The organism is Pseudomonas abietaniphila (assembly GCF_900100795.1).
Lineage (GTDB): Bacteria > Pseudomonadota > Gammaproteobacteria > Pseudomonadales > Pseudomonadaceae > Aquipseudomonas > Aquipseudomonas abietaniphila.
The window spans coordinates 165,553-222,796 of sequence record NZ_FNCO01000007.1 but is presented as its reverse complement, the minus strand read 5'-3'; the positions used below and the strand labels follow the sequence as shown (position 1 = coordinate 222,796).

Here is a 57,244-nt window from a genome sequence, read left to right as displayed (position 1 = left end):
GCTGTATGTTCATGCCGCCTTGATCGAGCAGGCACTGATCAATGTGGTGGAAAACGCCGCGCGCTTTTCGCCGGCTCACGGCCGTCTGCAGATGCAGGTGAGTGCGACGGACGATGAACTGGTCTTTGCCGTCAGCGACGAAGGGCCGGGTATTCCAGAGGCCGAGCGGGCCAAGATTTTCGACATGTTCTACACCGCAGCGCGGGGCGACCGAGGCGGGCAGGGCACAGGGCTCGGGCTGGCAATCTGTCAGGGCATGGTCGGGGCACACGGTGGGCGTATCAGCGTCGGTGAGGGGATCGAAGGAAGGGGCACCTGCATCAGCCTGCATCTGCCGTTGCAGGCACAGCCGCAGGCTGAAATGGAGCAAGCGGTGTGAGCAGAGGCCGGGTTACGCTGGCGATGTTCTGCAATCGAAAATCATGGGTAACGGGAAAAGCATGAACCAGGCGGCAACCATTCTGGTGATCGATGACGAGCCGCAGATTCGCAAGTTTCTGCGCATCAGCCTGTCGTCACAAGGCTACAAGGTGCTGGAGGCCGGCACCGGGACCGAGGGCCTTAGCCAGGCGGCGCTGAACAAGCCTGACTTGCTGGTGCTCGACCTGGGTTTGCCGGACATGGACGGTCAGGACGTTCTGGCGCAGTTTCGCGAGTGGTCGGCGGTGCCTGTGCTGGTGCTGTCGGTGCGTGCCAGCGAAGGGGAAAAGGTGCGCGCACTGGATTCCGGGGCGAACGACTACGTGACCAAGCCGTTCGGTATTCAGGAGTTTCTCGCGCGGATTCGGGCCTTGCTGCGGCAGGCACCGGAGACGGGTCAGGTCGACTCGGCGCTGGTGATCGGCCCGCTGACCATCGATCTGGCCTACCGACGCGTATTGCTCGACAGCGTCGAGGTGGCGCTGACACGCAAGGAGTACGCTGTGCTGGCGCAGCTGGCGCGGCATCCGGGGCGTGTCATTACCCAGCAGCAATTGCTCAAGGATATCTGGGGCCCGACCCATGTCGACGATACCCACTACCTGCGCATTGTGGTCGGGCATTTGCGTCAGAAACTCGCGGATGATCCCGCTGCTCCTCGGTTTATCGTGACTGAGGCGGGCGTGGGGTATCGGTTGGTGGAGAGCTGAGGCAGGTCCGGAGCAATTGATTTAACCCAGTTGGAATCGACCTGCTCACGAAAGCGGTAAGTCATCCACGACTGAGGTGGCTGATCTGGCGCGCTCGTCAGCAAGCTGACCTGTATGGTGTGCATTTTCACTATTTGGGCTGACGCTGATGGTTGGGTTTGTCCTAACGGCCAAACTGTTCCGCCTGCGGCGGGTTACTTGAAAAGACCCCAAGTAACCAAGGGTCCTATGCTCCTGGTTGGGCCCGACTTCGTCGGGTTCCTTCACTTCGGCGACGCTCCGTGGGCCCGCCGCCATCCGCCATCCATGGCGGGGGGCGGCTCTCGCGGCATCCATGCCGCTCGGCCCACTGCGCGCCGCCTGCGTTCAGCCTGCACCCAAGTCGCGTTTTGTGGTGTCTGGCCTGCTGCGGTATGAAGATCAAGATCAAGATCAAGATCAAGATCTGAAGCGAAAGCGGAGCGCGTCTTGCGCTTTCTTGATGGTTCCCACGCTCCGCGTGGTAGCCCAGTCAATGACGCTCTGCGTCATCCGGGAGCTGGCGCAGGCTGTCAGGCTTTGCGACCGCTCAAGAAGCGGACTGACACCACGGGTTTGAGAGCCATGGAAGCTCCCGCCGCCCGCTGTACCTTTCAATGCTCCCGCTCATAGCGGTCCAGCGTATCTCGGGCGATCTCGCGGCCGAGGGCGATGAGCTCCGGTGCTTTGTAGAACTCGAAGAACCGGCACACGCGCTTGGGGACGTTGATCAGGATGTCCGGCGGGTAGCCGGCGATTTTGTACTGCGCCAATGACGTCTGCATCACCTCGAAACTCTGGTTGATCAGGTCCAGCAAGGATGCCGGGCCCACGTTGTCGACGATGATCGATCCACTGGCAGACTTCGGCGCACCGGCCGCCTGGGGTGCTGCGGCCGGTTGCTGGCCTTGCGGGTCGGCGGAGTCGGTGTTGCTGCCGGTCAGCCAGGGGTTGGTCGGCAAGGTGGCGGCGGTCGCCTTGAGGCTGTCCTGTTCCAGTCGCAATACATCATCGCCCGCCACGTCCATTTTGCGACGGAACGGCAAGTGCGAACCGATGGAGCTGATCAGGCTGTCAAAGCGCTTTTTCACGGCCGGCGGGCGCTCGATCACGGGCAACTGGTACTGCGTCTGGTTGGTCGAGTTGAGGTTGACGGCGACGATCAGGTCGCAGTGGCTGGACACCACCGGCACGATCGGCAACGGGTTGAGCAGACCGCCGTCCACCAGGGTGCGGTTGCCCTGAACCACCGGCGTGAACAGGCTGGGAATCGCCGCCGAGGCGCGCATGGCCGAATGCAGGTTGCCTTCCTGGAACCAGATTTCCTGCTGGTTGGTCAGGTCGGTGGCCACGGCGGTGTAGGGAATGCGCAGGTCCTCGATATTGATTTCACCGACGATTTCGCGAATCTGCCCAAAGACCTTTTCCCCACGAATGGCCCCAAGCCGGAAGCTCACGTCCACCAGGCGCAACACATCCAGATAATCCAGGCTCTCGATCCAGGCTTTGTATTCGGGCAGCTTCCCCGCCGCGTAGATTCCGCCCACCACCGCGCCCATCGAACACCCGGCGATGCAGGCAATGTCGTAACCGCGGCGTTCCAGCTCCTCGATGACCCCAATGTGCGCATATCCCCTGGCACCCCCGGAACCCAAGACCAGCGCAATTCTTTTTTTCATGTGCAGGCTCCCCGTTGCAAGGGTTCTACCCTACGCCCAAGGCAGCAGTGATTCATCTGGTCTTTAACGAGAATCTCTCACGCCGTCGCGCGCGAATGTGTGGATGTCGGCGATGCGTTCGAAAATGACGATATCTTTTTTGGATGGCGAATGTAATCTTAATGAGCGGGCAGGTGGCTCTCCTGTCCGGACCTACTCATTTCCAAGCAGAAGGAGTTACCCGATGCCCCTGGTCAGAATCGACGTTGCTGCTCAAACCTCCTCCGACACCGTTGCGACGATCAGCGATGTCATCTACGAAGCGATGCTCAGCACGGCCAATGTGCCTGAGCACGACAAGTTCCAGATCGTCCATCGCCATGCTTCGGACGAACTGGTTTACCCGGCGGCGGGCTATCTGGGGGTGACGTACACCCCGAACATTGTGTTCATCCAGATCACCTGGAACGAGGGGCGAAGCATCGACGTCAAGAAAGCGTTCTACAAGGCCGTGGCGCAAGGGATTCACGACCGGACCGGGCTGCGACAGGAAGACATCTGGATCAATCTGGTCGAAGTCAAACGTGAAAACTGGTCGTTCGGCAACGGCGACATGCAGTACGCGCCCAAGGACTGATCGACACCCGCGCCAACGCGCAGACGGCGATGGCCGATCGCAAGGCCTTCATGATCAACATCCACGATAGAAATCGATAGGCTCGCACGGCCGACTGTGGCACTTTTGCATCGCCGGGCCGTCAAAGCCGCATCATCGATTTCCATTGTTGAGGTAACACCGCATGAAAGCCTGGATCTGCCTGCCTTTGCTTGCCCTTGTTCTCACAGGCTGCGCGGGTAAAACCGCCTACCGCGACAGCTGCGCCACCAATCTGGATGCCGCCTGGCATGAGCTGGATCTGGCCAAAGCGGAAGGTTTTGCCGGTACGGTCAGCTACTCCAAAGCGTTGTCGTTGCTGACAGGCGCCAAGACCCAGCAGCAGTTCGAGGCGTTCGAGGGCTGTTCCGAGAAAGCCGAGAAAGCCCGTTTCTATATCCGTGAGTCCCGCGCCGGTCGGTAATCCGGGTCGGGTGCGACGTTATTCCCTGTGGGAGCGAATTCATTCGCGAGAGGCCGGTCCAGGCGCAGTCGCTTGATTGTCTGATCCATCTGATCGCAAATGAATTCGCTTCCACAGTGCTTTCCATCCGCTGGAATTCCGTGGTCAATCAGCAAGTCCTCACCCTCGCGCAACAAATCCTCTCCAATCGCTCCATCCGCTCTGGCGAAAAGGCCTACGCTGACTTTAAAGTGGCTGCATGTCTGGCATCTTCTGCCGTCCTACTAGCCATGAGCAGTCGCCTGGGGAGGCTTTCCAATGGGCAGAAAACTGGATGCTTGTCTAAACGCGATCAATGAAGTGGTGCTGGGCAAGGAGCCTCAGGTTCGTCTGGCCATGACGTGTCTGCTGGGCGGGGGGCATCTGTTGATCGAAGATTTGCCCGGCATGGGCAAAACCACGCTCAGTCATACGCTGGCGCGGGTGTTGGGATTGAGTTTTCAGCGGATTCAATTCACCTCCGACCTGCTGCCAGGGGATATTCTCGGTACGTCGATCTTCGACCGGGAAACCGGTCAGTTCACCTTTCATCCCGGACCGATCTTCGCCGAACTGGTGTTGGCCGACGAGATCAACCGGGCGACACCGAAAAGCCAGAGCGCGCTGCTCGAAGCGATGGAAGAGGGGCAGGTGACCATCGAGGGTGCAACCCGCATGTTGCCCGATCCCTTTTTTGTCATCGCCACGCAAAACCCGTTCAGCCAGGGCGGTACGTTTGCCCTGCCCGAGTCGCAACTGGACCGTTTTCTGATGCGATTGTCACTGGGCTACCCGGCGCGCTCGGCGGAGAAAGCCTTGCTGCTGGGCGAATCGCGGCGCGAGTTATTGCCGCGCATCGAGCCGATTCTCGACCACACTGAACTGGCGGCCCTGCAGGGAGAGGCGCGCCGGGTAAGGGCGAGCGACGCGCTGGTGGATTATGTGCTGCGGCTGGTCGATGCCACGCGCAGCCAGCCACAATTTGCCTATGGCTTGTCGCCCAGGGCAAGCCTGGCGATTCTGTCGGCGGCGCGGGCCTGGGCGTTGCTGGCCGGGCGTGATTACGTGATACCTGAAGACGTTCAGGCGATTTTGCCGGCCGTGATCGGTCATCGTCTGCGCGAGCGTTCCGATCCGACCGGGCACGGCGGCGGGGCGTTGGTTCAATGGCTGCTGCGTGAGGTGCCGGTGCTTTGATGCCACAGTTCAAACCGGTCTGGCAGCGCTGGGTGGGACGTCGTATTCCCCCGGCGTCGCGGATCGAGCTCGATCACCGCCGAATCTTCATACTGCCGACCCGGGTCGGCGGCACGTACGCGCTGGTGCTGTTTTTACTGTTGTTGGTGTCAATTAATTACCAGAACAGCCTGGCCTATGGCCTGACCTTCCTCATGGTCTCGGTGGGGATCCTCGCGATTCTGCACACCTATCGCAACTTCAGCGGCCTGATCCTCAGCGCCAGCAATGCCCGCTCGGTGTTCGTCGGGGAGCCGGTGCAATTGCGCCTGCGTCTGGAGAGCAGTTCGAGCGGTCATCAGGCCATCGCGCTGGGTTGGGACAGCGAGCAGCTGGAACAGACCGACGTCGAGCCAGCGCGTCAGGTCGAAGTTGCGTTGACCTTGCCCGCCGTGAATCGGGGTTGGTTGCGGGCGCCGCGTTTGCGGGTCGAAAGCGTGTTCCCCTTAGGCATTTTTCGCGCCTGGAGCTGGCTGGATCTGGAGCAGACGGTGCTGATCTATCCGCGCCCGGTGCCGGGCAGCATGCCATTGCTGCAAGGTGTACAGCCCCATGCCGAAGACGACGGTCAGGCCACGCGGGGGCAGGGCGTCGATGATTACCAGGGGCTGCGCCTGTGGCAGCCAGGCGATTCGATGCGCCGTATGCACTGGAAAGCCTGGTCGCGCGGGCAAGGGCTGATGGTCAAGGAGTTCACCGACCTCAGCGGCCACGACTTGTGCCTGGATTTCATGGCGTTGGGCGGCGACATCGAAGAGCGACTGTCGCGCCTGTGTTACTGGGTGCTCGAATTGTCTCAGCGCCAGCAACCGTTTGCCTTGCGCCTGCCGGGTTTTTTGTCGGCGGTGGACAGCGGTGACGCGCACCGGGAAGCGTGTTTGCGGCAGTTGGCTCTGTACGGCGTGCGGGCATGAAGGTGGGACGGTCATGACATCGGCTCATCTTGCCCAGCCTATTCCGCGTGTCAGCCTGAACTGGCTGTTGATTGCCCAGGCACTGGTCATCGTGCCGTTCGCGCTGCACATCCCTGTTTCCCTGATCGTCTTGTGGCTGGCCTGCACGTTCTGGCGCATCCAGATCTTCCGTATGCGCGTGCGGATGCCGGGCACTTGGGTCAAGTCGGGTTTGCTGGTGGGCACCGCGGGCGGGATCTTTCTCGCGCGGGGCAGTCTGGTCGGGCTGGATGCCGGGGCGGCGCTGCTGATCGCCGCGTTCATCCTGAAGATGCTGGAGATGCAGACCCGGCGCGACGCGCTGGTGTTGATTTTCCTCGGGTTCTTTTGCGTTGCCGTGGGCTATTTGTTCGAGGACGCGATGCTCTGGGGGCTGTTCACGCTGCTGCCGATTGCGACCTTGCTCGCCGCGTTGATCGGGCTGCAGCAATCGGCGGTGTCCAGCAAACCTGCGAGCACCTTGATGCTGGCGGTCAAGCTGCTGGTGCAAGCGGTGCCGCTGATGCTGCTGTTGTTTCTGTTCTTTCCGCGCCTGGATCCCTTGTGGTCGCTACCGCAACCCAGTAACAAGGCGCTGACGGGGTTGTCCGACAGCATGGCGCCGGGCGACATCGCCGAACTGAGCAAGTCTGCGTCCCTGGTGTTCAGGGCCAGTTTCGAGGGGCCCACGCCGCCGCGCAATCAACAGTACTGGCGTGGCCTGACCCTGGAACAGTTCGACGGCCGGCGTTGGTCGCAATCCTCACGCGCGCAGGTGCCGGATGCGCCTGACTGGCACAGGGAAGGCGAAAAGCTCAGTTACAGCATCGTCATGGAGCCGACCGGCAAGCCATGGCTGATGGCTCTGGACGTCGGTGACGTCGAACTGGCCGGCGTTCGTCAGATGAGCGATTTTCGCTGGCAGCGCCGACGCCCGATCGAGCAGTCGATGCTTTACAACGTCAATTCGTGGCCGGATGCCGTGCGGGAAACCGTCCTCAGCGATGGCGGGCGGATGCAGAATCTGCAACTGCCGGCCAAGGGCAACCCCGAAACGCGCGAGTTCGCCGCCGATCTGCATCGCCGCTACGGTAAACCCGACGCGCTGGTGGACGCGCTGTTGTCTTATTTCACCGAGCAGCCTTTCCACTACACCCTCAAACCGCCGGCGCTGGGTCCCAACAGCATCGATGACTTTCTGTTCGGCAGCCGCGCCGGGTTCTGCGCCCATTACGCAGGCGCGATGACCTACGTGCTGCGGGCCGCAGGTATTCCCGCACGCGTGGTAGCCGGTTATCAGGGCGGCGAGCTGAACCCGGATGGCAACTACATCAGCGTGCGCCAGTTCGACGCTCACGCCTGGGTGGAATACTGGCAGGCGGGCATTGGCTGGCGCAGCGTCGATCCAACGGCCGCTGTGGCACCCGCGCGGATCGAGCAGGGTCTGGAGCAGGCACTGGCCGCCGATGAAGATTTTCTCGCGGACTCACCGATGTCGGCGCTGCGGTATCGGCATCTGGCCTGGCTCAATTCGATTCGCTTGAGTTGGGACAACCTCAATTACGGCTGGCAGCGCTGGGTCCTCGGTTATCAGGGCCAGCAACAACTGCAGGTGCTGGGCCGCTGGTTCTCCGGTTTCGAGACGCCGGCCTTCGTCGGTGGCGCCGTGGTTATCCTCGGGTTAATTGCGTTGTGGCTGTTCAAACCGTGGCGACGGGAAAGCGATTCGCAGCTCCGTTTGTTCAACGCGTTCGAACGACTGCTGGCGCGCCACGGTCTCAGACGTCAACAGGGTGAAGGTGCGCAAGCGTTCGCAGCCCGCGCGGCCCGGCGCTTCCCGATGCACGCGGACGCCATTGAAGGATTTGCCCGCGAGTTCGAAGCGCAACGTTATGCTGGCGTTTGCGGTTCGGTCGCCCAATTGCGTCGACGTTTGAAGTACCTGCGTCGCAGCTTGCCCTGGCGCCTGTCCGCCGTGAAGGACAGGCAGCCTTAACAGACAATAGGAGTGCCTCATGTCTACCATGGTCGATCATCTGATCGCCGAGATTCTCAGCCTCAACATCAAGTTGCTGGCGTGTCATGCTCGCCTGGTCGCCTCCACGGACAGTGAGGCGCTGCATGATCTGCGCACCACGGTCCGGCGTCTGCGCAGCGTGCTTCGGCCGCTGCGCGGGTTGCCCGGCATGGAGCAGGTCGAGGAGGCCGCCAAAGGGGTGGGTGACCTCACGACGCCCCTGCGCGACATGCAAGTGCTGGCCGCGTACCTGCGCGAGCAGGGCATGGATCAGGCTGCCGTCAAACGCGAAAAGCACCTCGCGTCAGCCTGCCCGCGGGTCGCCAGCTCGGCTGAGCTCAACCGCTTGTTCGGGGTGCTGGACCAGCTCCCGTCGTTTCTGCGTGCGCAACAGCGCCATGGTCTGCTGAAGAAGCTGCGCCAACGCATCGAAAAGCGCATGGACAAGCAGTGGAAGACCCTGCGTGAAGCCATGGCCGATCCCGCCCATGATCGGCACCGTCTGCGGTTGTTGATCAAACGTGTCCGGTATGCCGCCGAAGCGTATCCGGAGCTGAGCCACCAGCCGCAAGGCATGCAGAAGCGGCTCAAGTCGGCACAAGGCGCGCTGGGTGACTGGCACGACCATCTGCAATGGTTGGCGCAGGCTGGGCAGCAAGCCGATCTGGCGCCCTGTGTCGCCGGTTGGGAGCTGGGGATTCTGCGCGCCGAGGAGAAGTCCGACAAAGCGCTGGAGCGGCTGTTTCACGCCTGCTTTGGTGATGCGCCCGCACATTGATCCCGATCAGGCCGCAGGATTGGCGCATATGAGCGCTGTCCTGTGGCCGGTGCCTCGATAAGATCCTGCACTTCACCCACCGATTCGTTGGCTGCCACATGGAGTGCGCATGACATTCTCCCAATTGCTCGACGCCGTTCGCGATCACCCGCAGTCGGTGACCATTCCCGCATCGTGGTCTCAGGGCCGTTCGTGCTTCGGGGGACTGATCGCGGCGCTGCAGTTCGAGGCCATGCGCGCCAAAGTGCCGGTTGATCGGCCGGTTCGCTCACTGGCGATCTGTTTTGTCGGTCCTGCGGCGATCGATACGCCGATTTCATTCGAGGTCGAAATCCTGCGCGAGGGCAAAGCGGTCAGTCAGGTGCTGGGACGCGCCGTGCAGAACGGCGAAACCGTGACATTGATTCAGGGCAGTTTCGGCGCCCCTCGTGAATCGATGATTGCGGTTGAAGCCGAACCTGCGCCGGCGCTCAAACCCGTGGAGGATGTCCAGGCATTCCCGTTCATTTCCGGGGTGATGCCTGAATACCTGCGTTTCATCGACATGCGCTGGGCATTGGGCGGTCTGCCGTACACCCACACGAAGTCGCCGGCCATTGGTGGCTACGCGCGTTTGAAGGATGTCGAGGAGGAGAAACTGACCGAGGCGCACCTGCTCGCGCTCGTCGACAGCTGGCCGCCTGCGGTGTTGCCGCACCTCAATAAACCGGCGCCGGGCAGTTCACTGACCTGGACCATCGAGTTTGTGCAGCCGTTACCTGAGCTGACGACCCGTGACTGGACGCAGTACAAGGCGGTGATCGAGCACGCGCGCGACGGTTACGGCCACGTAGCAGCCGGACTCTGGACGCCGAAAGGGGAGTTGGTTGCTATCAGCCGTCAGACGGTGACGGTGTTCGGTTGAACGCAGCGGCATTGCACCGGCAGCGCTAGAGCACAGATACGCAACGCCCGAGACCTTACTGGCCTCGGGTTTTGATGGCCTGCGCAGCGACCAGACCCAGCACGCCAATCGCGGCAGATGTCACGCTGGCACTCAGAGCACCGTCCAGCAAGAGCAGCCCCGACACAATCGACAGCGGGAACGCCAGGGACGACAGCACCAGATTGGACGGCAGGCCGGATGTGTTGGCGGCCGTGAAGAAGTGTTCAAGGTGCAGGTTGGTAATGAACTTGGGCATGATGGTGACCTCGTAAAGCCTGAATAAGAACCGTTTTCGATGGATTCAGAATAGGCCCGCTGCCATCAGACGGCGAATCGAGGTTTGCTATCGGTGTGATAGCCAACACGTGGGAAAGGTAATAGGTCGAAGACGTCGCACTGCGCAGATCTATCCCGTCACCTTCAACTGCCCGATGGCCGTATTCAATTCACCCGCCAGCGTCGCCAGTTCATCGCTGGTGCTGGCCGAGTCGACGGTCTGGCGCACCGTACGTTCCGTCACGTCGCGGATGCTGACCACCGCGCGGTTCATTTCTTCAGCCACCTGACTTTGTTGCTGCGCGGCCACGGCAATCTGGGTGTTGCTCTCACGCATTTGCGCGACGGCTTCGGTGATTGCCGTCAACGCTTCCCCGGCCTCCCGCGCTTGCTGCACGCAATCGTCGGCCTTGTACGAACTCTCCTGCATGAAGTCCACGGCATCGCGCGTGCCGGCCTGCAGGTCCGACACCATGGTCGTGATTTCGTCGGTCGAGGTTTGCACGCGTCTAGCCAGGTTGCGCACCTCATCGGCGACCACCGCGAATCCACGGCCCATTTCTCCGGCCCGTGCCGCTTCGATGGCGGCGTTGAGCGCCAGCAGGTTGGTTTGTTCGGCGATGCTGTGAATCACGCTGACCACGCTGTTGATCTTCTGGCTGTCCTCGGCAAGGCGCTGGATCATGCCCGCCGTCTGCTGCACGCCATTGGACAGCCCCGAGATCGACGCCTGCACCCGGTCCACGACCTCTTTGCCGCTGCCTGCGAGCGTGTCGGCGTTTTGTGACTGGTCACGGGTGGCGCTGGCGTGCTGGGCGATGTGATAGACGGTGGCGGTCATCTCGTTGATGGCCGTGGCGACCTGGTCGGTTTCGCTCTGCTGCCCCAACATGCCCTGGCGCACATCACTCATGCCGCAGGCCAGATGCACCGCGCCTTGATCCAGCCGCGCCGCCGATTGCGCCACAGTACCGACGATGCGTTGATAACCCGCCTGCATGGCGTTGAACGCCTTGGCCATTTGCCCGACTTCGTCTTCGCCGGCCAGCGGCACGCGGGCTGACAGGTCGCCGCTGCGCTCGACGTGCAGCATCACGTCCTTGAGGGTATTGAGATGGGTCAGCAGGAAGCGGATCAACAACTGTGAGGCGCCGAGCATCAGGAGCATCAGCACACACACGGCGATCGCGTAATGGCCGGCATGCTCGGCCAGCAGTCGGTCGAATGAAGGCGGGGCGCCGAGAAGCGGGAGGCTCGGAAGCGCTTGCCCTGCCGGCCATGCAGCCAGCAGGTGTTGCTGAGCCTGATGGAACGCTTCAGCGTCGGCGGCTCGGGCGTGTTGTTCGATCTGAAGGGCGTAAAGCACCAGCAGCAGGGTGGTGATGAACGCGACTGCGTTCACCGCCCAGAACTTGTATTTCAGCGAGGTGTTGCTCAACCAGCGGCCCATGAGAAAGCTCTTCTGTGAGTTGCACGTGTCGGTGATGACGCGTGGCAAGGCAAGGTGCCAGCATTTTCCCAGTGCAGCAGGTCAACGGTGTTGATCTGGATCAACACCTGCACTCAGCTCGAGCGCCGGCAGAGAGAAGAACGCGCGCGCACATGCCGTGGTATGAGCGGCGACGTCGGCTTCGGTTTCCCCGCGATGCAGTGCGACTTCGCGCAGTACTTCGGGAAGGTAAGCAGGCTCATTGCGGCCGTTTTTCGGTTTGGGTCGCAGGCTGCGGGGCAGGAGGTAAGGCGCATCGCTTTCCAGCATCAAACGGCCACGGGGGATGTCGCGCACCAGCGGGTGCAAGTGAGTGCCTCGGCGCTCGTCGCAGATCCAGCCGGTGATACCAATGTGCAGGTCCATGTCGAGGTAACTGAACAGCGCGCGCTTTTCTCCGGTGAAGCAGTGCACCACCGCCGCCGGCAATTGATCCCGATAGTCCCGCAGGATCGCCAGCAGCCGTTGATCGGCATCGCGTTCGTGCAGGAACACGGGCAACTGCAAGGCGACCGCAAGGGCCAGGTGCGCTTCCAGAACCTTTTCCTGTTGCGGGCGGGGCGAGAAATCGCGGTTGAAATCCAGCCCGCATTCGCCGACGGCACACACGGAGTTTTCTTTTAACAGGGCATGCAACTGTTTTTCGGTCTCAGGGGTCCAATCGCTCGCCGAATGGGGGTGAACCCCGGCGGTGCTGAACAACCGCTGGCCGCTTTCGTCGAGTTGACGGCACATCTGCAGCGCCTGTTCGCTGCTGTCGACGCTGGTGCCGGTAAGGATCAATTGAGCCACGCCCGCGGCGTAGGCCCGGTCGAGAACCTCCCGCTCTTTGGCGGCGAAGCTTGGGTTGGTCAGGTTGACGCCGATGTCGATTAGTTGCATGGTGCACCTCAGGCCGGAGGCCGAGAAGAATACCAGAGCGATTGAAGCGATAAAAAAACAAGCAGTCTCAACTGCTTATAATTATTAGATCCCTGTGATGTTGTTGGCTGCAGAACCCGTCTGCGGCACGTGCGACTGCCCAACACAGACTTCAAGCCCGTTTTTTCGGCATTTTCCCGGAGCGTCAATGATCCGAGCCTCTCTGATCTCGTTGTTGTGCCTGTTGCTGGTCCCCACCCACGCCAGCGCACGTCCCGTCGGACCTCCGGTCATCATCAAGAAAACCCAGATTCGTGACCTTGCGGCCATTCGCAGCAGCAAAGTGCTTCGCGTGTTGGTCAACCAGAGCCGCAACAGTTCCGGCGAAGTGCAGGGTGAGCCCATCGGCGTGGAGTACCGCCGTCTGCAAGCGTTCGAGAAATACCTCAATGGCCATGCCAGAGACGGCCAGAAAGTCTCGATCAAACTGATTCCCAAAGCCAAGGACCAACTGCTTGCCGCGCTGCAACGCGGGGAAGGCGACATGGTCGCGCCCGGCGAACTGCTCGATGCCAGTGCCGCGCACTATGTCGATGCCACCGAGCCGGTGGTCAGTCATGTGCCGCTGGTGGTGGTCGGGGTGCGTGGCGAGCGCAGTTTCAAACACCCGGAACAACTCTCGGGCCGCACGCTGATGCTCGCCAATGGCAGCGCGGCTGACGAGGCCATTGTGCAACTCAACCAGAAACTGGCATTGCGCAAATTGCCGCCGGTGAAGATCGAATGGGTTGACCCCAGTCTTGCCGTCGAAGATGTGTTGGAGATGGTTGAGGCGGGTATCTATCACCTGACCGTGGTTGAGCGGCCGATTGCCGAGCGGTGGGCGCGGGTCATGCCCAAGCTGCGGATTGACCGTTCGGTGGCCTTGAGCGATCCCGGCGACATGAACTGGTACGTGCGCAAGGATGCCGTGATGCTGCATGCCACGGTTGACCGCTTCCTGGAGACCTACGAACCGCCAGCGAATCAGGATGTGGCGTTCCAGAAAGCCTACAAGGACCTTTACCGCGTTCATTACCCGTTGGCCCGCGAAGACCGCCAGCGTCTGGAAAAACTCCGCCCGACCCTGCAACGTCACGCCGATGCACAGAAGATGGACTGGCTTGACCTCGCCGCGCTGGCGTTCAAGGAGTCAGCGCTTAACCCGGTGGCGAAGGGCGGCAGCGGCGCAACGGGGCTGCTGCAGATTACCCCGTCGGCGGCGCAGCGGGTGGGCGTCGACAATATCCATGATGTCGATGGCAACGTGCAGGCCGCGAGCAAATACCTGGCCATGATCCGCCGCAAGTTCTTTGCCAGTCCGAAAATCAACGAACGGGAGCGGATGGCGTTTACGCTCGCCGCTTACAACCTGGGGCCTGAGCGGGTGCAAGCCATGCGCACCGAGGCCAAGCGTCAGGGTTTGAACCCCAATCAATGGTTCTTTCAGGTCGAGCGCGTGGCGATGGAACAGGTGGGGATGAACGTCGTGAGCTACGTTAACAGTGTGAACAAGTACTACCTGGCCTATGACCAGGAGCGCAGTTCGCTGGAGAGTCCATCCTCACGGAAGGTGGCGATCAGAGACTAATCGATTAAATCGATGCTTGTGACGCGCTTTTTGCGATTTTCATATTTATTGATTCGATTATCATGGCGCCAATCCTTCATACCAAATGGAATTAAACGCCATGAACGCTTCTCTTAAATCGCTGTTCTCCACTCGCGCCGGTTATGGCATCGCCGTTCTGCGCATTATCGTTGGCATCATTTTCATGGCTCACGGCAGCCAGAAGCTGTTCGGTATGTTTGGCGGCTATGGTCTCGAAGGAACGGGCCAGTACATGGCCAGTCTGGGGTTGAATCCGGGTTACCTGATGGCGTTGTTGTCGGGCAGTGCGGAGTTTTTCGGCGGCTTGGCGTTGTTCCTCGGTTTGCTTGCACGCCCTGCGGCGGTGGTGCTGATCGTGATGCTGGTGGTGGCGATTCTTTCGGTCCACATTCACAACGGTTTGTTCATGGCCAATAACGGTTTTGAGTTTGGTCTGGCCTTGTTGGGTGCTGCGATTGCGGTGTTGATCGAGGGTGCCGGTCGGGTGTCGCTGGATCGTTTGATTGCCAGCAAGTAACGGTTAGCGGTTTGTTGAAGAATCCCGGTCTTTTTAGATCGGGATTTTTTATGGGTGCTTTTTTGTGTTGCGGTTGGCGGTGGATATCGGTTGCCTGTGTTGTCGCTGATGGGGCCTGGCTCGCGCCAGACCTGTGCCACCTGCGTTCAGCCTGCACCCAAGTCGCGTTTTGTGGTGTCTGGGCTATCGCGTACAAGAGCGATGCGGGCTGGAGCTAACGCTCTTCGCTTTCTTGGGTCGTGCATCGGTCGTCCGCACCCCACTTTTTATTGTAGGAGCGCGCTTGCCCGAGATCTGCCGGGAACCGGCAGCAAATCCTGTGTGTGCGGTTTACCTGACACTGCCGAGGTGTTTGGCCTTACTACTACTTCGCAGCAGATCGCGGGCAAGGTGGAACGCCACCGCCGGTCGCTCCTACGCCCTGCGGTCAAAATCAGGGCAGCCACGTGGCTCACTGTTTGCCTGGCCGTGGCTCTTGATGCTGGAGCAGTCCAACTGACATCAGATGCGACTCGGGTCCCGGCTGGGTGGAGGTGACGCGCAGCACGCTTTTTATCCCTGAATCCGGGAATCGCCACCCACCGCCAATTGACAATCCCCAAGCCGCTTCTCTAGGATGCCGCTCATGCGCCGATTTAAACAGCTACTTGCGGGGCGCCTGATGTCGTGAATACGCCGTCGAAATACCGCTAAAGCGCTGGTTCGGTGTTGCCTCTCACCGCTGCCCAGCGGAACACTGAGGCCGAGAAAACACACCATGAGCACCCAATCCAATCTGCGCCCCCTCGTTCGTCTGGCGCCTATCGCCAGTCAATTCAATCGCCGTAATCCGAAAATCCTGCTGGGCGGTGCCCATCAGCCCACGCTGTTGCGATACCTCGATGGCTGGCCCCGTCGCCAGAACGGCCCCCACGCGTTTCTCATCCAGTTCATCGACGCCAACGAATCCCTTGAACGCTTCTCCCATGACCAGTTTGACCTGGCCGTGGTTCAGGCGCCTTGCGCCGAGCATGCTGACGCGGTGATTCGTCACCTCACGCGCATTGCCCGCCAGGGGTTGATCACACGTTGCTGATCAAGAGAGTCTGAGCGAATTCACGGCAGACCGGCGGACGGCGCAGCCGAGTTCGGGCCAAACGATGACCTGTGTCAGGTCGGCAGGGAATCAAAGCAAAGGGAGTCGGAGGAAGGGGAAGCGACGTTCTTCTGGCGTTTACCCTCAACTTCAGTAAACGCCCATACGTGATGGAGACCGCTCGGCAGCAGGGCGCGGCCGCGCGGGGGGGAGGTGCCTGCTGTTGTTCAGCGCACCCTCAGCACCACGCGACCCCGGACCGGATCATCGTCCAGATGGTTATGCGCCTTGCCGTATTGCTCGAATGGCCAGGTGCGATGGATGTCCGGCTTGAGCAGGCCCTGAACGGTCAGTTCATTGATGGTGTCCAGCGCGCGCTTCATTGCAGGCCCGTCCTGTTCGATACCCAGCTCAGGTTTGCCGGTGAAGTTCTCCAGGCAATGCACGAAGAAACGCATGTTCTTGCGGAAAGCCTGCAATGCCGGGAACGGCGTCTTGTTACCGCCGCGCAAGCCGTACAACACGAGGCTGCCGCGTGGAGCGAGGACGTCGCCGAGCATCGACATCTGCATGCCGCCGAAGCCGTCGAACACCGCCTCGATGCCTTGACCTTTGGTCAGTGCTTCGATGCGCAAGCAAATATCGTCTTCTTCGGTCACGATCACCCGCTCGGCGCCATTGGCCAGGAGGTACTCGCGGTCCTCTGCATGTTGGGTCGCCGCGATGACACGCAGGCCCAGCGCCTTGCCCAATTGCACAAAAGCAATACCGGGACTGTAGGCCGCATCGGTCACCAGCACGGTCTGGCCGGGTTGCACCTTGGCCAGGTCGACGAAGGCGAAGTACGCCAGCAGCATTGGCGTGTAGTGAACGCTGGCCTCAATCGGGGTCAGGGCGTCGGGATAGCGCGTCAATGCGTTGCGAGGGACCAATACATGGTCGCCGCACACCGGATAATCGTTGGCGCTCATGGCCTTGAAGCTGGCGACTTTATCGCCCACTTTCAGATCGGTCACGTCGCTGCCGACGGCTTCGACGATGCCGGCCATTTCGCTGCCGATACCCGCAGGCAACTGGACGTTGGTCAGGGCAAGGTTCTGCCGCCACAACACATCGTCCCAGCTGATGCCGATGGCTTCGGCACGAACCAGCACTTCCTGTGGACCCGGCAAGCGGTCAGGTTGCTCCTCGCAGCTGAGCACATCGGCTTTGCCGAAGCGGTGAAATTTGATGGCGCGGGACATTTCCAACCTCGACTCATTTAATGAAGGATGTAATGACTGTATCGACGCAGGGCTTTTCACACTATTTCTCTCTGTCGATACCCGACATGCCCGTTATCAATTGCGATCCCGGGAACTCCTGATAGGGCACGGCAGCGCCCACGCCGGGCCGTGTGGGTTTATGATTCGGGCGCGGGACACCCACCACCTTCGAACAACAGGGACTGACAATGTCGTGTGATGTGCGCTTCAAACAGGCGTGTGAGCAGTTGGGTCATGACTTCGAGGGCGAGATCAAGATTGGCGGCAATTACGTGCCGCTGGTCCGTCATGAGGATCAGATCTACATCAGTGGGCAAATTCCCCGTGTGGGCGACACGGTGGTCGTCACGGGGCGGGCCGGTGCCGATGTCACGCTGGAACAGGCGCAATTGGGCGCGAAAATCAGCGCCTTGCGCGCCATCGCGTTGCTGCAGCGCAGCCTGGGCAGTCTCGACAAGGTCAGGCGCGTGCTGCGCATGACCCTGTTCGTGCAATGCACCGACAGCTTTACTCAGCAGAGCGAAGTGGCCGATGGTGCGTCCGAGTTGTTGTTTTTCGTGTTCGGTGAGGCGGGCGCGCATACCCGCAGCTCGGTCGGGGTGTATCAGTTGCCGAAGAATGCCACGGTGGAGATGGACCTGATCGCCGTTGCCGAGTAACCGGGCCAGTGCAGCGCTGTGCGGTGGTGTTCACTCGGGTCGTCGGTTCATTTCCCCCATGCCGCCAACGCACATTCCACAAAATGCCTGACCTTGGGCAGGCGGTAGCGGTCCTGCGGGTACATTAGCCACAGCGGGCGACTCGGCGGTTGATATCCTTGTAGCAGCGGCACCAGCCTGCCGCTCTGCAGGTCTTCGCTGATCAGTACGTCCGGCAGCATCGTCACGCCCATGCCGGCCAGCGCGGCCTGGCGCAGCGCCGGCGTGCTGTTGACGATCATGGGTCCGGACACCGGGATTTCGATCACGCCTTCAGGGCCGGTGAGTTTCCATAGCTTTTCGGCTGCTCGCCAGTCGTCACCGGCCGGGTAAGCGAACGAGAGGCAGCTGTGGGCGCTCAGGTCGTCTGCCGTCAGGGGCGTTCCGCGCCGTTCGAGGTAAGCCTTGGAGGCGCAGATGGTCAGCGTGTAGTCATTCAGCGGGCGTGCGATCAGCGCAGACGATTCGGGAATGCCCAGGCGAATGGCGGCGTCGAACCCGTGCTCCACCAGGTCCATCGACTGGTTACTCAGCACCACCTCGACCTTGATCTCCGGGTAGCGCAAGACGAAATCGCTGAGCATCGGCGACAAGCGTTCGGCACCGAACGCAGGCGGTGCGGTGATGCGCAAGGTGCCGCTGGGCTCGGTCTGCAGGTGTTCGGCCATGCGTTCGGAATCTGCCACCAAGCCCAGCACCTCGACGCACCGACGGTAGTACTGAACACCGAATTCCGTGAGGTTCTGTCGCCGGGTCGTACGCTGCAACAGGCTGACCCCGAGTCGTTGCTCCAGCGCTTTCAAGTGATTGCCAACCATTGTGGTGGACATTTCGCACTGCCGCGCCGCCGCCGTCATGCTGCCGCTCTCGACCACGTTAACGAATACGTTCATCGCCTGAAGCACATCCATTATCAAGCCCTGCTTTAAAGTGACTCAAGGAAGGCGGTCTTTATACAACAAATCGGGTTAACGATACTGGCCTCACTAAACCGTGATGGAGCAATGGACATGACCGCCGCCTGCCTGATGAACACTTACAAACCCCTGCCGTTGAGCTTCGTCAGAGGTGAGGGCGCGCGACTCTGGGACGACAGCGGTCGTCATTATCTGGACGCCGTGGCGGGCGTGGCGGTGACCAATGTCGGCCACAGTCACCCGTGGATCGTCTCGGCGATCAGCGAACAGGCCGGTTTGCTGCTGCACACCTCCAATCATTACCGCATTGACTGGCAACAACGGCTCGCCGCGAAACTCACGCGGCTGTCCGGGCTGGAACAGGTGTTCTTCAACAACTCGGGCGCTGAAGCCAACGAGACGGCGCTCAAGCTGGCCCGGTTGTATGGCTGGGCCAAGGGCATTGAGCAACCGCTGGTGCTGGTGATGGAAAACGCCTTTCATGGGCGCACGCTGGGTACTTTGTCGGCGAGCGACAATGGCGCGGTGCGCTTGGGGTATCAGCCGATGTCCGGGGAGTTCGTCAAAGTGCCGTTTGGCGACATGGACGCGATCAAACAGGCCGCACGGACCTACGGCGAGCGCATCGTCGCGGTGATGCTCGAGCCGGTTCAAGGGGAGGGCGGCGTCACGCTGCCGCCACCGGGTTATCTGAAAGCCGTGCGGGCGCACTGCAGCCAGAACGGCTGGTTGATGATCCTTGATGAAATCCAGACCGGCATTGGCCGTACCGGGCGCTGGTTTGCCTTCCAGCACGAAGGCATCGTGCCGGACGTCATGACCCTGGCCAAAGCGCTGGGCAACGGCATCCCGATTGGCGCCTGCCTGGCGTCCGCCGCCGTGGCGAGGTTGTTCACGCCGGGCAGTCATGGCAGCACCTTCGGCGGCAATCCGCTGGCGTGCCGGGTGGGCTGCACCGTGCTGGATATCGTCGAGCAGCAAGGTCTGTTGAACAACGCGGCCGGGCAGGGCGAACGGCTGCTGGCACGTCTGCGTGAGGCGCTGGCCGGGCATCCTGATGTTTTGCAGATTCGCGGGTTGGGTTTGATGGTCGGCATCGAGCTGAGCCGGCCCATTCGTGACCTGTGCCTGACCGCCGCTCAGGAACACGGTGTGCTGATCAACGTTACCCGCGGGCACACTATCCGCCTGCTACCGCCGTTAATCATTGATGAAGCGGATGTGGAGCGCATCGTCAGTGCCGTGGTGGGCGCATTGGGATAGTGGACGGGCTGCGCTTGGTTGAAGGCCGTGGAAGCCTGGCTGAAACACCTGGTTCCACGGCCCTGCGCCAGACTCAAAAACAGTGGCTGAGTGGCCTTGGAAGAGAGGCTACTTCGCGGACAATTCCATGATCATCGCCACCGTCAGGTACAGCCTGGGTGCGATGCTCGACAGGTCGGCGTATTCGTCGTCGGCGTGCAAGCCGGCGCCGACCACGCCCATGGTTTCAAGCACGGCAGGCTTCTGGCTGTCAGGCACATACGCGTAGCCGGCGTCGGTGCCGAAACGCATGGCGATCGGTTCGACCGTGCGACCGATCTTGCTGTACAGCGTCTGGGCGGTTTTCGCGAGGCCTTCCGACGCGGGGTTTTTCACCAGCGGTGGGCGACCTTTGTCGAGGCGAAAACTCACGTCCGTTCCGTCGATCAGCTTGTTCTGCACGATGCGTTGACCGTCAGCCAGCACGCGGTCCGTCTCGCTCAGGTCCGAATAACGCATGTCGCCTTCGGCCGCCGCGCTGGAGGGGATGATGTTGCGCTTCTCGCCGCCCTTGATCAGCGTCCAGTTCACCGTCGTGCCTTTGGCCGGATCGCCAAGGTCTTTGAGCTGAAGCAGTTGATGGGCCAGCTCCATCGCGGCGTTGCGTCCGGCTTCGGGCGCGGAGCCCGCATGCGACGACTTACCCTTCACGTCCACGAACACCCCGTTGATGCCGTTGGTGGCGACGGTGACGGCGTCTTTGTCGGGCGGCTCGTACGAGAACACGTAGTCATGTTTTTTCGCCAGGTCGGCGATGAGTTTCTTCGAGCCCGAGGAGCCTGTTTCTTCGTCCGGGTTGAACAGCACGGTGATCGTGCCGAAGCCCTTGAACTTCTGATCCTGCAGCAGCTTGAGCGAGTGCAGCACCATGGCAACGCCACCTTTCGCGTCGGCCACGCCAGGGCCGTAGGCGTGCTGCGCATCGACGCGGAACGGCCGTTTCGCGGCAGTGCCGGGCCCGAACACGGTGTCGTAGTGAATCATCAGCAAGAAGGTCTTGGTGCCGTTGCCCTTGATGGTGCCGACGATGTTGTCGCCCGCAGAGGGCGTCGCCGGTGTGGTCTCGACCGTCGCACCCAAGGCCTTGAGCCGCTCGACCAGGACTGCGCTGACCGTCTTCAGTCCAGCGGCCTGTCCTGTGCCGGTGTCGATGTCCACCAGTTGTTTAACGGTCGCAAGATAGGGTTTTTGTTCGGCTTCGGCCTTTTTCAAAAGCTGATCAGGCGGCAGGTCGGCGGCAAAGGCCAGTGAGCAGAAAAGCGTGGCGGCGACGGCGGTCGCCAGAGAGGTGCGTCGAACAAGCATGCTGGATCCCTCAGAAGATGTGCGAGTCATCTTCTGATACCTGAGTGGCCGGCTTGTTCCCTGAGGTCTACAGAGAGGTCCGCGTCATCGCCGACGCGAACCTTCCGGGTCATGGCTGTAGCGAAGGCACCACCTGAGCGGGCGCCCCGGCAACCTGCTGCAACGCAGGCAAAAGCGTCGAGTCTTCCAGCTTCACGGGGGCCGACCTGACTGCGCCATCCAGGCTGCGGTAGCGCACGTAGGTGTCGCTTGAGGACAGCAACTGACCTCGCTCTACATGGCGATGACCGTTGATCACGTACCGAATGGTCTGTTCGCGTCCCGCGTTGCCTTGTGTCTGCAGGTCCTGAGCCAGGACTTTCATCGACTCATCGATGCTGGCGTTCAGCACCGTGGTGACGTTCGCCAGATCGAGCTGGCCGTCGTCGATGCACGATGCTCCACACCGCCGAAAGGACTGGCTGAAGACCTCGATGCGCGCGTGATAGAGGGCCGAACCGGCGATGTCCTGAAGCTCGACTTCGTTGAGCAGACTGAAGCTGCCACGGTCGGGCGCCAAAACGATGTGGGGCCGTATCACGAGCCGTCCGGCAATCGGGTTCTGCGCTTGCCTGAGGCCCGCATCCGCGCTCGCTTGCCGGTAACGCTCCTGCAACTGGCTGTCGAGGGGGTTACCCGCCAGCAACGATGCCATAGGCTTGGCGTCGTTTTCGGCTTCATGGCGAGCGTCGCGCTCCAGCGCGCCACTGCCCATTTGCGAATGAAGCGCGCCGAGCACCAGGAGCCCGGCAAGTCCCGCGCCGTGCGCGGCATTGGCAGCGTTCTGGCTGGTCTGCTGGGCAGCCATCGCGGTCTTGGCGTCAATCACCATCGAGGCGGTGACGAAGTCCTTGGCTGGTATCTCCACGTCAACCCGCAGGCCGTGATCATTGATGTAACGCATCGCAGCAGGGTCGTTGAAGCTTCGTGATGGCGCCGGGGACTGGGCGCAGCCGCCCAGCATCAGCCCGAGTGCCACGCCCAGGCCGATGTGCCGGCCTGCCATTAGGCTCAATCGCTTCATTTATTGAACGCAGACAGGATTTGTTGACGGCTGCCATCCAGCGCCTGGTAGAAGGCATTGGACAGGTTGCTGTAACCCGGCTGGTCCCATTCACCTTGGGCAGGCTGCACCACCACAAACGGCTTGTACCAGACCAGGCGGCTGTCCTTCGGGTCGACCAGCATGCCAATCCCGCCTACTTGAGGCGTCGGAACGCTGGTAGGCACGACACTGTAGTAACTGCGGAATGCACCGGTGGTGGTATAGGAAATCAACAGAACGCGGTCTACGCCGTATTTGCTTTTCAGGTCACTGATGTTCCGCGCCAGGTAGCCTTCGCGCTTTTCTGTTTCTTTGAATTTTGTCAGGTCGATCGCATCGGGAATGCGCTTGGCGTTGAGACCTTTGGCTTTCAGGCTGGCGACGACTTCATCCGGCAGGCTTTCGAGGTCGTGCAATTCCCAGGCGCTGACCTGATCGCTGAGCTTGCTATTCACGCCTTTGTTGATCGCAAGCTCCAGCAGACCCTGATTGCCGGTCAATGCCAGTTGTGGCGCTGGCAACGGGCTCAAGGCGACGCCGATGACGGGGTCTTTGTCATTCCAGAATTGGGCGTCGAGGTCGATGGGTTTCTGGACGAAGCTGGAGCAGCCGGTCAGAACGGCGGAAGCGGACAGCAAAACGAAGACAAGGCTGTAGCGGATGAGGCGAGCGATCATGGGCAAATCCCTTTGAGTGCGTTGAACTTTTCTGATGTCATGATGATGGCGTATTGCGGGTGGCATAGTGCCATAATCGGTGATTGTTTGGCGCCAATTTTTTGATGGACGGTCATCCTTGAGAACGTTGTGACTGCGACGACAACAGGGTGACGCGCTTTCATACGCCGATGGCCGTAGAATCCCGCCTCTGAAATACGGTTTTGAGGTTGCAGAGGTGGAATTACAGCAGGGCTTCGTCCTGACTCGGCATTGGCGCGACACCGACGCGGGGACGGAGGTGGAATTCTGGCTGGCGACCGATCACGGGCCACGGCGCGTGCGGTTGCAGCCGCAGATCTCCACCGCCTTCATTCCTGAGCAGCACCGCGAGCGTGCCGAAGCGGTACTGCGCAACGAAAAGGGCGTCGAACTGAAGGCGCTGGAGTTGTGTGATTTTCGCCATCGTCCCGTCCTCGGGTTGTATGCCCGTCAGCATCGCCAGCTCATGAACCTGGAAAAAGACCTGCGCCGCGCCAGCGTCGATGTGTACGAGGCCGACGTGCGTCCGCCCGAGCGTTACTTGATGGAGCGCTTCATCACCGCGCCGGTGCAGTTCAGCGGCACGCCGGACGCTCAAGGCGTGCTGCTCGACGCGCAGATGCGGCCGGCACCGGGCTATCGGCCGACGCTGAGACTGGTGTCCCTGGACATCGAAACCACCGAACGTGGCGAGCTGTATTCCATTGCGCTGGAAGGCTGCGGTGAGCGTCAGGTGTACATGCTCGGCCCGCCCAATGGCGATGCCTCGCAGGTGGATTTCAAGTTCGATTACTGCGACAGCCGCCAAGGGTTGCTGGAAAAACTCAATGAGTGGCTGGCGCTGCATGACCCCGACGCGATCATCGGCTGGAACGTGGTGCAGTTTGACCTGCGCGTGCTGCACGAGCATGCCCGGCGGCTGAACGTGCCGCTGCGCCTGGGGCGCGACGGTGAAGCCATGGGCTGGCGCGAGCACGGGGCGCGCAATAATCACTACTTTGCCTCGGCGGCGGGGCGCTTGATCATCGACGGGATTGAGGCCTTGCGGTCGGCGACCTGGAGCTTTCCCTCGTTCAGTCTGGAGAATGTGGCGCAAACGCTCTTGGGTGAAGGCAAGGCGATCGACAATCCCTACCAGCGCATGGACGAGATCAACCGCATGTTCGCCGAGGACAAGCCGTCGCTGGCGCGCTACAACCTCAAGGACTGCGAGCTGGTCACGCGGATTTTCGAGAAAACCGAGCTGCTGACGTTTCTCCTGGAGCGCGCCACGGTGACCGGATTGCCCGCCGACCGCAGCGGAGGCTCGGTGGCGGCGTTCGAGCACTTGTACATGCCGCTAATGCATCGCCAGGGGTTCGTCGCGCCGAATCTGGGCGAGCGGATGCCAGAGGCCAGTCCCGGTGGTTTCGTCATGGATTCTCGGCCCGGCCTCTACGAGTCGGTGCTGGTGCTGGACTACAAGAGTCTGTATCCGTCGATCATTCGCAGCTTCCTCATCGATCCGGTCGGGCTGATTGAAGGCCTCAAGCATCCGGATGACAGTGACTCGGTTGAGGGCTTTCGCGGGGCCCGTTTCTCGCGCACCCGGCACTGTCTGCCATCGATCGTTTCACGGGTGGCGGAAGGTCGCGAAGCGGCTAAACGCGAGCGCAACGCGCCGCTTTCGCAAGCATTGAAAATCATCATGAACGCCTTCTACGGGGTGCTTGGCTCCAGTGGGTGCCGCTTCTTCGACACCCGCCTGGCCTCGTCGATCACCCTGCGCGGGCATCAGATCATGCGTCAGACCCGCCAGCTCATCGAGGCGCAGGGTTACGAAGTGATTTATGGCGACACCGACTCCACGTTCGTCTGGCTCAAACGTCCCCACGGCCAGGAAGAAGCGGCTCAGATCGGCAAGGCGCTGGTCGCGGGCGTCAACGATTGGTGGCGCGAGCATCTGCGTGACGTCTATCACCTGGAAAGCGCGCTGGAGCTGCAATTCGAAACCCACTTCAAACGCTTCCTCATGCCCACGATCCGAGGGGCCGAGGAGGGCAGCAAAAAGCGCTACGCCGGCCTCGTCACGCGGGCCAACGGCGAAGACGAAATGGTCTACAAGGGCCTGGAAACCGTGCGCACCGACTGGTCGCCGCTGGCGCAGGCGTTCCAGCAGGAACTGTACCTGCGCATCTTCAACCGCAGGCCCTATCAGGATTACGTGCGTGACTACGTACGCCGGACCCTGGCGGGCGAACTGGACGATCAACTGATTTACCGCAAACGCCTTCGCCGAGCGCTGGACGACTACGAACGCAACGTCCCGCCCCACGTACGCGCGGCGCGAATTGCCGACGCGTACAACCACGAGCAGGGCCGTCCGTTGCAGTACCAGAATCGCGGCTGGATCAGTTACGTGATCAGCGTCGCAGGCCCCGAACCCCTGGAAGTGCGCAGCGCACCGATCGACTACGACCACTACATCACCCGCCAGCTGCAACCGATTGCCGACGCCATCCTGCCGTTCGTGGACGACGACTTCGAAACGCTGATCGGTGGGCAGATGGGGTTGTTTTGAAGCGGGTGACCTCCTGGGGTAACCGCGAGCTCGCTCTCACAGGTTCTGAGGCAGCCACGATCTCCCGGTCTGCCCGTTCCGTGTAGGAGACGTCGGAGGTTACGACGGCAGCGAATGCGGAGTGTCAGTCGCCGGTTATGTAACTGCCCCACTGCTTTCGCCACTGTCGTAACCTCCAGCAGCTCCCACAGGTTCTGGCGCGGCCACGGCGTCTGGGTCTGCCCGGTCCATGTAGGAGACGTCGGAGGTTACGACGGCAGCGAATGCGGTGTGTCAGTCACCGTTGATGTCACGGGTCCACCGCATTCGCCACTGTCGTAACCTCCAGCAGCTCCTACAGGTTATGCGGCGGCTGCGGTGGCCTGGTTTACCACAGCCCCAGTGGGAGACGTCGGAGGTTACGACGGCAGCGAACGCGGTGGATCAGTCACCGGTGATGTTACTGTCCCACCGCATTCGCCACTGTCGTAACCTCCAGCAGCTCCTACAGGTCATGCGGCGGGCAGAACATCTCGGTCTACCCGGTTCGTGTAGGAGACGTCGGAGGTTACGAGGGTATGGGCCGCAGTCGGACGAATGCGGTGTGTCAGTCACCGTTGATGTCACGGGTCCACCGCATTCGCCACTGTCGTAACCTCCAGCAGCTCCTACAGGTTGTGCGGCGGGCAGAACATCTCGGTCTACCCGGTTCGTGTAGGAGACGTCGGAGGTTACGAGGGTATGGGCCGCAGTCGGACGAACGCGGTGGGTCAGCCACCGGTGATGTCGCTGGCTCACCGCTTTCGCGCGCTTCTAAAGTATCAGCGTCGTGCTCAAGTCTTCGGAGCGACGCGAACACTGTAGGAGACGTCGGAGGTTACGACGGCAGCGAACGCGGTGGGTCAGTCACCGGTGATGTTACTGTCCCACCGCATTCGCCACTGTCGTAACCTCCAGCAGCTCCTACAGGTTATGCGGCGGGCATGACATCTCTGTCTAACCGGTTCGTGTGCGAGACGTCGGAGGTTACGAGGGTATGGGCCGCAGTCGGACGAATGCGGTGGGTCAGTTACAGTCTTCATGGCTGACCCACACGCGGATCCGTGGTCAGGGGAGGGTGATCCTATACTCGTCCAGCTTGGCCTTCTGCTCCGCCAGCACGTACTTCTTGTTGGCAATCTGCGAGAACTTCACAAAGTCGGCCTTGGCGTCGTCCTTGTCGCCCAGATGGTCGTACGCGATCCCGCGTGCGTAGTAACCCCATGCGTAGTCCGGTTGGCGCTGAAGGCCGGTGCTGAACGCTTCGGCTGCTTCTCGGTATTGACCCAGGTCCGTCAGCGCAAGGCCCAGATGGTAGTAGGTCGGCATATGGAAACCGGAACCCTTGCCGGCTTCACCCAACCCGTTGTCGAGGTTGTACTGCACCAGCTCGAGGGCTTTTTTCGGGTTGCCCGCGCCACGGTACATGTAACTCAAATCCAGGTTGTCGCGCGGGTCGGGCTTGACCGCCAGCTGCATGGATTTTTCCTTGGCAGCCACGGCTTCGGGAAAGCGCTTCAGGTTGTTATAGGCATCGGCCTGTACCGCGTAGATCACGCTTTGCAGCGACGTCGGCAGGGCCGCGTTCTGAAGGCATTGATCGCCTTCCTGCAGGACGAGTGGATAGTTTTCAGCTTTTGACGCCTGAAACTGATTACGGCAGTGAGCCAGGTTGGCTTTCTGCGGGTTCTGCATCCCGGCACACCCGGTGAGGACGACGGAGCAGGCGATCAATGCGGGCCAGCGAGCATTCATGAAAAACATCCTTGTCAGTCCAGCAGGTGGGCGTTGAGGTCAGGGCGATAGACCTGCAGCAGGGGCGCGGTCACGGTGCCTTGTAGCGAGCAGAACACGGTGGTGTGTCCGGCAAGCGGCGGTGTGCTGTCGCCCGAGTCGACCATCAGCACACGGTCAACGAAACCAAATGGCGTGGCGACGCCGGGACCGGTCAGTCCTTGGGTGCGCCATTGGCCGATCGGGTCACCGACGCGGCGAATTTCTGCGCGGGTAATGGCGTTGCCCTGATTCACGAAACGCGCGTTATCAACGATCAGCGGCTTGAGTTTTGCGGCGACTTCCTGCGGTGTGCCATCGGCCACGAACCCCCAGAACAGGAAGTTTCCGAAGTTTTTGATGGTCTCGGCCTGATTGTAGTAGCCGACCATGCGCACGCCGTTGATGGTCAGGGGTGTTGCGAAGTGTTGGTACGTGCCGCCTTCCTGCAGCGGACTCATGATGGTCGGCGCCTTGACCGAGCCATAATCGCTCAGTCGCAGGGTATCGGCAGGCAGGCGGGCGTCGCGCAGGCTTTCGAAGAAACGCGCATCACAACGTGAGAATTCAGTGAGCAGTTGTTCAGGCGTGGTGACGGTCTGGGCGTGGGCCGTGGAGGCGACGGCGAGCAGGGCAACGCCGGTAAAAAGAGGGCGGAACATTTGAATCATCCGTGACGGGGAAAAGGAGTCTGTCGGCCCCCGGGTCGCGAACTTTAACAAAAGAGGGCTGCCGAGAGGGGGCATGGTTGCAGGAATGCCCCGTTAAGAGCCTCGATGGCGATCATCCGGATCGCCACCGAGGGTTAGTATTATTTCTCGCCAGACAGCGCGGGCGACTTGTTCACCCGCTCCGCAGGCACCGTCAGAATCAACAGGCCGCCAACCACCAGCACGATCACCATCAGCCACACGGCGGACTCGGTGTTGCCGCTCAGTTGTTTGGCGTAGCCGACCAGATACGGGCCGAGAAAACCGGCCAGGTTGGCGAAGGAGTTGATCAGCGCGATACCGGCGGCGGCCGCCGCGCCACCCAGGATGGCGGTCGGCAGGTTCCAGAACAGCGCCGGAATGGCGAGGATCCCCATGTTGGCGATGCACAGGGCGAAGATGCCCAGCGTCGGGTTGTGTTGCCAGACGATCGACAGGCTCAGACCCACCGCGCCCAGCGCGTACAACAGCATCAGGTGCAGGCGTCGCTCGCCGGTGCGGTCTGAATGGCGGCTGACCAGAATCATGCTGATGACGGCAAACAGGCTCGGAAGCGCTGACATCAGGCCGATGCTGAGGTCACTCTTGACGCCCATGTTGTTGATCAGCGTCGGCATCCAGAAACCCAGGCCGTACATGGCGAAGATGTCGCAAAAGAAGATCAGGCTCATGACCTGCACCAGCCGGTTGCCGAACAAGACGCGCAAGGGCATGTGGCTCTTCTGTTTTGATTCCGCGTCGATCAGCGTCTTCACATGCTGCCGCTCTTCAGGCGAAAGCCACTTCGCCGACTGCACATTGTTGTCGAGCTTGGTGACCACCAGCACGGCAATCAGCACCGTCGGGATGGCCTCGATGATGAACAGCCATTTCCACGCCGCCAGCCCACCGACGCCTTGCATGGTTTGCAGGATGAGCCCGGACACCGGCCCGCCGATAAATCCGGCCAGGGCGAGGGCGATGTAAAACACACCCATGATCCGACCGCGACGTTGCGACGGGAACCACAGGGTCAGGTAATAGATGACCCCGGGAATGAAGCCCGCTTCGGCAACCCCCAGCAGAAAGCGCACCAGATAGAACTGCCACGGCGAGCTGACAAACATTGTCAGCGCGGAAATGATGCCCCAGGTCGCCATGATCCGGGCGATCCACAGGCGCGCGCCCACCTTGTGCAAAATCACGCTGCTCGGCACTTCGAACAGGAAGTAACCGAGAAAGAACACCCCGGCGCCAAATCCGTACACGGCGTCGCTGAAGCCCAGTTCCTGAGCCATGTGCAGCTTGGCGAAGCCGACGTTGACCCGATCAATAGACGCCGCCAGATACCCCAGCATCAGGATGGGCAAAAGGCGCCAGGCGATCTTGCGGAAGAGGGTGTCCTCAGAAGTGGCAGTGCCTGCCACTGTCCCCGCTGACGGGGATGCACTGTGTGTGGTGTTCATGGTCTGGCCTTTTTCTTGGAGTTATCGGGTGCAGAACGTTGACGGGTTTGAGCGGTGATCCGTTGAGGCATCACATTCGATAAAAAATGCGGGCGTTGTTGGCGAAGACGTTGTCGACAGCGACTTGATCCAGCTCGGACACGGCATCGAGTACGCCGGCAAACAGCGTTTCGAAACGTGCGCTCAGGCCCGAGACCGGCAAGTTGCTGGCGAACACCGCGCGCTCGCTGCCGAAGATCGACAGTGCATCGCGCAGGACCTGACGATTGGAAACCGGGTCCCAGCGTCCACCGCGCAAGCCCAGCTCCGAGAGCTTCACGTACACGTTGGGCGCGTCCGCCAGCGCTTCCATCCCTTCGCGCCATGCGGCCAAACCCTCTTCGGAACGGTCCAGCGGCAGCCCGGTGTGATTAAGGATGATTCGGATCCCGGGAAACTGCTTCGCCACGTCCGCCGCTTCCAGCAGGTGCCAGAACGGCACGCGCAGGTCCCAGGACAAACCGAAGGCTTGCAGCTGTGACAGCCCTTCAAGCCAGGCGGGATCCTGCAGTGTCCCCGGCTGGCCTTGCACCGAAATACCCGGCCCTGAAGCCGTGACGGGCTTGGAGCGGATGCCGCGCACATGCGCAAAGGCGGTGTGTGCGGTCAGTACCTCGATCAGATCGGGTTGGGTGAACGACACGTGCGGCACGACCACCGTCGGCAGACCGCTGCGCTCGCGCAACCCATGCAACCAGCGGGTTTCTTCCACCTGCTGGGTGCGTGAGCGTTCCGCCTCGATGTGCACCGTGCCGACGATGCGATAGCCCTTGGTGTCTGCGCGGTAGTCGTCAGGCAAATAGTCACGGCGCAACTGTTCGTACGGTCCGAGAAAAAACTGCTCGCCCAGATAATCCTGCTGCAACCACGGGTAGTTACCCTGGGACAGATCCCAGCAATGATGATGCGCGTCGATCACCTCAACGGTGCGCGGGTCGCGGCGGTCGGCGTTCATGGTTTGCACACGTCGGTGCGAACGGGAAGGGTGGAGCAAAGCATGACGATGACCTCGATGACTGACTTGTTGTTATGGGATGAATATGGAGGCGTTCGTCATGCCGAACCAATGAGTATTTGAGACCCATAGATAACGAGGGGTTATAGCGACACCGCACGGCACACCTTTTGCTTTGCTAGCTACCAGAAAATAAATAGCTAGCAATATGCGCAAGGACCTTCATTCATGATTGCGACTTCACGCCGTGCGGTGATCACCACTCCCCATGCCGAGGCCAGTGCCGCCGGGCTGCGCATTCTCGAGGCCGGAGGGACGGCCATCGATGCGATGCTGGCTGCCAGCGCGATGCTCAGCGCCGTTTTCCCGCACATGACCGGGCTGGGCGGCGATGCACTCTGGATGATCCACGACCGCAAGGTGCGCACCATCGTGGGGATCGGGCAGGCAGGTATGCGCTTGCCTGACGCGGGTGGCATCGGGTTGCGCGGGCCGAGTTCGGTGGCTAGCACTGCCGGTGCATTGGCCAGTTGGCAGACGGCCGCCAATATCAGTCGGCATGAGTGGGGTTCGCGCTTGGGCTGGGCTGACGTGCTCGGTGACGCCGCAGTGATGGCGGAACAGGGCGTGCCGGTGTCTCAGTCTCAGTTGTTCTGGCAAACGTTGCGTCAGCCCTTGATCGAGCAGTTGCCGGATCTGCATGCGCTGTGCCGGACGGAAGGCCGCTGGATGCGCGAAGGGGATGTATTGCGTCAGCCTGCGCTGGCGAACACCTTGCGGCACCTTGCGCGTCATGGCGTGGAGGATTTCTATCGGGGCGAACTCGCGGATGCCTTTGGCGAGGCGTTCGGGCGGTTGGGGTGTGGGCTGACCACCGCTGATTTGCGCGCGACGCAAGCGCCGGAGGTGGCGCCGATTTCGGTGCGTTATCGTCAGGGTGAGCTGTTCAACGTCGCGCCGCCGAGTCAGGGGTTGTACACACTGCAAGCGATGGGTGCGTTGCAGCACAGGTCGCTGGCGGGGATCGGCAATGGCAGCGCGGCCTACTACCATGTGCTGGTGGAGGCGATCAAGCAGGGGTTGCTGCGGCGCAACGCCGAGCTGTGCGATCCGTCGCACATCGACTGGGATTTCGCGGCCAGTCTTTCACTGGAGAGCACTCAATCGTATGCCGCGGCGATAGACGATCAGCGGGCCGCGCCCTGGAACGAGCCGGGGCGTCCGGCCGACACCATCTGGATGGCGGCCACGGACCACGAAGGCCGTACCGCGTGCCTGATCCAGAGCCTGTTCCATGACTTCGGTTCAGGTTGCATCCTGGGCGACACGGGCGTGCTCTGGCAGAACCGCGCGGCGGGTTTCAATGCCGACCCCGCGCATGTCAACGGGTGGGCGCCCGGCAAGCGTCCGGCGCACACGCTCAACCCGTCGTGTTATCTGGCCGATGACGGTCGCCGGTTCTTCTTCGGCACCCAGGGCGGCGACGGTCAGCCGCAGACCCAGATGGTGCTGGCCACGCAGTTGATCGATTACCGTCAGCCCATTGATCGTGCGCTGCGCATGCCGCGTTTTCTGTTGGGTCGCAGCTTTTTCGACAGCACGGACAACCTGAAACTGGAAAGCGATATCCACCCCGACAGCGTGGCGGGGCTGGCAGAGCGGGGCCATGAGGTGGAACTGATCCCGGCGCAAAGCCCCATGACGGGCCATGCCGGGATCATCAGCATCGAACGCGACGGATTGCTTCACGCCATGCACGATCCCCGCGGTGAGGGGCTCGGGTTGGGGCTGAAAGCGTAGCGGTGCCGATGATTGAATGGCGGCCGCACGCCGGGTTTGCCGTGCCTCGGGCACTGGCGGATAATGCCGCCCGTTGCCCGCCCGCCACCCCTGCGCGCGGCAGAAGGTTTTCTGCAGAAACGAGGAATGGATGGGCTTGAGCACTGTCACCGCCAAACAGCTTGAGGTTCAGCGCATCGTCGATGCGTTGTACAAGGCCATTGCCCAGCATCGCCTGCCGCCCGGCACACGGTTGATCGAAGCGCAGATCGTCGAAACCCTGCACGCCAACCGCAACCATGTGCAGGCCGCGTTGCAGCGCCTGGCCTTGCAGAAGGTGGTCACCATCGAGGCCAACCGTGGCGCGATGGTATCGCAGCCGACGGCCAAGGAAGCGCGGGATATCTTCAGCGCCCGACGCGCCATCGAGCGCGCGATCGTCGAGTCCATCACCCCGGCGATCATGCGCAAGCAACGTCAGCGCATCGCCACCCACATGAACAACGAGCGCAAGGCCACCAACGACACCGACCGCCGGGCGATCGTGCGTGAGCTGAGCGAGTTTCATCTGATGCTCGGTGCCATCTGCGGCAACAGCGTGCTCAGCGATATCCTCGGCAACCTAATGGTGCGCAGCTCGCTGATCGTGGCGTTGTATCAGCGCAACGACGTGCCGTCCTGCGCCTCGGACGAGCATCAACAGATCATCACCGCCCTTGAAGAGGGCGACCATGAGAATGCCGTTGCCGTCATGCTCGAGCACCTGGATGAACTGGAAGGGCAACTGGCGCTGGAAGCATCGGCGCCAGAAGAGTTCAACCTCAAGCAAGCGCTGAGCGACTGAAGAGGGCGTCTGATCGAAGCCACTCGCTTGATAAAAATGACCTGTGGGAGTGAGCTTGCTCACGAAGGCGTCATTAGATGCGCGGGAGATGGGGTGGATGGACCGGCCCTTTCGTGAGTAAGCTCACTCCCACAGGACGCGTCGCGTCTAGCCAGCCGAGGTGGCTGATGTTGCTGCCGGTTCTTGGCAGATCGCACGCAAGGTGGAACGCCACCCCGGTCGCTCCTGTGCCCTCCGGGCAGCCGCTGGAGCGAATCGTCCAAGGCTTAGCCGGGGAGCAGCAACCGGCCTTGCGGCCTTTCAAATGTTCGCTTCCCGTGTTTGTAGCCCATCAGTGGCGCGCTGATTTCAGCGATGACTGCGGCAGGCGAGGGAGCGTCGAAGACGATGAAGTCTGCGTTGCAGCCCGGCGTCAGTCCGTAATCTTTCAGGCGAAGCATCCGCGCCGATTCGCTCGACACCCACGCCATGCACTGCAGCAATTCCGCTGCCGTGCCCATCTGACTGACGTTAGCGAACAGGTTTGCCTGGCGCACCAAGGAGGCGTCGCCATAAGGTGTGAACGGGTTGCCGATGTTGTTGGTCGACACCGAACAGGTGACCCCGCACGCGTGCAGGTGAGCCAGCGGTGCGACACCTCGAGGCTTGTTGTGAAAGTGCTCTCGGCCGGTCAGGAACAGGTCAGTGCTTGGCAAACAGGTCACCTGCACGCCGGCTTCTGCCAGCCGGATACCCAGCCCGATCAGCGTCTCCATCGGCAGCGCCGACAGCTTGGTCACGTGCCCGACGGTCACTCGCCCAGCCCAGTCATGCTGCTCCGTACAACGCGCTACGTGCTCGATGGTCATGCCTTCGGGGTTGAGATCGAAGTCCAGGTGCATGTCCAGGTCGCAGTCGTACTCCATGGCGAGTTCGAACAATCGGTCGATCTGTGCCAGCGGGTCGCTGTCGGTGTAAGGGCAGCCGCCCAGCACGGTCGCGCCATTCTCCAGGCCGTAACGCAAGAGCGCCTCGGTGCCGGGGTTGTTGAGCATGCCTTCCTGCGGAAAGACGCAGATCTCAAGGGTGATTGCCCACGCGTAATCGGCCTGCAAGCGGCGGATCGCCTTGAAGCCGATCAAGCCAATCTGCGGGTCCAGTTCGACATGGGTGCGCATGTGCGTGGTGCCTTGCAGGATTGCCTTGTCCAGCACCTGCCTGCCGCGCTCATACACATCCTGCTCGGTGAATTCAGCCTTGGCGGCACGCGTCTGTTGCACGGCCTCGGCCAGGGTGCCCGCCTGCAACTGGCAGCGCTGCATGATGCAGGCCTTGTCCAGGTGGATGTGGGTTTCGATCAGACCGGGCAGGAGCAGTCGACCCTCAAGGTCCAGGGTTTCACAGGTCGTGATGTCCCGGCTCAGCGCGTCGACGAAACGTCCGTTTTCGATGTACAACGTCGCGAGATCCCGGGTGTCGTCCAAACGTGCATTGCGGATGATCAAGGCGTTCATGCGCAGGCTCCTTCGCCCAGATAGGCCGCAGCCAGTTCAGTGTCTTCGCGCAGTTCGGCGGCGCTGCCGGATTTGATCACGCAGCCGGTTTCCAGCACATACGCGCGGTCGGCGACTTGCAGCGCAAGGTTGGCCATCTGGTCCACCAGCAACAGCGTCACGCCTTCGTCGCGCAGGGCGGCCAGCGCGTCATACAGTTCGCCGATCATCGACGGCGACAGGCCCAGCGACGGTTCGTCCAGCAGCAGGATTTTCGGTTTGGCCATCAACCCGCGACCCACCGCGACCATCTGTTGCTCGCCGCCGGAAAGCAGACCGGCCGGGCTGTCGATCCGGTCACGCAGGCGAGGGAAACGCTTGAGGATCGCTTCGATTTCCCCCTCGGCGTCGAACGCTTCACGTCGCGAGTAACCGCCCAGCAGCAGGTTGTCGCGCACGCTCAGGTACGGGAAGACCTGGCGACCTTCGGGGACCAACGCCAGGCCCTGTCCCGCGATGCTGCTGGCGCTGGCCTGTTCGATGTTTTCGTTGTCCAGCAGGATGCTGCCGCCTGACGCACGATGCAGGCCCGCCAGGCACTGCAGGATGCTCGATTTGCCCGCGCCGTTGGCGCCGAGAATCGCCACCAGCTCGCCAGGGTTGACCACCAGATTGACCTTGTTCACCACAGGCGCAGCGCCGTAGTCGATGACCAGATCTTTCACGTACAGGCGCGCGTCATGGCTGCCGTTCCAGGCTTGGTCGCGGGGTGTCGCCCGATACTCGGTGCCCCCGAGATAAGCGGCGATCACCCGCTCGTTCTGTTGCACTTCCAGCGGCGTGCCGACCGTGATCGGTTTGCCCGCGTCCAGCACCAGCAAGCGTTCGGACACCGACATCACCAGTGCCATGTCGTGCTCGACCAGCATCACGGTCAGGCCATAGCCGGCGAGTTGCTTCAACACAATCGCCAGGGCGTCGGTGTCGCGGCGACTCAAGCCCGCAGCCGGCTCATCCAGCAGCAACACCGAGGGCGCAGTCGCCAGCGCCCGGGCAATTTCCACCAGCCGACGGTCGACGTGGGGCAGGTCGTCGGCGGCGATGTTGACTGCGCCTCGATAGCCCACCAGCGCCAGCAGGTCCAGTGCAAGGGAGCGCTGCTCGGCGGTGGCGCGATTGAAGATAAAACCCAGACGGCCTTTCTGCATGGCCACCAGCACGTTGTCCAGCACCGACATCTCGCCGAACAGTTGAGTGGTCTGGTAGGTCCGCGCGATGCCGGCACGCGCCGTTTTCCAGGCAGGCAATCCAGCCAGCGACTGGTCAAGCTCGATCTGTCCGCTGTCCGGGGTGTAGAAGCCGCTGATCATGTTCAGCACCGTGGTTTTGCCCGCGCCGTTGGGGCCGATGATGCTGGTGACGCTCCCGGCTGGCGCGTGCAGACTGACGCCCTGCGCCGCCTGCACACCGCCGAAACGGATGCCGATGTCACGAATGTGCAGGCCATCGCCCTTCACGCGAGCGCTCAGAAAATCGGCCATGCGTTTCTGATTGATCTGGCCCGGAGGTGTCAGCAGCGTGGGTTTGATCCAGCGACGGGCGAGGGCGCCAAGCAGGCCGTTCGGCGCTATCCACAGCACCACCAGCAGCAACACCGAGAAAATCAGCAGGCGGTACTCGGCGAAATCCGACAGCAGTTCCGGCACCAGCACGATCAACAAGGCGCCGAGCACCGGGCCGAACAAGGTGCCGCTGCCGCCGACGATCACCGCCAGCACGAACAGAATCGATTGTGAAAACGGAAACGACTCCGGGTTGATGAACATCAACAACGGGGCCAGCAAGGCGCCGGCCAGCCCGGTGAGCAGGGCGGACAGTGCGAAGGCCAGGGTTTTGCTGACGACCGGATTGAAACCCAGTGAGCGCGCAGCGATTTCCGACGCCTTCACCGCGCGCATCGCCTTGCCCCAGCCGCTGTGGTGCACGCGCTGGTAAAACGCCAGTGCGCCGATCATCAGGGCGGTGGCGATCAGCGCCAGCAAGACCGAGGGGTCCATGCCCGCGAACGCCGGCAACGGGATGCCCATCAGTCCATTCGAGCCGCCCGTGACATCACGCCATTCGATCAGGCTGTGGTGCACGACAAACGAGAACGCGATGGTGATCATCGCCAGATAAGGCCCGGTGACGCGTAACGCAGGAATGGCCAGCAATGCGCCAACGCCACCGGCCACGACGCCCGCGGCGGGAACCGCCAGCCACAGCGGCAGGCCCGCGAGGGTCATCAAGGCCGAGACATAGGCGCCGATGGCATAGAAGGCGATGTGACCGAAAGAGATTTGCCCGCTCAAGCCGATCAAGACGTTGAGGCCGACACCGACCACGGCGGCCAGTGCACACAAGGTGAAGACCAGCAGTGAGTAGCTGTCCAGGGTAAAGACCGCAATCACGCTGACAAGGGCCAGTACGGCAATGGACGCAGGGCCTAACAGGGGTTTCAGGTCTTTCATACTTTCACCAGTGCCTGGCTGCCAAACAGGCCGTTGGGACGAATCGCCAAGGCAATAATCACCAGCGCGAAGGTAAAGATCTGGGTAAACGCCGAGCCGAAATACAGGGTGACCAGCGCTTCGGTCAGGCCGAACAGCAGCCCGGCCCCGAACACACCACCGGCGCTGGAAATGCCGCCGAGAATCGCCACCGCAAAGGCCTTGAGGCCGAACAACATGCCCATCTCGGCGTTAACGCTGAACAGCGGCGCGATCAGCAGGCCCGCAACTGCGGCGAACACCGTCGAAACCGCAAAGGCGATAGCGACCACGCGATTGACGTTGATGCCCATCAGCATCGCTGCCTTGGGATTTTGAACGCAGGCCTCCAGCACTTTGCCCAGGCGCGTGTAGCGGCGCACCAGGAACAGCGCGAGGGCGATGGCCGCGCCCATCAGCGGAATCAGCAACTGCAAGGCACCGATGCCGTTGCCCAACAGCTCGACCTTGAGGCTCACCAGGCTGCTTTCAAATTGACGCGGCTCTTTGCCAAAGGTGAACAGTGCCAGGTTGTCCACCAGAATGCCGCCCGCCACCGTAGCCATCAGCCAGGCCTGGGAGCCACGGCTGTGGAACGGGCGCACCAGCCAGCGTTCGATTACCAGGCCGTACAGCGCGCTGAGCAACAGCGTCAGCGGCAGCGCCAGCCACAGTGACAAACCCCACGTGATGCACAGCGTATAGCCCAGCACTGCGCCCACCATCATCGCGCTGCCCTGAGCGAAATTGACGGTGCGCGAGACCACATAGGTCAGGTGAAAGCCCAGCGCGAGCAGCGCGTACATGCTGCCCAGACCGAGGCCGGTGACGATGGCGGCGGTAAACATGGTGTGATTCCTTAGCGTGCGGTGGCAGCGTCAATCAAGGCTTGAGCGGGACGATCTGGTCGCCGACGAAATGGGTGAACACGTAGTCGTCCGGTCCCAGTGCGTCATGCTTCTGTGCCGTGAACGGCTGCTTGTAATCCTTGATCAGGCCGTCGTAGTCGGTGATCCCGTAGAAACCGTCGCGTACGGCTTTGCCGTCGGTGCTGCCCGCTTTTTCGATGGCCAATGCGCTGAGGTGCAGTGCGTCATAGGCGTTGGCGATGCCGACCGCAGGCGTCACGTCAGCCAAGGTCTTGATTTGCGGGTAGGCGGTTTTCAACGAGGCCAGCAGCGCGTCGCCTTTGGCGTTGTTGTGCTCGGTAAACACGTACGTCTGGATGAAGTGAACGCGCGAGGCGCTCGGCCCGGCCAGTTCCCCGAAACGTCCGCCGGCAGGACCCCAATGCGACACCACCGGCACGTCCCAACCCATGCGGTCCAGTGACTTGACCACCTGCGCCGACGGGCCGACATTGCCGACCATCAGCAGGGTGTCGGCGCCTGCGTTTTTCAGTCGGGTCAACTGCGGAACCACGTCCAGATCGCTGTCCTGAATGCGCTCGACACCGGCGCTCTCCAGGCCGCGTTTCTCCAGCGCGCGTTTGAAGCCTGCCTCGTTGGACTCGCCCCACGGGTTGTTGATCAGGATCATCCCGGGCTTCTTCATGCCTTGGTCGACGCCGTATTTCACCAGCGCTTCGTCGACGAGTTCGTCGACGGCCGAGACGCGGAACACGTAGTTGTCCGCCGCGCCGTTTTCGGTGATCTTGGTCCCGGCCGCCCAAATGCCCATGAACGGGACTTTCAGCTGATTCGCCAGGGGCACGATGGCCAGGGAGACCGGGGTGTCGAGGCCGCCGAACAGCACCGTCACTTTCTCGCGCTGAATCAGCTCGCGGGCGGCAAGCATGCCTTTGGAAGGGTTGCTTTCGTCGTCGCGGCGCACCAGTTCCAGCGGACGCCCCAGTACGCCGCCGTGTGCATTGACCTCATCGATGGCCATGGTCAGGCCACGGGTCAAGGCTTCGCCGGATTTCGCCGATTGCCCGGAAAGCGCGGCCACCAGACCGACTTTGATCGGCGGTTCTGCCGCCTGTACACCTGGGGACATCGCAAGGGTCAGAGAGAAGGCCGCAGCCGTGGGGGACAACAGACGCTGCAGGGTTGGAAGCCGGAATGACATGGGTGATGCTCCTGATTGCTAGCACTTGTAAATTTATTGCTAGCAAGTAGGATGCCAGTCCAGTCACGCCCTGAAAGCGCAGGTTAAGGCGGCCATCGCCCGTAATCTCGCTCCATATTAAGGCGCTTCGCACCACGTGGATGCACATGGGCCGTCAGCGGTCATCATCGAGTCAGGAGAGCGGTTATGTCAGAAGTGAATAAAGACGTTCAGATTGTTAGCAATTTCCTTGAGGCCTCCATGACCCCGGACCCGGCCCGCGCCGCGACCTTCATGAGCGATGACGTGAAGATCACATTCACCGGCGGTCGCGCCATGCCGGACCCGCAAACCATCACCGCCTTCAACGGCTCGCGCTATGCGTGGGTCAAAAAGGCATTGGGGAATTTCGACTGGATGGACCGGGGTGATCACACCGTGGTGTATTCCACTGGCACCCTGTACGGCGAATGGCCGGACGGCCGGAGCTTTTCCGGTAACCGCTATCTGGATCGGTTTGAAGTGCGCAACGGCAAGATCACCCGTATGGACGTGTGGAATGACAGCGCGGAATGGATGCTGATGCCTGAGATTGGCAAGGCTTGAACGTAACGTTTGCAAAGCTGCGTTCGGCTAGAGCGCGCTCAGTATCAAAGCGTTTGTGCTGTAGGCCAGTAGAGTGCGTATGTCCATCATTTTGGGCAGTGGTTTTTGGATCTGGCTAACGCCAGACCCTGTTTCGCCTTCGGCGAGTTACTTGGGGTTATCAAGTAACCCGCCGAAGGCGGAACAGTTTGGCCGTTAGGACAAACCCGGCCCGCGCCGCGCCAAAAAAAGGAATAAGACACGCAATCCAGACGCAGCTCACCACTTCTCACCAACCCCAAACACCTGCACAAAAAATATTTCCGATCCCCATGGAATAAACCCCTTTCGACAAACGTTTACCTTCACTGCCCACACCAATCGGTGCCAGCAGCGGGAGCCTGGAAGGTTTCTGGCGTCTGCTCCCTACTCGAAAAACAATCAAGGAGTTCACCATGCTGAAGAACATCATCCTCACCGCCGCCGTCGCCCTGACGTGCGCCTCCAGCCTGGCGTTTGCTGCCAGCCCGGCAATGACCGGCAAAACCGACAAAGGCGAAGTGCTCACCGATCACAAAGGCATGACCCTGTACACCTTCACCAAAGACAGCGCCGGTAAGTCGGCGTGCAACGGCGACTGCGCCAAGGCATGGCCTCCGCTGATGGCCGGAGCTGATGCGAAGACCGAGGGCAAATATTCGGTTGTGACCCGAGACGACGGCAGCAAACAGTGGGCCTACGACGGCATGCCGCTCTACACATGGACCAAGGACGCCAAAGCGGGCGACACCACCGGTGACGGTTTCAAGGACATGTGGAAAGTCGCTAAACCGTAAGCGCGACGCAGGTTTCACGCCCGTCCATTGGGGCGTTTTTTGATGAGAGGAGGGGCGACTGCGTTTGGTCGCCTTTTTCATGTACAGAAAAGCAAGCGCTTGCGTGAAACGATTCAGCTGGTCTAGAGTATTTCAAATTGATTCTCCAAAGCAGTTCCCGAGCGGCGCCCGTTTACGAGGTGGCCCAGGCATAAAAACAAGACGCCTCGAGGATTCACATGAACAGTTTGTCTGCTCTGTCTTCACGCGCGCTTACCGCGCCTGAACCCCCAAGAAACCCTGCTGCGGACGCTCGAACATGAGCGCCGTCCTCGCCGAATCCCCAATCCCCGTGCTGGAAATGAACGCCATTTCCAAGACCTTCAATGGCCTGCGCGTGCTGAAAAATGTCGCCCTCAAAGTCTATGCCGGTGAAGTCCATGCACTGATGGGCGAGAACGGCGCGGGCAAGTCGACCCTGATGAAAATCCTCTCCGGCGCCTACCAGGCCGATCCCGGCGGCGAGATTCGCGTGGGTGGCCGGACGCTGCCGGCGTTCGATCCGCTGACCGCGAAAGCCCAGGGCATCGCGGTGATCTATCAGGAACTGAGCCTGTGCCCGAACCTCAGCGTCGCGGAGAATATTTATCTGGGGCGTGAGTTACGTCGGGGCTGGAGCATCGACCGCAAGGCGATGGAGGCGGGGTGCACCGATGTGCTGGCGCGACTGGGCGCCGACTTCAAACCCTCGACCAAGGTCAGCGTGCTGTCGATTGCCGAGCGGCAATTGGTGGAGATTGCTCGCGCGCTTCACGCCGAGGCAAAAATTCTGGTCATGGACGAACCGACCACGCCGTTATCTTCCCGCGAAACCGATCGCCTGTTTGCGTTGATCAAACAGCTGCGTGATCAGGGCCTGGCGATCATCTACATCAGCCATCGCATGGCCGAAATCTACGAGTTGTCGGACCGGGTGTCCGTACTGCGCGACGGTGAGTACGTCGGCATGCTGGAGCGCGACGCGCTGTCGGCGGATGCGCTGGTGAAGATGATGGTTGGCCGCGACCTGTCGGGTTTCTACAAGAAAGAACACGCCCCGTATGACCCCGGAGAAGTGGTGATGCGCGTGCGTGACATGGCCGACGGCAAGCGGGTCAAACCCTGCAGCTTCGACCTGCACGCCGGTGAGGTGCTGGGCATCGCCGGGTTGGTCGGAGCGGGGCGCACGGAGCTGGCGCGGCTGATCTTCGCCGCCGATCCTCGCACCGCTGGCAGCCTTGAAGTGGCGGGCAAAGCGGTGACGGAACTGCGCAATCCGACTGACGCGATTCGCGCGGGCGTGGTGTATCTCACCGAGGATCGTAAGGCCCAGGGCCTGTTCCTCGACATGAGCGTGCGCGACAACATCAACGTCTGTGCCTGTGTTCCGGATGCTCATGCCGGTGGTGTACTGGATCGAGGGCGCGGCGCGCAACGGGCGGTCGAGGCGATCCGGTCACTGTCGATTCGCGTGGCGTCGGGCAAGGTCAACGTCGGTGCGTTGTCCGGCGGCAACCAGCAGAAGGTGCTGCTGGCGCGTCTGCTGGAAGTCAAACCGCATGTGCTGATTCTCGACGAGCCGACACGTGGCGTGGACATCGGGTCGAAGTCCGAGATCTACCGGATCATCAACGAACTGGCCAAGGCCGGGGTCGGCATCGTGGTGATTTCCAGCGAGTTGCCGGAAATCATCGGCACCTGTGATCGGGTGCTGATCATGCGTGAAGGGCAGTTGGTGGCGGAAGTCGGCGGCGCGTCGGGACACGAGATTTCTCAGGAGCGGATCATTGATCTGGCGACTGGGGGTGAGCAGGTGGCTGTTCAAGCCTGACACAGGACCTGGTAGGAGTGCGCTCGCCCGCGGTTGCGAGGCGTCAGGTGATGCATGCGTGGATGACCCACCGCAATCGCGGGCAAGCGCGCTCCTACAGGAATCGCAACTATCCGATAACAATAAAAAGGAGGCCAGGCCATGAGTCTGACCCTGGAAAACTCGCCAAGCGTGGCGGCCATCAGCAAACGTGAACGTGTGCGCGAGCTGATGCGAACCATTGGCATGCTGCCGGTGCTGATCCTGCTGTTGGTGGGCTTTGCGCTGATGACCGACAGTTTCATGACCTGGCAGAACCTGTCGATCATCACCCAGCAGGCCTCGGTCAACGTGGTGCTGGCAGCGGGCATGACCTTCGTGATTCTTACCGCCGGCATCGACCTGTCGGTCGGCGCGATCCTGGCAGCCTCCGCGGTCGTGGCCTTGCAAGCGTCGATGTCGCCGCAGTGGGGCATGCTCGGGATTTTCGCCGGAGTAGGTTTCGGCTTGCTGCTGGGGCTGGTCAACGGTGGGTTGATCGCCTTCATGCGTCTGCCCCCGTTCATTGTCACCCTCGGTGCGCTGACCGCCATGCGAGGCCTCGCGCGCCTGCTGGCCGACGACAAGACCGTGTTCAACCCTGATCTGCCATTCGCCTTCATCGGCAACGATTCAGTGCTCGGCGTGCCGTGGCTGGTGATCATTGCGGTCGCGGTGATCGTCATCTCCTGGTTTATTCTGCGGCGCACGGTCATGGGCGTGCAGATCTATTCAGTGGGCGGCAACCCCGAAGCCGCGCGGTTGTCCGGGATCAAGGTGTGGAAAGTCCTGCTGTTCGTCTACGCCGTCTCCGGCGCGCTGGCTGGCTTGGGCGCCGTCATGAGCGCGTCGCGACTGTTCGCTGCCAACGGCCTGCAACTGGGGCAGTCCTACGAACTGGACGCCATCGCGGCGGTGATTCTCGGCGGCACCAGTTTTACCGGTGGTGTCGGCACCATTGGCGGCACGCTGATCGGCGCGCTGATCATTGCGGTGTTGACTAACGGCCTGGTGCTGCTGGGCGTGTCGGACATCTGGCAGTACATCATCAAAGGCATCGTGATCATCGGCGCGGTGGCGCTTGATCGCTATCGCCAGTCCGGAGCGCGAACCTGATTCATCGTTTTGGCGTCACGCGTTTCAAACAATGGCTCTGACAATAATCACAAGAGAGAAATCATGAACTTCAAACGCAAATTCCCTGCTGTCGTATCCCTGTGCCTGGCCGCGCTGTTGGCGCAAGGCGTTGAAGCCCGAGAATTGAAATCAGTCGGCATCAGTCTGGGTTCGCTGGGCAATCCTTACTTCGTGACCCTGGCCGACGGTGCCAAGGCCAAGGCGCTGGAGATCAACCCCAACGCCAAAGTGACCTCCGTGTCCGCCGACTATGACCTGAGCAAGCAGTTCTCGCAGATCGACAACTTCATCGCGGCCGGGGTGGACCTGATCCTGATCAACGCGGTTGACCCTAAAGCGATTGCCTCGGCGGTCAAGAAGGCCCAGGCGGCCGGTATCAAAGTGGTTGCTGTGGACGTGAGCGCGGCGGGCGTGGATGCGACGGTGCAGACCGACAACGTCGAGGCCGGCAAACTGGCCTGTCAGTTCATCGTCGATAAACTCTCCGGCAAAGGGAACGTGATCATCGAAAACGGCCCTCAGGTCACCGCCGTAACCGACCGGGTCACCGGCTGTAAATCGGCGTTCGCCGCCGCACCGGACATCAAGGTGCTGTCAGACGATCAGGATGCCAAGGGCTCTCGTGACGGCGGCCTGAACGCCATGCAGGGTTACCTCACACGCTTCCCGAAAATCGACGGCCTGTTCGCAATCAACGACCCACAAGCCATTGGCAGTGACCTGGCGGCCAAACAACTGAAACGCAGCGGCATCGTCATCACCTCGGTGGACGGCGCTCCGGACATCGAACACGCGCTGAAATCAGAGTCGTCGATACAGGCATCGGCCAGTCAGGACCCATGGGCCATGGCGCAGCAAGCGGTGGTTATCGGCAACGACCTGCTCAATGACAAGAAACCGGCTGAAGCGGTGACCCAGCTCACGCCGAAACTGATCACCCGCGACAACATCGGTTCCTACACCGGCTGGTCGAGCAAACACTAAACGCTGAATCAGACACGTCGCCAAGAGAGTGAAGCCGTGATCAAGATGGAGGATGTGGCGCGACGGGCACGGGTGTCGACTTCGACGGTGTCCCACGTGCTCAACGGCACGCGCAAGGTCAGCCCGGAAACCGTGGACGCGGTGCAGCAGGCGGTTCGCGAGTTGGGTTATATCCCCAACACGCTGGCCCGCTCGTTGGCCCGCTCGCGCACCCACACCATTGGCGTGGCGATTTCGGCGCTGTCCAACCACTACTTCAGCGAGACCGTTCACGCCATCGAAACCGCGTGCGCGCGCCACGGCATCATGATGCTGTTCGTCGACACCCACGATGATCCCGTGCAGGAGCTGCACGTGGTCAAGGCGCTGCACCACCGTCGGGTCGACGGCATCCTGCTCGCGCCCTGCAGCGATCCGCAACACGCCGCATTGGAGTACCTGCAGGCCAATGCGATTCCGACGGTGCTGGTGGATCGCATGGCAAGCGACGGTTTCGATCAGGTCGGCGTGGAGAACCTGCACTCGACCCGCGAGCTGGTGGCGCATCTGATCGGTCATGGCCACCGGCGCATCGGCATGATCGCCGGGCACCGTGGGTTGAGCACCACCGAAGAGCGCATCGAAGGTTACCGCCAGGCATTGGCGGACGCGGGCCTGACGTTCGATGACGCGCTGCTGGTCGATGGCGAGTCCAACAGTGAATCGGCACGGTGTGCCGCGCAGCAATTGTTGGGGCTGAGCGCACCGCCGAGCGCGATCATGGCGGCCAATAACCTGATGACCATCGGTGCGATGCATGCGCTGCGGGAGGCGAACATCGCGGTGCCCGAACAGATGGCACTCGTGGGATTCGACGATTTCGACTGGGCGGACTTTTTCCTGCCGCGTTTGAGCGTGATCGCCCAGCCGGTGCAGGCGCTGGGTGAGCGTGCGGTGCAGTTATTGTTGCAGCGCATCGACAGCCCGGAAGGACCGAGACAAGCGCAGCGTCTGAGTGCGACGTTGCGCATACGAAATTCATGCGGATGCCCCTGAGTGCGGCCGCAGACAGGAACGAACATTGATGAGTGAAGCTGTCTCTCTGGGCATTGATCTGGGCACCTCGGAGCTCAAGGCCATTCTGCTCGATTCACACGGTGGGGTGCTCGCCCAGGCGGGCGCGCGGGTGAGCGTTGACCGCAGACAATCCGGCTGGTCGGAACAGCATCCGGCCGATTGGTGGCAGGCCTGCCTGGCCGCCCTCGGGCAATTGCGTGCAGAGCACCCGACCGCGTGGGCGCGCATCGCGTGCATCGGGCTGTCGGGGCAGATGCACGGCGCGGTGTTGCTGGATGCGGGTAATCAGGTGTTGTACCCCGCCATCCTCTGGGACGACTCGCGCGCGGTGGCTCAGGCCGAGCAGTTGAATCGCGACTTCCCCGACTACGCACAGCACACCGGCAGTCTGGCGATGGCCGGGCTGACGGCGCCCAAGCTGCTCTGGCTGCAACAACACGAGCCGCAGGTGTTCGGGCAGATCGATTGTGTGCTGTCACCCAAGGATTACTTGCGTCTGCTGCTGACGGGCGAACGCATCAGCGATATGTCGGATGCGGCGGGCACGCTCTGGCTGGATGTCGCGCGACGGGCGTGGCACGAACCCATGTTGCACGCCACTGGACTGACACTCGGGCAGATGCCGACCTTGCTGGAGGCTGATCAGCGGTCGGGCGGATTGAATGAAGCGTCTGCGCGGGTTTTGAGCCTGCCGGTCGATTTGCCCGTGGCTGCGGGCGGCGGTGACAACCCGGTGTCGGCGGTCGGCATTGGCGCGATCAATGCGGGCGATGCGTTTGTCACCCTGGGCACCAGCGCGGCCATCGTCGCGATCACCGATCACGCGGCGGGCCATCCGCCGAGCGCGGTGCACAGCTTTTGCCATGCGTTGCCCCATCGTTGGTACACCATGGGCGCCATGCTCGCCGGTGCCAGTTGCCTACGCTGGGTGACGCGCCTGCTCGGCCAGCCGGACGAACAAACCCTGCTGGTGCTCGTGCAGGCCGAGTTACCGGTGGAGCACGCGGTGGCCGTCTCCAATCCCTTGTTCCTGCCTTACCTGGCGGGCGAGCGAACGCCGCACAACGACCCGTTGCTGCGCGGCGGCTTCATGAGCCTCGGACACGACAGCACGCCTGCCATGTTGGGGTACGCGGTGCTGGAAGGGGTTGGCTTTGGTCTGTTGGATGCAATGAATGCGGTGCTGTCAGCCGGCGCCACGATCAACGCCTGCGCCTTGGTAGGCGGCGGTGCGCGCAGTGAATACTGGGCACAGTTGCTGGCCAACATTCTTGATCGCGAGGTCTACACCCTGCATGGCAGCGAACTGAGCGCGTGCATCGGTGCGGCCAAACTCGGGTTTCTGGCGATCGGGCAGGGCGGTGATCTGTTACACAAGGGGATGCCGGTCAAGGCGCGGTATCAGCCCATGGCTTCAGTGCAACCCGCGCTGCGCGAGCGGTATGGAAAGTTTCGGGGGCTGCTACCTGCGGCGCAGGGGTTGAATGGGTGACGGGTGACTCAAAGGACCGACGCTAAAACAGTCTCTTGGGCCACTGCACCGCAGTCGACAACGCCGTTACCCGTGGTCCCGAAGCCTGAGCGCTGAGATCGAGGAGGAATCGCGTTTTTTACCGAATTCGCCGCGAATGCGAGCGATCTCCTCACGCAGCCTGTCCCTGACGAGCATCTGGTCTTGCTCGGACAACGATTCATACCAGCGTCGCTGGGCCGATCGGGTCGATGCGTCGTGCCCGCGGTCGGGAAGCGCGGACAGTATCGATTGAACAAAATCAGAGGCGGGATCGGTTCCGTCCTCGGCGCGGATATCCTTTGCGGCCGGGTCCATCATGTTGCTCCTAATGACCGTCTCGCGACGGGAAGGGGAATCACAGTCATCTAAAAAGGATGGCTATCATCTTGCCTTGCGGTCATTAAAACAATACGGATCGTAGGAAAAGTTACCGGTCCGCAACGCTTTAATGCACCGCCCAGGACCGTGGCGCAGGGGTGTGGGTAAATTTCGAGATGCCTTTGACCCAAAATCGCCGGTGTGAGGTTTCATTCGGCGGCAGCAGCGGCTGGCTGGACCATTGATGCTGGCGCTTGGACTCTTCGCGATACGCCTTCCATTCCATCGCTTCTGCGGTGTCTTTCGCTGCGCGTTCGTCATCGAACCAGCCAATCACTGACACTTCGCCCTGATCGCGGCCATGTTCTACCAGCAGAAAAATGTCGTACATACCTGTGCCTTTCACTCATCAAGTCCGGCCCACTTTTCGGGCTCTACTGATGGCTTATCGACACCGATGGAAGAATGTTTAGGTTTTGAAACACTCGCGCTGACCAGCGGTGCCGCGCGCCAGAGCGGCACACGATGGATCAGGGCCCGTTATTTGGGCAGAGGGGTCAGGATTTCACCGTTGTCGTCCAGCAGGATGAACACCAGCAGTTTCGCCGGCTGGGTGGTGCTTGCGTTTCTGGATTCGTAGTGCTTCGAACCGGCAGGCTCGTACCAGGTCTGACCGGCCTTGTAAGTGATCGCCTTGCCGTCGTTGACCCGCGAAATCACCTCGCCCTCCAGCACATAGGCAATCGCGCTGCCGCTGTGGCTGTGGGGAATGGACACTTGCCCCGGTTTGTAGTCAACGGTCAGCACCATGGCTTTTTTACCCGGTGCGTTGAGCATCGGGTGAGTCTCCAGCACGGTGACTTTCTCGTGTTCGGCGTCGTGGGCTTGCGCGTTGAAGGACATGGGCAGCGAAAGGGCCAGGCAAGAGAGGCTGGCGGCAAGCAATTTTATCGGGTTCATGATCGGTCCTCAGTGAACGAAGTGACAGATGACACGCTATGCCTGCGTGCCCATCCGTCACACCGCCAATCCGGGGAAAGATCATGAGGCCAATTTCAAATCCGGGCTTTCACAGGACTGAAATGGGGTAATCCACGATCAGGCGAAACTCGTTCTGATCGCCTTCGGCCTGATCCGCATTGCCGCGATGCCACGCCTGACGGATGCGGAACGACAGGTCTTTGGCCGGCCCGTCCTGTATCACGTACTTGGCTTCCAGGTTGGTTTCGTGGTGCTTGCCGTCCTCGCCATAGCCATAGGCTCGGTAGGGGCTGTCCACGGCCATTTTGGTCCCGTCGATGTCGCGGCCGTTGGCATAGCGGGCCATGAAACTCAGCCCCGGAATACCGTACGCGCTCATGGCCAGGTCGTATCGCGCCTGCCAGGATTTCTCGCCCGGGCCATTGAAGTCGGAGTACTGAATGGAGTTGGCCAGAAAGATTGAATCGCCGGTCGTGCCGGGACCGTTATCGCCGAACGCTACATAGTCGAACGGCTCGTCCCCGTGCACTTTCTGGTAGGCGAGGGTAAAGGTGTGACCGGCCATGAAGTTATAGGCGGCGGCCAATGACCAAGTGGTGTTATCGATGCTGCCGGCCTTGGCCTGACCTTCATCGAGCGTGCGGTAAATATTGAAATCGAAGGTCAGCGACTGATCGCTTGGCATGGCCAGTACATAGTTGGCGTTACCGTAATACTGACGCCAGATGTCTTCAAACTCCGATCCATACACTTGCACGCTGAACGCGTCATTGATGGCGTACTTGCCACCGACAAAGTCGACGCTGTTAGTGGTGACGTTGGCATAACTGGCAAAAAGCTCTCTACTGGCGCTTGTATGCTGCGGACCGTTACCTGCGGTGAAGTGTCCTCCCTCCAGATCCAGGCCAGTGATTTCACTGCTTTGTAAACTGAAGCCTGTCGCCGTTTGAGGGAAAAGCCGTGTACCGCCCGCTGCGAATACCGGTGCGGTGGGTTGCAAGGTCCCCCATTTGAGTTCGGTCCTGGATATACGCGCTTTAAGGGCGCCGCCGGCGGTTGAAAACTCGTCTTCCGGACTGCCGCTGCTGTCCACCGGGATGTTGCCGGTGCCCGAATGCCCGGCGCCTCCATCCAGTTTCAGGCCGTACCAGCCGTAAGCATCGACGCCGAAACCGACGGTGCCCGGTGTGAACCCGGAACTGAAGTTGGCCATGGCCGCCTGGGACCAGTCACGTCGATCCTGAGCGCCACTTTTTCCATCGCGATTGAAGTAGTAGTTGCGCAACAGCACATTCAGTTTTGCGTCTTCGACAAAGTCTTTGGCGTCGGCCTGGTCACTGACGAAGGGTTCTGCTTCTACGGATTGGACATATCCTGCTGAAACCGCCAGTGCGATCAGACTTAGACTTATCACTCTCATAATGGCATTACCTCTGGGGTCTTTGAGGCAGTCGGCTGTTACTTCAAGCAGTCATAACGCCAACGGGCCCGCAAGACGCAAAGGATAATCGGTGATTTTCAGTTCGCCACTTAACGCGCGCAATCAGGCCGCCAACGGCGGCTTTTCTGACGATTGGTTTAGTTAACAGGCAATTAAGCGGCTTTTCTCAAGTGGATGTTCATCCGTCGCGCGACATCGACACAGACACCGACATTGGTCAGCGCGTAACGGGCAGACTGCAGCGTTCGATGTCGCTCTCGAACGCCACCTGGCGCACGAATTGATTGATCAGCAGGCCGTTGAGGTTCTCATTACTGGGTTTGGCAAAGTGTTCTGCCATGGCCTGGCAGGATTCCCACTGAACGCTGATCACCCACACGTTGCTGTCGTTCTCATCCTGGCTCAGGGCGCTGTGTTGGCAACCGGGCAGGCGCTGGAGGTTACTGACGACCGTTTGCAAATATTCGCCCAGTTCTTGCGAGCGGCCGTGGGCTGCGTGGATTCGAACGGTATTGCTGGCTTCCTGGTTTTCCGGGGTCATGCGGGTTCTCCATCGCACCGAGATCGTTTCTCAACCGTTGCCATAGTAGTGGGGACCGTAGCAATTGCCAGTATCCAATAAGGCTATTGACGAGAAGACCAATCGGGGAGGAGGGAATTGACACGGGATGTGGGAAGAGAATGATCAAGCTTGGTCACGGTTTCAGCGGATTCGTCCCCTTGTGCGGAACGTACGTACGCTGTCGTGATCAAGCTCGATAGATAGGCAACTCGGGCTTATTTACTGCCGCTGGATCCTTCGCCGCCGCCGCTGGTGCCGCCACCGCTGCCGCCCATGCCGTTACCGTTGCTCATGCCGCCCCCCTGGCCAGCCGTGCCATTGCCGTTGGAACTGCCCATGCCTTTAGTGCCGGGTGTGGAGCTATTGCCGGTTTTTGGCGTGCCATCGGTGTTAGGACCTTGGCTGCTGGTACGTGGGCCAGTGGTGTTCGAGTCGACTGGATCAGTCGGGCCGGTGGAGCCAGCAAATGCGGAGCCCGTCGCGACGGCGAGCAGGCTTGCCAGGGTCAGGGCAGTCAGTTTTGTCTTGATCATGATGTGAATCCCTATTGTGGTCGTGGATACACATTGGTCTGGTGGCCATCAGCAGAGGTGCAGTCTTGCCGACAGACGGTCAGCGTTTTTCCGGCGAGGCCGGCGTCACGTGACAAGCGACCAAGCCCGCTATCGCCATGAGCCGCAAACCACCTGTGTGGCGGATGAAAAGCAGGAGTCGCAAAACTTCGAAACAAATCGGGCGAAGGCGGCCATCGCGAAATAAACGTCTCCAGTCGAGACGCACGCTCAAGCGTTTTTTTGCCTTGTAATTGTCACAATTCGCGCCGAAAAAGGCTGGGAAGAGCGGTTTTTACGGCGCTGTGTGGCGCATTGATATTAAATTCTTCAGCAGTAGACAACCCCCGATTTCTTCAATGAAACCGGGGGTTTCGTTTTTACAGCCTGTAAGAAATCACCTACAGCACGGGGCAGATTTCGACCTATGTCTAAAGACTGTCATCAAACAGAAATGTTTCGGGTTTTAAATCTGCATCGGGTCTTCAATGTGACCGCACACACACAAATTCTTCTGCTGAGGTATTGCCGTGAATCTGCTGACAAAAACACGCCTGTCGCTCCTGCTGGCTTCGATGTGCCTGACTGGAATGGCACACGCTACGGACGTCACTGGTGCTGGTTCGAGCTTCGTGTTCCCAGTCATCTCCAAATGGGCGCAGGACTACAGCAAAAGCTCCGATAATCGCGTCAACTATCAGTCGATCGGTTCGGGCGGCGGTATCGCTCAGATCAAGGCGGCGACTGTTGACTTCGGCGCATCCGACGCTCCCCTGTCCGCAGAAGACTTGAAAGCCGCAGGCTTGGGTCAGTTCCCAAGCGTGATCGGCGGTATTGTTCCAGTGGTCAATCTGGAAGGCATCGAGGCTAACGGCCTGAAGCTGAGCGGCCAGGTTCTGGCTGACATCTTCCAGGCCAAAATCACCAAGTGGAACGATCCAGCGATCGTCGCGCTGAACTCTGGCGTAAAACTGCCTGAAACCGCTATCACCGTCGTTCACCGCTCTGACGGCTCGGGCACGTCCTTTAACTTCACCAGCTACCTGAGCAAAGTCAGCGAGGCGTGGAAATCCGGTCCTGGCACTGGTTCTGCCGTTCAGTGGCCAGTCGGTGTGGGTGGCAAGGGTAACGAAGGTGTGTCTGCCTACGTAAAACAGATCAAGGGTTCGATCGGTTACGTCGAGTACTCCTACGCAACCCAGAACAAGATCGCTTACACCCAGCTGGAAAACGCTGCTGGCAAATTCATCAAGCCTGACGCCAAAGCCTTCGCCGCGGCTGCCGACACTGCCGACTGGGCGAGCGCCAAAGACTTCAACCTGATCATGACCAACGCCCCTGGCGATGCTGCATGGCCAATCACTGCCACCACTTGGATCATCATGTACAAGCAGCCGAAAAACGCCGAGAAAAGCGCGGCCGCTTTCGACTTCTTCAAATGGTCCCTGGAAAAAGGTCAGGCCCAGGCTGAGTCGCTGGAATACGTAGCTCTGCCTAAATCGCTGGTCAGCAAGATCGAAAACTACTGGAAAACCGAGTTCACCAAGTAACTCGACGTAATCCGGCTTACCCCTGTCATCGAGCGCTCGGTGACAGGGTTTCCTTGCGAGTGGACCCACCATGACTGAAAACACCCAATATATGTCCGCTGTGATTCCGGATGCGACATCCGAGAGCGAAAAACGCGCGGCCCGCGATCACCGACACGACGCCTGGTTCCGGCGCACGATGCTGGGAGCGGCTCTGTTGGTGCTGGTGTTGCTGGCGAGCATCGCCGGCTCGACACTCTGGGGCGGTGCCCTGGCGTTCAAAACGTTTGGCTTTGAATTTCTTACCAGCACTGAATGGGATGCGGTCAACGGCCATTTTGGTGCGTTGGTCCCGATCTACGGCACCTTGGTGACATCCTTTCTCGCGCTGCTGATCGCCGTTCCGGTGAGTTTCGGCATCGCGATTTTTCTGACTGAAGTGGCGCCGCCGTGGTTGCGGATGCCGATTGCCTCCGCGGTCGAACTGCTGGCGGGCATTCCTTCGATTATCTACGGCATGTGGGGCCTGTTCGTGTTCGGCCCGTTCATGGCCGAATACATGGCGCCGTGGATCAATGACAACCTCGGCGCGCTGCCGCTGATCGGTCAGATCTTCCAGGGGCCGCCACTGGGCATCGGCATGCTGACGGCCGGTATCGTCCTGGCCATCATGATCACGCCGTTCATTACTTCGGTGATGACTGAAGTGTTCCGCAGCGTACCTATCGCGCTCAAAGAGTCGGCGTACGCACTCGGCGGCACGACCTGGGAAGTGGTCTGGGACATCGTTCTGCCCTATACCCGTTCGGCTGTGGTCGGCGGGATTTTCCTGGGTCTGGGTCGCGCACTGGGTGAAACCATGGCCGTGACCTTCGTACTCGGTAATGCTCACCAGTTCTCCGCGTCCCTGATGATGCCGAGCAGCTCGATTGCCTCGGTGATCGCCAACGAGTTCAGCGAGGCTTACACCGACCTGCATCGTTCGTCGCTGATCGCGTTGGGCTTCCTGCTGTTTGTCGTCACTTTCATCGTGCTGGCGATTGCCCGTCTGATGCTGTCCCGTCTGTCGCGCAAGGAGGGTCTATGAGTAAGGCCGATAACGAAAACCTGTACCGGGCCCGCGCCTTCAAGAACATGATCGCGATGGTCCTCAGCTGCGGCGCCACCGTCTTCGGTTTGCTGTGGCTGGTGTGGATCCTGCTGACCACCATCATCAACGGTTTCCAGGCACTGAACCTGCGCCTGTTCACCGACATGACCCCGCCACCGGGTTCGGCAGGCGGTCTGGCCAACGCCTTTTATGGCAGCTTCCTGATGTCCGGCATCGGCCTGTTGATCGGTACGCCGATCGGCCTGATGGCCGGCATCTGGCTGGCGGAGTTCGCCCGTCATTCCAAGCTCGGCAACGCGGTTCGCTTCATCAACGACATTCTGCTGTCGGCGCCATCGATCGTGCTGGGTCTGTTCGTTTACACCGCCGTCATCCTGCCGGTCAGCGCCCTGACCAACCACCAGGTCGGCTTCTCCGCCATTGCTGGCGCGCTGGCCCTGGCCTTGCTGGTGATTCCGGTGGTGGTTCGCACCACCGATGAAATGCTCCAGCTGCAACCGTCGACCATGCGCGAAGCCGCACTGGCACTCGGTGTGCCGCAGTGGAAACTGACCCTGCAGATCGTGCTGCGTGCCGCCAAGGCCGGCGTGGTCACCGGTGTGTTGCTGGCCCTTGCCCGCATCACCGGCGAAACCGCCCCCTTGCTGTTCACCGCCTTCGGTAACCAGTTCTGGAGCAGCAACGTTCTCAAACCGATTGCAAGCGTTCCCGTGGTGATCTTCCAGTACGCGATGAGCCCGTTCGATGACTGGCATTCCCTGGCATGGGCCGGTGCCTTGATTCTGACCTTGTTCGTGCTGGTGCTGAGCCTCAGTTCCCGTCTTCTCCTTTTGCGCAATAAGGCATCCTGATGAATAACCTTTCCCTTGCCGACGAAAAAACCAAGATTCAGGTACGCGGCCTCGATTTCTTCTACGACGGTCATCGCTCGCTGAAGTCGGTCGACATGACCATTCCCGAGAAGCGCATCACCGCGATCATCGGCCCGTCGGGTTGCGGCAAGTCGACCTTGTTGCGCGTGTTCAACCGCATTTATTCCATGTACCCGAAGCAGGAAGCCAAGGGTGAAGTGATCCTGAACGGCGAAAACATCCTGGCCCCTGGCTATTCGATGAACCGCCTGCGCAGCCACGTCGGCATGGTGTTCCAGAAGCCGGTGCCGTTCCCGATGTCGATCTACGACAACATCGCCTACGCCGTGCGCCACCATGAAAAACTCTCCCGTCGCGAGATGGAAGAGCGTGTGGAAGAAGCCTTGCGTGGCGCCGCGTTGTGGGACGAAGTGAAAGACAAGCTCAAGCAAAGCGCACAAAGCCTGTCCGGTGGTCAGCAACAGCGTCTGTGCATCGCACGGACCATCGCGCTGCGTCCACAAGTGTTGCTGCTCGACGAACCGACCTCGGCGCTCGACCCGATCTCCACCGGCCGTATCGAGCAGCTGATCACCGAGCTCAAAGAGCAGTTCACCGTGGTCATCGTGACCCACAATATGCAACAGGCGGCGCGCTGCTCGGACTACACCGCGTTCATGTTCATGGGCGAATTGATCGAACACGGCGACACCGACACCATCTTCACCAAGCCGTCCAAGACCCAGACCGAAGACTACATCACCGGTCGTTTCGGCTGAGGCTGTAGTCTGCTCTTGGTTTTGCCGAAGGCGTAGGAGCGCGCTTGCCCGCGATCGGCGACGCAGTCGTCGTCAGGCCGATGTATGCGGTGTAACTCAAACACCGCATCTGCCGGTTTGGCTGCCGGTACCCGGCAGATCGTCCGAGTGCGGCCCAGAGCAAGCGGGCTCCTACAGGATCGAATTTCAAGCCACGCGCCTGGAGACCCGCGCTTCATCCCAGCGGGGCAGGGGTGATCGTGCTGTGATCCCCCATGAACTGCTCCAGTCGTTTGCGCAGCCAGCGTTCGGCGGGGTCGCTGTCCATCACGCTCAGCCAGACCATCGACAGCTCCAGATTGGGCGTGATGAACGGCAGCGGCTCTCCTCGCAACACCCCCGTCTTGTTCAACGCCAGCGTCAGGTGATCCGGCAGGTTACACAGCAGGTCGGTGCCCGCCATCAGGGCCGGCAGTGTGCTGTATTGCGGCACGGACAGCACCGCTTTGCGCTTGCGTCCGATCGCTGCCAGCCATTCATCCGCGAAGCTCGAAATGTTGGCCACGTGAGACACCACCACATGTGGCCGTGAGCAGTATTCGTCGAGCGTCATCGGTTCCTGCGAATCATCGGCCCGCGCCACCATCGGTTGCATGGTGCGCAGCAGTTTTCGCTTGGCATTGGCCGGCAGCTCGCGGGTCAGGCACACCGCGACAGTGATCTCGCCGGACATGAGCAATTCCGAGACATTCCAGAAATTGACCTGTTTGATGACGATGACAATGTCCGGCGCTTCCTGGCGGATCGCGCGCAGCAAAGGCGGCAACAGGCTGTACTCGACGTCGTCGGACAGGCCGATGCGAAACGTCATGTCGCTGCTGGCCGGGTCGAAGTCGCGGGTCAGGCTCAGGGCCACGGACATTGCGTCGAGTGCGGGGGACAGATGATGAATGATCTCGTTGGCCCGCGCCGTGGGCTCCATCCGGTGGCCGACGCGGATGAACAACGGGTCGTTAAACAATGCACGAAGGCGGTTCAAAGCGGCGCTGATGGTGGGTTGGCCGAGGAACAGTTTCTCGGCGGCACGGGTCACGTTGCGCTCCTGCATCAAGGTTTCGAACACCACCATCAGGTTGATATCGGCCTTGCGCAGCTCATTGCGATTCATAAATCGTCCCCGTAGCGCGGCATGTGTCATCCATTTTGTAACGAAATGATGGGCAACAGTTTATGGAGCGCCATTGGTTCACGTCCAGCGCAACCCGATGTTTCGAGGGCCGAGGGGGTTAACCGGAGAGGGAGACTCAACAGTCGGAGACGTCGGAGGTTACGACGGTATGGGCCGCATTTCGGACGAACGCGGAATCATTCAGCACAGCACCCCTGCACCTGCGGTATTGCGTTCGTCTGATCCGGGGCAGTTCAAGCGGTCTACCCCAGCGCTTGTGCCCAAGTGAGATCAATCCCAATGAACTTACTCCGAGCCCCGTAAGTCAGCATTGAAATGCTCATCATGAGGCTCGACATTCCATGCAGATTTCCTTGAAGGGCCAGGTTGCGCTGGTCACCGGCGCCAGTTCGGGACTTGGAGCGGGCGCAGCCCAAGGGTTGGCAGACGCCGGCGCGGCCGTGGTGATCAACTACCACTCCCAGCCCGAACCCGCCGAAAAATTGGCTGAGCAGATACGTGCCGCAGGTGGCCAGGCCGTTGCTGTGGGTGCTGATGTGTCCAGGGAGGACGAGGTCGAGAAACTGTTTGCCGAAACGCTCAAGGCGTTTGGCAGGCTCGACATCCTCATCGCCAATTCCGGTCTGCAGAAAGATTCGCCCATCGCCGAGATGACCCTTGAGGACTGGAACACCGTCATCAACGTCAATCTCACCGGCCAGTTCCTCTGCGCGCGCGCCGCCTTGCGCCAGTTCGCACGGCAGGAAATACGCCCCGAGGTCTCCCTCGCGCTGGGGAAAATCATCCACATGAGTTCGGTGCATCAGGTGATCCCGTGGGCCGGGCACGTCAATTACGCGGCGTCCAAAGGCGGCGTGAACCTGCTGATGCGCAG

At 61.0% G+C, this 57,244-nt stretch carries 53 protein-coding genes (2 of these 53 running past the window's edge); 29 read left to right on the top strand and 24 right to left on the bottom strand.

The genetic code is table 11. The annotated features are described in order from the left end of the window. Positions 1-379 carry the 3' portion of a sensor histidine kinase gene (locus BLS87_RS15600; protein ID WP_074753384.1) on the top strand. The gene continues 2,279 nt to the left of window position 1, outside the view, so the window shows 379 of its 2,658 coding nt (coding positions 2,280-2,658); its start codon lies off the left edge, out of view; its stop codon occupies positions 377-379. A gap of 61 nt (positions 380-440) precedes the next feature. Next, positions 441-1,130: a response regulator gene (locus tag BLS87_RS15595; protein ID WP_074753383.1), complete on the top strand. Its 690-nt coding sequence runs from the start codon at positions 441-443 to the stop codon at positions 1,128-1,130. A 632-nt stretch (positions 1,131-1,762) separates the two neighbouring features. Here BLS87_RS15595 and BLS87_RS15590 read toward each other — a convergent pair. After that, positions 1,763-2,827, bottom strand: coding sequence for a patatin-like phospholipase family protein (locus tag BLS87_RS15590; RefSeq protein WP_074753382.1), 1,065 nt, complete (start codon positions 2,825-2,827; stop codon positions 1,763-1,765). A gap of 223 nt (positions 2,828-3,050) precedes the next feature. Here BLS87_RS15590 and BLS87_RS15585 point away from each other — a divergent pair, with 223 nt between their 5' ends. The 7 genes from BLS87_RS15585 to BLS87_RS15555 all read left to right on the top strand — a co-directional run bounded on the left by BLS87_RS15585 (position 3,051) and on the right by BLS87_RS15555 (position 9,770). Then, positions 3,051-3,443, top strand: a complete 393-nt coding sequence (locus tag BLS87_RS15585; RefSeq protein ID WP_074753381.1) for a tautomerase family protein — start codon at positions 3,051-3,053, stop codon at positions 3,441-3,443. Positions 3,444-3,606: 163 nt separating this feature from the next. Then, complete coding sequence (locus BLS87_RS15580) at positions 3,607-3,885, top strand: hypothetical protein (protein WP_062381160.1); 279 nt, start codon at positions 3,607-3,609, stop codon at positions 3,883-3,885. A 297-nt stretch (positions 3,886-4,182) separates the two neighbouring features. Further along, on the top strand, positions 4,183-5,100 hold the full coding sequence (locus tag BLS87_RS15575) for an AAA family ATPase (protein ID WP_074753380.1): 918 nt from the start codon (positions 4,183-4,185) through the stop codon (positions 5,098-5,100). Beyond that, entirely contained in the window at positions 5,100-6,053 is a 954-nt protein-coding gene (locus BLS87_RS15570; RefSeq protein ID WP_083370685.1) for a DUF58 domain-containing protein, read from the top strand. Before BLS87_RS15575 ends, BLS87_RS15570 begins: the two co-directional genes overlap by 1 nt. A gap of 13 nt (positions 6,054-6,066) precedes the next feature. After that, positions 6,067-8,067 carry a transglutaminase TgpA family protein gene (locus BLS87_RS15565; RefSeq protein WP_074753378.1) on the top strand — a complete coding sequence of 667 codons (2,001 nt, stop codon included), beginning with the start codon at positions 6,067-6,069 and terminating at the stop codon, positions 8,065-8,067. A 19-nt stretch (positions 8,068-8,086) separates the two neighbouring features. Beyond that, on the top strand, positions 8,087-8,866 hold the full coding sequence (locus BLS87_RS15560; RefSeq protein ID WP_074753377.1) for a CHAD domain-containing protein: 780 nt from the start codon (positions 8,087-8,089) through the stop codon (positions 8,864-8,866). Positions 8,867-8,975: 109 nt separating this feature from the next. Further along, a complete protein-coding gene (locus BLS87_RS15555) occupies positions 8,976-9,770 on the top strand; it encodes an acyl-CoA thioesterase (RefSeq protein ID WP_074753376.1) in 795 nt (264 codons plus the stop codon). A gap of 55 nt (positions 9,771-9,825) precedes the next feature. Here BLS87_RS15555 and BLS87_RS15550 read toward each other — a convergent pair whose 3' ends face one another. The 3 genes from BLS87_RS15550 to BLS87_RS15540 all read right to left on the bottom strand — a co-directional run bounded on the left by BLS87_RS15550 (position 9,826) and on the right by BLS87_RS15540 (position 12,438). After that, a complete protein-coding gene (locus tag BLS87_RS15550; protein ID WP_074753375.1) occupies positions 9,826-10,047 on the bottom strand; it encodes a hypothetical protein in 222 nt (73 codons plus the stop codon). Positions 10,048-10,197: 150 nt separating this feature from the next. Further along, positions 10,198-11,517 (bottom strand): methyl-accepting chemotaxis protein, encoded by a 1,320-nt coding sequence (locus tag BLS87_RS15545; protein WP_074753374.1) that lies wholly within the window; start codon positions 11,515-11,517, stop codon positions 10,198-10,200. Between the two features lie 81 nt (positions 11,518-11,598). After that, complete coding sequence (locus tag BLS87_RS15540; RefSeq protein WP_074753373.1) at positions 11,599-12,438, bottom strand: TatD family hydrolase; 840 nt, start codon at positions 12,436-12,438, stop codon at positions 11,599-11,601. 187 nt (positions 12,439-12,625) lie between these two features. On the opposite strand from BLS87_RS15540, the gene BLS87_RS15535 reads away from it, so the two are divergent. From BLS87_RS15535 to BLS87_RS15525, 3 genes are all read left to right on the top strand, one after another. After that, positions 12,626-14,047, top strand: coding sequence for an MltF family protein (locus BLS87_RS15535; protein WP_074753372.1), 1,422 nt, complete (start codon positions 12,626-12,628; stop codon positions 14,045-14,047). A 100-nt stretch (positions 14,048-14,147) separates the two neighbouring features. Next, positions 14,148-14,585 (top strand): DoxX family protein, encoded by a 438-nt coding sequence (locus tag BLS87_RS15530; RefSeq protein ID WP_074753371.1) that lies wholly within the window; start codon positions 14,148-14,150, stop codon positions 14,583-14,585. 757 nt (positions 14,586-15,342) lie between these two features. Next, positions 15,343-15,660: a hypothetical protein gene (locus tag BLS87_RS15525; RefSeq protein ID WP_074753370.1), complete on the top strand. Its 318-nt coding sequence runs from the start codon at positions 15,343-15,345 to the stop codon at positions 15,658-15,660. Between the two features lie 227 nt (positions 15,661-15,887). Here the strand turns inward: BLS87_RS15525 and BLS87_RS15520 are convergent, their stop codons facing one another. After that, entirely contained in the window at positions 15,888-16,904 is a 1,017-nt protein-coding gene (locus BLS87_RS15520; protein WP_074753369.1) for a zinc-dependent alcohol dehydrogenase family protein, read from the bottom strand. Positions 16,905-17,113: 209 nt separating this feature from the next. On the opposite strand from BLS87_RS15520, the gene BLS87_RS15515 reads away from it, so the two are divergent. Continuing rightward, on the top strand, positions 17,114-17,584 hold the full coding sequence (locus tag BLS87_RS15515) for a RidA family protein (RefSeq protein ID WP_074753368.1): 471 nt from the start codon (positions 17,114-17,116) through the stop codon (positions 17,582-17,584). Positions 17,585-17,631: 47 nt separating this feature from the next. Here the strand turns inward: BLS87_RS15515 and BLS87_RS15510 are convergent, their stop codons facing one another. Then, positions 17,632-18,534: a LysR family transcriptional regulator gene (locus tag BLS87_RS15510; RefSeq protein ID WP_074753367.1), complete on the bottom strand. Its 903-nt coding sequence runs from the start codon at positions 18,532-18,534 to the stop codon at positions 17,632-17,634. A gap of 99 nt (positions 18,535-18,633) precedes the next feature. Here BLS87_RS15510 and BLS87_RS15505 point away from each other — a divergent pair, with 99 nt between their 5' ends. Continuing rightward, on the top strand, positions 18,634-19,803 hold the full coding sequence (locus BLS87_RS15505) for an aspartate aminotransferase family protein (RefSeq protein ID WP_074753366.1): 1,170 nt from the start codon (positions 18,634-18,636) through the stop codon (positions 19,801-19,803). Positions 19,804-19,911: 108 nt separating this feature from the next. Here BLS87_RS15505 and BLS87_RS15500 read toward each other — a convergent pair whose 3' ends face one another. The 3 genes from BLS87_RS15500 to BLS87_RS15490 form a co-directional block, all read right to left on the bottom strand. After that, positions 19,912-21,147 (bottom strand): M20/M25/M40 family metallo-hydrolase, encoded by a 1,236-nt coding sequence (locus BLS87_RS15500; protein WP_074753365.1) that lies wholly within the window; start codon positions 21,145-21,147, stop codon positions 19,912-19,914. 109 nt (positions 21,148-21,256) lie between these two features. After that, entirely contained in the window at positions 21,257-22,192 is a 936-nt protein-coding gene (locus tag BLS87_RS15495; protein ID WP_341845433.1) for a hypothetical protein, read from the bottom strand. A gap of 14 nt (positions 22,193-22,206) precedes the next feature. Continuing rightward, positions 22,207-22,908, bottom strand: coding sequence for a hypothetical protein (locus tag BLS87_RS15490; protein ID WP_074753363.1), 702 nt, complete (start codon positions 22,906-22,908; stop codon positions 22,207-22,209). Between the two features lie 217 nt (positions 22,909-23,125). Here BLS87_RS15490 and BLS87_RS15485 point away from each other — a divergent pair, with 217 nt between their 5' ends. Beyond that, entirely contained in the window at positions 23,126-25,489 is a 2,364-nt protein-coding gene (locus BLS87_RS15485) for a DNA polymerase II (protein WP_074753362.1), read from the top strand. Positions 25,490-26,575: 1,086 nt separating this feature from the next. On the opposite strand, the gene BLS87_RS15480 is transcribed toward BLS87_RS15485, so the two are convergent. The 4 genes from BLS87_RS15480 to BLS87_RS15465 form a co-directional block, all read right to left on the bottom strand. Continuing rightward, the gene (locus BLS87_RS15480; RefSeq protein ID WP_208605169.1) at positions 26,576-27,262 is read right to left on the bottom strand and encodes a tetratricopeptide repeat protein; all 687 of its coding nucleotides are present in this window, start codon (positions 27,260-27,262) and stop codon (positions 26,576-26,578) included. A gap of 14 nt (positions 27,263-27,276) precedes the next feature. Continuing rightward, positions 27,277-27,942 carry a hypothetical protein gene (locus BLS87_RS15475; RefSeq protein ID WP_083370684.1) on the bottom strand — a complete coding sequence of 222 codons (666 nt, stop codon included), beginning with the start codon at positions 27,940-27,942 and terminating at the stop codon, positions 27,277-27,279. 149 nt (positions 27,943-28,091) lie between these two features. Continuing rightward, positions 28,092-29,435, bottom strand: coding sequence for an MFS transporter (locus BLS87_RS15470; RefSeq protein WP_074753359.1), 1,344 nt, complete (start codon positions 29,433-29,435; stop codon positions 28,092-28,094). Positions 29,436-29,505: 70 nt separating this feature from the next. Beyond that, a complete protein-coding gene (locus BLS87_RS15465; RefSeq protein WP_074753358.1) occupies positions 29,506-30,429 on the bottom strand; it encodes an amidohydrolase family protein in 924 nt (307 codons plus the stop codon). 228 nt (positions 30,430-30,657) lie between these two features. Between BLS87_RS15465 and BLS87_RS15460 the strand changes: the two genes are divergently transcribed. Continuing rightward, the gene (locus BLS87_RS15460) at positions 30,658-32,229 is read left to right on the top strand and encodes a gamma-glutamyltransferase family protein (protein ID WP_074753357.1); all 1,572 of its coding nucleotides are present in this window, start codon (positions 30,658-30,660) and stop codon (positions 32,227-32,229) included. A gap of 130 nt (positions 32,230-32,359) precedes the next feature. Beyond that, positions 32,360-33,052, top strand: coding sequence for a GntR family transcriptional regulator (locus BLS87_RS15455; RefSeq protein ID WP_074753356.1), 693 nt, complete (start codon positions 32,360-32,362; stop codon positions 33,050-33,052). Between the two features lie 266 nt (positions 33,053-33,318). Here BLS87_RS15455 and BLS87_RS15450 read toward each other — a convergent pair whose 3' ends face one another. From BLS87_RS15450 to BLS87_RS15435, 4 genes are read right to left on the bottom strand one after another with little or no spacing between them, the layout of a single operon-like run. Beyond that, on the bottom strand, positions 33,319-34,545 hold the full coding sequence (locus BLS87_RS15450) for an amidohydrolase family protein (RefSeq protein ID WP_074753355.1): 1,227 nt from the start codon (positions 34,543-34,545) through the stop codon (positions 33,319-33,321). After that, a complete protein-coding gene (locus tag BLS87_RS15445; RefSeq protein ID WP_074753354.1) occupies positions 34,542-37,034 on the bottom strand; it encodes a branched-chain amino acid ABC transporter ATP-binding protein/permease in 2,493 nt (830 codons plus the stop codon). The genes BLS87_RS15450 and BLS87_RS15445 overlap by 4 nt, the downstream gene beginning before the upstream one ends. Then, the gene (locus BLS87_RS15440; RefSeq protein ID WP_074753353.1) at positions 37,031-37,900 is read right to left on the bottom strand and encodes a branched-chain amino acid ABC transporter permease; all 870 of its coding nucleotides are present in this window, start codon (positions 37,898-37,900) and stop codon (positions 37,031-37,033) included. The genes BLS87_RS15445 and BLS87_RS15440 overlap by 4 nt, the downstream gene beginning before the upstream one ends. 34 nt (positions 37,901-37,934) lie before the next feature. After that, positions 37,935-39,122, bottom strand: a complete 1,188-nt coding sequence (locus BLS87_RS15435; protein ID WP_074753352.1) for an ABC transporter substrate-binding protein — start codon at positions 39,120-39,122, stop codon at positions 37,935-37,937. A 186-nt stretch (positions 39,123-39,308) separates the two neighbouring features. Here BLS87_RS15435 and BLS87_RS15430 point away from each other — a divergent pair, with 186 nt between their 5' ends. From BLS87_RS15430 to xylB, 7 genes are all read left to right on the top strand, one after another. Next, positions 39,309-39,707: a nuclear transport factor 2 family protein gene (locus BLS87_RS15430; protein WP_074753351.1), complete on the top strand. Its 399-nt coding sequence runs from the start codon at positions 39,309-39,311 to the stop codon at positions 39,705-39,707. A gap of 434 nt (positions 39,708-40,141) precedes the next feature. Further along, positions 40,142-40,522 (top strand): COG4315 family predicted lipoprotein, encoded by a 381-nt coding sequence (locus BLS87_RS15425; protein WP_074753350.1) that lies wholly within the window; start codon positions 40,142-40,144, stop codon positions 40,520-40,522. 298 nt (positions 40,523-40,820) lie between these two features. Continuing rightward, complete coding sequence (locus BLS87_RS15420) at positions 40,821-42,371, top strand: sugar ABC transporter ATP-binding protein (RefSeq protein WP_208605168.1); 1,551 nt, start codon at positions 40,821-40,823, stop codon at positions 42,369-42,371. Positions 42,372-42,512: 141 nt separating this feature from the next. Beyond that, positions 42,513-43,505 carry an ABC transporter permease subunit gene (locus BLS87_RS15415; protein WP_074753349.1) on the top strand — a complete coding sequence of 331 codons (993 nt, stop codon included), beginning with the start codon at positions 42,513-42,515 and terminating at the stop codon, positions 43,503-43,505. Positions 43,506-43,568: 63 nt separating this feature from the next. Next, positions 43,569-44,510, top strand: a complete 942-nt coding sequence (locus BLS87_RS15410) for an ABC transporter substrate-binding protein (RefSeq protein ID WP_074753348.1) — start codon at positions 43,569-43,571, stop codon at positions 44,508-44,510. Positions 44,511-44,546: 36 nt separating this feature from the next. After that, on the top strand, positions 44,547-45,545 hold the full coding sequence (locus BLS87_RS15405) for a LacI family DNA-binding transcriptional regulator (RefSeq protein ID WP_074753347.1): 999 nt from the start codon (positions 44,547-44,549) through the stop codon (positions 45,543-45,545). 28 nt (positions 45,546-45,573) lie between these two features. Further along, on the top strand, positions 45,574-47,058 hold the full coding sequence (gene xylB, locus BLS87_RS15400; RefSeq protein WP_074753346.1) for a xylulokinase: 1,485 nt from the start codon (positions 45,574-45,576) through the stop codon (positions 47,056-47,058). 66 nt (positions 47,059-47,124) lie between these two features. Here the strand turns inward: xylB and BLS87_RS15395 are convergent, their stop codons facing one another. The 6 genes from BLS87_RS15395 to BLS87_RS15370 form a co-directional block, all read right to left on the bottom strand. Next, positions 47,125-47,397, bottom strand: coding sequence for a hypothetical protein (locus BLS87_RS15395; RefSeq protein WP_143024392.1), 273 nt, complete (start codon positions 47,395-47,397; stop codon positions 47,125-47,127). Between the two features lie 127 nt (positions 47,398-47,524). Continuing rightward, positions 47,525-47,788, bottom strand: coding sequence for a hypothetical protein (locus BLS87_RS15390; protein ID WP_074753344.1), 264 nt, complete (start codon positions 47,786-47,788; stop codon positions 47,525-47,527). 149 nt (positions 47,789-47,937) lie between these two features. Beyond that, positions 47,938-48,357: a cupin domain-containing protein gene (locus tag BLS87_RS15385; protein WP_143024391.1), complete on the bottom strand. Its 420-nt coding sequence runs from the start codon at positions 48,355-48,357 to the stop codon at positions 47,938-47,940. A 109-nt stretch (positions 48,358-48,466) separates the two neighbouring features. Continuing rightward, positions 48,467-49,798: an OprD family porin gene (locus BLS87_RS15380; RefSeq protein WP_074753343.1), complete on the bottom strand. Its 1,332-nt coding sequence runs from the start codon at positions 49,796-49,798 to the stop codon at positions 48,467-48,469. A gap of 238 nt (positions 49,799-50,036) precedes the next feature. After that, the gene (locus BLS87_RS15375) at positions 50,037-50,360 is read right to left on the bottom strand and encodes a putative quinol monooxygenase (RefSeq protein ID WP_074753342.1); all 324 of its coding nucleotides are present in this window, start codon (positions 50,358-50,360) and stop codon (positions 50,037-50,039) included. A 236-nt stretch (positions 50,361-50,596) separates the two neighbouring features. Next, on the bottom strand, positions 50,597-50,914 hold the full coding sequence (locus BLS87_RS15370) for a hypothetical protein (RefSeq protein WP_074753341.1): 318 nt from the start codon (positions 50,912-50,914) through the stop codon (positions 50,597-50,599). A 548-nt stretch (positions 50,915-51,462) separates the two neighbouring features. On the opposite strand from BLS87_RS15370, the gene pstS reads away from it, so the two are divergent. From pstS to pstB, 4 genes are all read left to right on the top strand, one after another. Further along, the gene (pstS, locus tag BLS87_RS15365; RefSeq protein WP_074753340.1) at positions 51,463-52,482 is read left to right on the top strand and encodes a phosphate ABC transporter substrate-binding protein PstS; all 1,020 of its coding nucleotides are present in this window, start codon (positions 51,463-51,465) and stop codon (positions 52,480-52,482) included. Between the two features lie 70 nt (positions 52,483-52,552). Continuing rightward, positions 52,553-53,548, top strand: a complete 996-nt coding sequence (gene pstC, locus BLS87_RS15360; protein ID WP_074753339.1) for a phosphate ABC transporter permease subunit PstC — start codon at positions 52,553-52,555, stop codon at positions 53,546-53,548. Then, positions 53,545-54,423 (top strand): phosphate ABC transporter permease PstA, encoded by an 879-nt coding sequence (gene pstA, locus BLS87_RS15355; protein WP_074753338.1) that lies wholly within the window; start codon positions 53,545-53,547, stop codon positions 54,421-54,423. Before pstC ends, pstA begins: the two co-directional genes overlap by 4 nt. Next, complete coding sequence (pstB, locus tag BLS87_RS15350) at positions 54,423-55,202, top strand: phosphate ABC transporter ATP-binding protein PstB (RefSeq protein ID WP_062387611.1); 780 nt, start codon at positions 54,423-54,425, stop codon at positions 55,200-55,202. Before pstA ends, pstB begins: the two co-directional genes overlap by 1 nt. Before the next feature lie 214 nt (positions 55,203-55,416). Here pstB and BLS87_RS15345 read toward each other — a convergent pair whose 3' ends face one another. Continuing rightward, positions 55,417-56,349, bottom strand: coding sequence for a LysR family transcriptional regulator (locus tag BLS87_RS15345; RefSeq protein WP_074753337.1), 933 nt, complete (start codon positions 56,347-56,349; stop codon positions 55,417-55,419). Positions 56,350-56,711: 362 nt separating this feature from the next. Here BLS87_RS15345 and BLS87_RS15340 point away from each other — a divergent pair, with 362 nt between their 5' ends. Then, positions 56,712-57,244 carry the 5' portion of an SDR family oxidoreductase gene (locus BLS87_RS15340; RefSeq protein ID WP_074753336.1) on the top strand. 268 nt of this gene lie beyond the right edge of the window, so only the first 533 of its 801 coding nucleotides appear in the window; its start codon is at positions 56,712-56,714; the stop codon falls past the right edge of the window.

Coding starts and splice junctions, on each gene's coding strand:
- BLS87_RS15595 (WP_074753383.1), top strand. CDS start 441: ATGAACCAGGCGGCAACCATTCTGGTGATCGATGACGAGCCGCAGATT.
- BLS87_RS15590 (WP_074753382.1), bottom strand. CDS start 2,827: ATGAAAAAAAGAATTGCGCTGGTCTTGGGTTCCGGGGGTGCCAGGGGA.
- BLS87_RS15585 (WP_074753381.1), top strand. CDS start 3,051: ATGCCCCTGGTCAGAATCGACGTTGCTGCTCAAACCTCCTCCGACACC.
- BLS87_RS15580 (WP_062381160.1), top strand. CDS start 3,607: ATGAAAGCCTGGATCTGCCTGCCTTTGCTTGCCCTTGTTCTCACAGGC.
- BLS87_RS15575 (WP_074753380.1), top strand. CDS start 4,183: ATGGGCAGAAAACTGGATGCTTGTCTAAACGCGATCAATGAAGTGGTG.
- BLS87_RS15570 (WP_083370685.1), top strand. CDS start 5,100: ATGCCACAGTTCAAACCGGTCTGGCAGCGCTGGGTGGGACGTCGTATT.
- BLS87_RS15565 (WP_074753378.1), top strand. CDS start 6,067: ATGACATCGGCTCATCTTGCCCAGCCTATTCCGCGTGTCAGCCTGAAC.
- BLS87_RS15560 (WP_074753377.1), top strand. CDS start 8,087: ATGTCTACCATGGTCGATCATCTGATCGCCGAGATTCTCAGCCTCAAC.
- BLS87_RS15555 (WP_074753376.1), top strand. CDS start 8,976: ATGACATTCTCCCAATTGCTCGACGCCGTTCGCGATCACCCGCAGTCG.
- BLS87_RS15550 (WP_074753375.1), bottom strand. CDS start 10,047: ATGCCCAAGTTCATTACCAACCTGCACCTTGAACACTTCTTCACGGCC.
- BLS87_RS15545 (WP_074753374.1), bottom strand. CDS start 11,517: ATGGGCCGCTGGTTGAGCAACACCTCGCTGAAATACAAGTTCTGGGCG.
- BLS87_RS15540 (WP_074753373.1), bottom strand. CDS start 12,438: ATGCAACTAATCGACATCGGCGTCAACCTGACCAACCCAAGCTTCGCC.
- BLS87_RS15535 (WP_074753372.1), top strand. CDS start 12,626: ATGATCCGAGCCTCTCTGATCTCGTTGTTGTGCCTGTTGCTGGTCCCC.
- BLS87_RS15530 (WP_074753371.1), top strand. CDS start 14,148: ATGAACGCTTCTCTTAAATCGCTGTTCTCCACTCGCGCCGGTTATGGC.
- BLS87_RS15525 (WP_074753370.1), top strand. CDS start 15,343: ATGAGCACCCAATCCAATCTGCGCCCCCTCGTTCGTCTGGCGCCTATC.
- BLS87_RS15520 (WP_074753369.1), bottom strand. CDS start 16,904: ATGTCCCGCGCCATCAAATTTCACCGCTTCGGCAAAGCCGATGTGCTC.
- BLS87_RS15515 (WP_074753368.1), top strand. CDS start 17,114: ATGTCGTGTGATGTGCGCTTCAAACAGGCGTGTGAGCAGTTGGGTCAT.
- BLS87_RS15510 (WP_074753367.1), bottom strand. CDS start 18,534: ATGGATGTGCTTCAGGCGATGAACGTATTCGTTAACGTGGTCGAGAGC.
- BLS87_RS15505 (WP_074753366.1), top strand. CDS start 18,634: ATGACCGCCGCCTGCCTGATGAACACTTACAAACCCCTGCCGTTGAGC.
- BLS87_RS15500 (WP_074753365.1), bottom strand. CDS start 21,147: ATGCTTGTTCGACGCACCTCTCTGGCGACCGCCGTCGCCGCCACGCTT.
- BLS87_RS15495 (WP_341845433.1), bottom strand. CDS start 22,192: ATGGCAGGCCGGCACATCGGCCTGGGCGTGGCACTCGGGCTGATGCTG.
- BLS87_RS15490 (WP_074753363.1), bottom strand. CDS start 22,908: ATGATCGCTCGCCTCATCCGCTACAGCCTTGTCTTCGTTTTGCTGTCC.
- BLS87_RS15480 (WP_208605169.1), bottom strand. CDS start 27,262: ATGAATGCTCGCTGGCCCGCATTGATCGCCTGCTCCGTCGTCCTCACC.
- BLS87_RS15475 (WP_083370684.1), bottom strand. CDS start 27,942: ATGTTCCGCCCTCTTTTTACCGGCGTTGCCCTGCTCGCCGTCGCCTCC.
- BLS87_RS15470 (WP_074753359.1), bottom strand. CDS start 29,435: ATGAACACCACACACAGTGCATCCCCGTCAGCGGGGACAGTGGCAGGC.
- BLS87_RS15465 (WP_074753358.1), bottom strand. CDS start 30,429: ATGAACGCCGACCGCCGCGACCCGCGCACCGTTGAGGTGATCGACGCG.
- BLS87_RS15460 (WP_074753357.1), top strand. CDS start 30,658: ATGATTGCGACTTCACGCCGTGCGGTGATCACCACTCCCCATGCCGAG.
- BLS87_RS15455 (WP_074753356.1), top strand. CDS start 32,360: ATGGGCTTGAGCACTGTCACCGCCAAACAGCTTGAGGTTCAGCGCATC.
- BLS87_RS15450 (WP_074753355.1), bottom strand. CDS start 34,545: ATGAACGCCTTGATCATCCGCAATGCACGTTTGGACGACACCCGGGAT.
- BLS87_RS15445 (WP_074753354.1), bottom strand. CDS start 37,034: ATGAAAGACCTGAAACCCCTGTTAGGCCCTGCGTCCATTGCCGTACTG.
- BLS87_RS15440 (WP_074753353.1), bottom strand. CDS start 37,900: ATGTTTACCGCCGCCATCGTCACCGGCCTCGGTCTGGGCAGCATGTAC.
- BLS87_RS15435 (WP_074753352.1), bottom strand. CDS start 39,122: ATGTCATTCCGGCTTCCAACCCTGCAGCGTCTGTTGTCCCCCACGGCT.
- BLS87_RS15430 (WP_074753351.1), top strand. CDS start 39,309: ATGTCAGAAGTGAATAAAGACGTTCAGATTGTTAGCAATTTCCTTGAG.
- BLS87_RS15425 (WP_074753350.1), top strand. CDS start 40,142: ATGCTGAAGAACATCATCCTCACCGCCGCCGTCGCCCTGACGTGCGCC.
- BLS87_RS15420 (WP_208605168.1), top strand. CDS start 40,821: ATGAGCGCCGTCCTCGCCGAATCCCCAATCCCCGTGCTGGAAATGAAC.
- BLS87_RS15415 (WP_074753349.1), top strand. CDS start 42,513: ATGAGTCTGACCCTGGAAAACTCGCCAAGCGTGGCGGCCATCAGCAAA.
- BLS87_RS15410 (WP_074753348.1), top strand. CDS start 43,569: ATGAACTTCAAACGCAAATTCCCTGCTGTCGTATCCCTGTGCCTGGCC.
- xylB (WP_074753346.1), top strand. CDS start 45,574: ATGAGTGAAGCTGTCTCTCTGGGCATTGATCTGGGCACCTCGGAGCTC.
- BLS87_RS15395 (WP_143024392.1), bottom strand. CDS start 47,397: ATGATGGACCCGGCCGCAAAGGATATCCGCGCCGAGGACGGAACCGAT.
- BLS87_RS15390 (WP_074753344.1), bottom strand. CDS start 47,788: ATGTACGACATTTTTCTGCTGGTAGAACATGGCCGCGATCAGGGCGAA.
- BLS87_RS15385 (WP_143024391.1), bottom strand. CDS start 48,357: ATGAACCCGATAAAATTGCTTGCCGCCAGCCTCTCTTGCCTGGCCCTT.
- BLS87_RS15380 (WP_074753343.1), bottom strand. CDS start 49,798: ATGAGAGTGATAAGTCTAAGTCTGATCGCACTGGCGGTTTCAGCAGGA.
- BLS87_RS15375 (WP_074753342.1), bottom strand. CDS start 50,360: ATGACCCCGGAAAACCAGGAAGCCAGCAATACCGTTCGAATCCACGCA.
- BLS87_RS15370 (WP_074753341.1), bottom strand. CDS start 50,914: ATGATCAAGACAAAACTGACTGCCCTGACCCTGGCAAGCCTGCTCGCC.
- pstC (WP_074753339.1), top strand. CDS start 52,553: ATGACTGAAAACACCCAATATATGTCCGCTGTGATTCCGGATGCGACA.
- pstA (WP_074753338.1), top strand. CDS start 53,545: ATGAGTAAGGCCGATAACGAAAACCTGTACCGGGCCCGCGCCTTCAAG.
- pstB (WP_062387611.1), top strand. CDS start 54,423: ATGAATAACCTTTCCCTTGCCGACGAAAAAACCAAGATTCAGGTACGC.
- BLS87_RS15345 (WP_074753337.1), bottom strand. CDS start 56,349: ATGAATCGCAATGAGCTGCGCAAGGCCGATATCAACCTGATGGTGGTG.